This window comes from Pseudomonas fragariae (ex Marin et al. 2024) (assembly GCF_059621105.1).
Window position 1 is genome coordinate 3,785,936 of sequence record NZ_CM184369.1, and the last position, 57,124, is coordinate 3,843,059.

Annotated in this window: 51 protein-coding genes, 1 tRNA gene and 1 pseudogene (2 of these 53 cut by a window edge); 31 read left to right on the plus strand and 22 right to left on the minus strand. The window is 59.0% G+C overall.

Annotated features, from left to right (window positions below; all coding sequences use genetic code 11):
• The 3 genes from gspF to AC54XV_RS16190 form a co-directional block, all read right to left on the minus strand.
• On the minus strand, positions 1–584 hold the start of the coding sequence (gene gspF / locus AC54XV_RS16180) for a type II secretion system inner membrane protein GspF (RefSeq protein WP_003417566.1). The gene continues 619 nt to the left of window position 1, outside the view; 584 of the gene's 1,203 nt are visible here — the first part of the coding sequence; the start codon lies at positions 582–584; its stop codon lies off the left edge, out of view.
• Positions 581–2,305 carry a type II secretion system ATPase GspE gene (gene gspE / locus AC54XV_RS16185; RefSeq protein ID WP_024639652.1) on the minus strand — a complete coding sequence of 575 codons (1,725 nt, stop codon included), beginning with the start codon at positions 2,303–2,305 and terminating at the stop codon, positions 581–583. The genes gspF and gspE overlap by 4 nt, the downstream gene beginning before the upstream one ends.
• Before the next feature lie 83 nt (positions 2,306–2,388).
• The gene (locus tag AC54XV_RS16190) at positions 2,389–2,616 is read right to left on the minus strand and encodes a hypothetical protein (protein WP_003405027.1); all 228 of its coding nucleotides are present in this window, start codon (positions 2,614–2,616) and stop codon (positions 2,389–2,391) included.
• Positions 2,617–3,110: 494 nt separating this feature from the next.
• On the opposite strand from AC54XV_RS16190, the gene AC54XV_RS16195 reads away from it, so the two are divergent.
• The gene (locus AC54XV_RS16195; RefSeq protein ID WP_053275556.1) at positions 3,111–5,852 is read left to right on the plus strand and encodes a beta-glucosidase; all 2,742 of its coding nucleotides are present in this window, start codon (positions 3,111–3,113) and stop codon (positions 5,850–5,852) included.
• Positions 5,853–5,890: 38 nt separating this feature from the next.
• Here AC54XV_RS16195 and AC54XV_RS16200 read toward each other — a convergent pair whose 3' ends face one another.
• Together AC54XV_RS16200 and AC54XV_RS16205 are read right to left on the minus strand one after the other, a co-directional pair.
• Positions 5,891–6,535, minus strand: coding sequence for a TetR/AcrR family transcriptional regulator (locus tag AC54XV_RS16200; protein WP_003405030.1), 645 nt, complete (start codon positions 6,533–6,535; stop codon positions 5,891–5,893).
• A 113-nt stretch (positions 6,536–6,648) separates the two neighbouring features.
• Positions 6,649–7,188: a GNAT family N-acetyltransferase gene (locus tag AC54XV_RS16205; protein WP_024639654.1), complete on the minus strand. Its 540-nt coding sequence runs from the start codon at positions 7,186–7,188 to the stop codon at positions 6,649–6,651.
• 104 nt (positions 7,189–7,292) lie between these two features.
• Between AC54XV_RS16205 and AC54XV_RS16210 the strand changes: the two genes are divergently transcribed.
• The 3 genes from AC54XV_RS16210 to solA all read left to right on the plus strand — a co-directional run bounded on the left by AC54XV_RS16210 (position 7,293) and on the right by solA (position 11,634).
• Positions 7,293–8,183, plus strand: coding sequence for a LysR family transcriptional regulator (locus AC54XV_RS16210; protein WP_024652448.1), 891 nt, complete (start codon positions 7,293–7,295; stop codon positions 8,181–8,183).
• 263 nt (positions 8,184–8,446) lie between these two features.
• Positions 8,447–10,030 (plus strand): aldehyde dehydrogenase (NADP(+)), encoded by a 1,584-nt coding sequence (locus AC54XV_RS16215; protein WP_104652519.1) that lies wholly within the window; start codon positions 8,447–8,449, stop codon positions 10,028–10,030.
• A 428-nt stretch (positions 10,031–10,458) separates the two neighbouring features.
• Positions 10,459–11,634: an N-methyl-L-tryptophan oxidase gene (gene solA, locus AC54XV_RS16220; RefSeq protein ID WP_104652518.1), complete on the plus strand. Its 1,176-nt coding sequence runs from the start codon at positions 10,459–10,461 to the stop codon at positions 11,632–11,634.
• Here solA and AC54XV_RS16225 read toward each other — a convergent pair whose 3' ends face one another.
• From AC54XV_RS16225 to AC54XV_RS16250, 6 genes are all read right to left on the minus strand, one after another.
• Positions 11,635–12,984, minus strand: a complete 1,350-nt coding sequence (locus AC54XV_RS16225; RefSeq protein WP_003405041.1) for a TolC family outer membrane protein — start codon at positions 12,982–12,984, stop codon at positions 11,635–11,637.
• A 1-nt stretch (position 12,985) separates the two neighbouring features.
• The gene (locus tag AC54XV_RS16230) at positions 12,986–14,323 is read right to left on the minus strand and encodes an HlyD family type I secretion periplasmic adaptor subunit (RefSeq protein WP_060406443.1); all 1,338 of its coding nucleotides are present in this window, start codon (positions 14,321–14,323) and stop codon (positions 12,986–12,988) included.
• Positions 14,320–16,116, minus strand: a complete 1,797-nt coding sequence (locus tag AC54XV_RS16235; protein ID WP_003405043.1) for a type I secretion system permease/ATPase — start codon at positions 16,114–16,116, stop codon at positions 14,320–14,322. The genes AC54XV_RS16230 and AC54XV_RS16235 overlap by 4 nt, the downstream gene beginning before the upstream one ends.
• A gap of 81 nt (positions 16,117–16,197) precedes the next feature.
• Positions 16,198–16,581, minus strand: coding sequence for a protease inhibitor Inh/omp19 family protein (locus AC54XV_RS16240; RefSeq protein WP_003405045.1), 384 nt, complete (start codon positions 16,579–16,581; stop codon positions 16,198–16,200).
• A 56-nt stretch (positions 16,582–16,637) separates the two neighbouring features.
• Positions 16,638–18,068: a serralysin family metalloprotease gene (locus tag AC54XV_RS16245; protein ID WP_058822215.1), complete on the minus strand. Its 1,431-nt coding sequence runs from the start codon at positions 18,066–18,068 to the stop codon at positions 16,638–16,640.
• A gap of 507 nt (positions 18,069–18,575) precedes the next feature.
• Positions 18,576–19,247 carry a Bax inhibitor-1/YccA family protein gene (locus tag AC54XV_RS16250; protein WP_002553978.1) on the minus strand — a complete coding sequence of 224 codons (672 nt, stop codon included), beginning with the start codon at positions 19,245–19,247 and terminating at the stop codon, positions 18,576–18,578.
• A 121-nt stretch (positions 19,248–19,368) separates the two neighbouring features.
• On the opposite strand from AC54XV_RS16250, the gene AC54XV_RS16255 reads away from it, so the two are divergent.
• Both AC54XV_RS16255 and AC54XV_RS16260 read left to right on the plus strand, forming a co-directional pair.
• Positions 19,369–19,456, plus strand: a tRNA-Ser gene (locus AC54XV_RS16255).
• Positions 19,457–19,598: 142 nt separating this feature from the next.
• Positions 19,599–20,507 (plus strand): LysR family transcriptional regulator, encoded by a 909-nt coding sequence (locus tag AC54XV_RS16260; protein ID WP_058398462.1) that lies wholly within the window; start codon positions 19,599–19,601, stop codon positions 20,505–20,507.
• Here the strand turns inward: AC54XV_RS16260 and AC54XV_RS16265 are convergent.
• Both AC54XV_RS16265 and AC54XV_RS16270 read right to left on the minus strand, forming a co-directional pair.
• The gene (locus tag AC54XV_RS16265) at positions 20,493–21,272 is read right to left on the minus strand and encodes a substrate-binding domain-containing protein (protein ID WP_058398461.1); all 780 of its coding nucleotides are present in this window, start codon (positions 21,270–21,272) and stop codon (positions 20,493–20,495) included. The genes AC54XV_RS16260 and AC54XV_RS16265 overlap by 15 nt on opposite strands.
• Before the next feature lie 16 nt (positions 21,273–21,288).
• Positions 21,289–22,590 (minus strand): MFS transporter, encoded by a 1,302-nt coding sequence (locus AC54XV_RS16270; protein WP_011268262.1) that lies wholly within the window; start codon positions 22,588–22,590, stop codon positions 21,289–21,291.
• Between the two features lie 234 nt (positions 22,591–22,824).
• Here AC54XV_RS16270 and tusD point away from each other — a divergent pair, with 234 nt between their 5' ends.
• The 6 genes and pseudogenes from tusD to AC54XV_RS16300 all read left to right on the plus strand — a co-directional run bounded on the left by tusD (position 22,825) and on the right by AC54XV_RS16300 (position 26,306).
• A complete protein-coding gene (gene tusD / locus AC54XV_RS16275; protein WP_011268263.1) occupies positions 22,825–23,217 on the plus strand; it encodes a sulfurtransferase complex subunit TusD in 393 nt (130 codons plus the stop codon).
• Position 23,218: 1 nt separating this feature from the next.
• Positions 23,219–23,581 (plus strand): sulfurtransferase complex subunit TusC, encoded by a 363-nt coding sequence (gene tusC / locus AC54XV_RS16280; protein ID WP_003405065.1) that lies wholly within the window; start codon positions 23,219–23,221, stop codon positions 23,579–23,581.
• On the plus strand, positions 23,581–23,880 hold the full coding sequence (tusB, locus tag AC54XV_RS16285) for a sulfurtransferase complex subunit TusB (RefSeq protein WP_096126787.1): 300 nt from the start codon (positions 23,581–23,583) through the stop codon (positions 23,878–23,880). The genes tusC and tusB overlap by 1 nt, the downstream gene beginning before the upstream one ends.
• Positions 23,877–24,212, plus strand: coding sequence for a TusE/DsrC/DsvC family sulfur relay protein (locus AC54XV_RS16290; RefSeq protein ID WP_011268265.1), 336 nt, complete (start codon positions 23,877–23,879; stop codon positions 24,210–24,212). Before tusB ends, AC54XV_RS16290 begins: the two co-directional genes overlap by 4 nt.
• Positions 24,209–25,210 (plus strand): glycosyl transferase family protein, encoded by a 1,002-nt coding sequence (locus AC54XV_RS16295; RefSeq protein ID WP_011268266.1) that lies wholly within the window; start codon positions 24,209–24,211, stop codon positions 25,208–25,210. Before AC54XV_RS16290 ends, AC54XV_RS16295 begins: the two co-directional genes overlap by 4 nt.
• A 96-nt stretch (positions 25,211–25,306) precedes the next feature.
• Positions 25,307–26,306 (plus strand): annotated as a pseudogene (locus AC54XV_RS16300) (glutathione S-transferase family protein).
• Positions 26,307–26,356: 50 nt separating this feature from the next.
• On the opposite strand, the gene cysG reads toward AC54XV_RS16300, so the two are convergent.
• The 6 genes from cysG to ftsK form a co-directional block, all read right to left on the minus strand.
• Positions 26,357–27,751 carry a siroheme synthase CysG gene (gene cysG / locus AC54XV_RS16305; protein ID WP_024652457.1) on the minus strand — a complete coding sequence of 465 codons (1,395 nt, stop codon included), beginning with the start codon at positions 27,749–27,751 and terminating at the stop codon, positions 26,357–26,359.
• Positions 27,752–29,032, minus strand: a complete 1,281-nt coding sequence (gene serS / locus AC54XV_RS16310; protein ID WP_003317946.1) for a serine--tRNA ligase — start codon at positions 29,030–29,032, stop codon at positions 27,752–27,754.
• Positions 29,033–29,048: 16 nt separating this feature from the next.
• Positions 29,049–29,423 carry a fluoride efflux transporter CrcB gene (gene crcB / locus AC54XV_RS16315; protein WP_011268268.1) on the minus strand — a complete coding sequence of 125 codons (375 nt, stop codon included), beginning with the start codon at positions 29,421–29,423 and terminating at the stop codon, positions 29,049–29,051.
• On the minus strand, positions 29,423–30,745 hold the full coding sequence (locus tag AC54XV_RS16320) for a replication-associated recombination protein A (protein ID WP_003405078.1): 1,323 nt from the start codon (positions 30,743–30,745) through the stop codon (positions 29,423–29,425). Before AC54XV_RS16320 ends, crcB begins: the two co-directional genes overlap by 1 nt.
• A gap of 18 nt (positions 30,746–30,763) precedes the next feature.
• On the minus strand, positions 30,764–31,387 hold the full coding sequence (gene lolA, locus AC54XV_RS16325) for an outer membrane lipoprotein periplasmic chaperone LolA (protein ID WP_024639671.1): 624 nt from the start codon (positions 31,385–31,387) through the stop codon (positions 30,764–30,766).
• A 77-nt stretch (positions 31,388–31,464) separates the two neighbouring features.
• Positions 31,465–33,870: a DNA translocase FtsK gene (gene ftsK, locus AC54XV_RS16330; protein WP_003405080.1), complete on the minus strand. Its 2,406-nt coding sequence runs from the start codon at positions 33,868–33,870 to the stop codon at positions 31,465–31,467.
• 468 nt (positions 33,871–34,338) lie between these two features.
• Here ftsK and aat point away from each other — a divergent pair, with 468 nt between their 5' ends.
• From aat to infA, 3 genes are all read left to right on the plus strand, one after another.
• Positions 34,339–35,028, plus strand: coding sequence for a leucyl/phenylalanyl-tRNA--protein transferase (gene aat / locus AC54XV_RS16335; RefSeq protein WP_003405081.1), 690 nt, complete (start codon positions 34,339–34,341; stop codon positions 35,026–35,028).
• Between the two features lie 48 nt (positions 35,029–35,076).
• Complete coding sequence (locus AC54XV_RS16340) at positions 35,077–35,784, plus strand: arginyltransferase (protein ID WP_003405082.1); 708 nt, start codon at positions 35,077–35,079, stop codon at positions 35,782–35,784.
• A 101-nt stretch (positions 35,785–35,885) separates the two neighbouring features.
• The gene (gene infA, locus AC54XV_RS16345) at positions 35,886–36,104 is read left to right on the plus strand and encodes a translation initiation factor IF-1 (RefSeq protein ID WP_002553999.1); all 219 of its coding nucleotides are present in this window, start codon (positions 35,886–35,888) and stop codon (positions 36,102–36,104) included.
• Between the two features lie 117 nt (positions 36,105–36,221).
• Here the strand turns inward: infA and clpA are convergent, their stop codons facing one another.
• The gene (gene clpA, locus AC54XV_RS16350; RefSeq protein WP_003317954.1) at positions 36,222–38,495 is read right to left on the minus strand and encodes an ATP-dependent Clp protease ATP-binding subunit ClpA; all 2,274 of its coding nucleotides are present in this window, start codon (positions 38,493–38,495) and stop codon (positions 36,222–36,224) included.
• Positions 38,496–38,525: 30 nt separating this feature from the next.
• Positions 38,526–38,888 (minus strand): ATP-dependent Clp protease adapter ClpS, encoded by a 363-nt coding sequence (gene clpS, locus AC54XV_RS16355; RefSeq protein WP_003405085.1) that lies wholly within the window; start codon positions 38,886–38,888, stop codon positions 38,526–38,528.
• A gap of 219 nt (positions 38,889–39,107) precedes the next feature.
• Here clpS and cspD point away from each other — a divergent pair, with 219 nt between their 5' ends.
• Both cspD and AC54XV_RS16365 read left to right on the plus strand, forming a co-directional pair.
• Positions 39,108–39,392, plus strand: a complete 285-nt coding sequence (gene cspD, locus AC54XV_RS16360) for a cold shock domain-containing protein CspD (protein ID WP_024639673.1) — start codon at positions 39,108–39,110, stop codon at positions 39,390–39,392.
• Positions 39,393–40,009: 617 nt separating this feature from the next.
• Complete coding sequence (locus AC54XV_RS16365) at positions 40,010–42,232, plus strand: NADP-dependent isocitrate dehydrogenase (protein WP_011268270.1); 2,223 nt, start codon at positions 40,010–40,012, stop codon at positions 42,230–42,232.
• A gap of 152 nt (positions 42,233–42,384) precedes the next feature.
• Here AC54XV_RS16365 and AC54XV_RS16370 read toward each other — a convergent pair whose 3' ends face one another.
• Positions 42,385–43,266: an alpha/beta fold hydrolase gene (locus tag AC54XV_RS16370; RefSeq protein ID WP_003405090.1), complete on the minus strand. Its 882-nt coding sequence runs from the start codon at positions 43,264–43,266 to the stop codon at positions 42,385–42,387.
• A gap of 300 nt (positions 43,267–43,566) precedes the next feature.
• Here AC54XV_RS16370 and AC54XV_RS16375 point away from each other — a divergent pair, with 300 nt between their 5' ends.
• The 14 genes from AC54XV_RS16375 to nuoF all read left to right on the plus strand — a co-directional run.
• Positions 43,567–44,472 (plus strand): LysR family transcriptional regulator, encoded by a 906-nt coding sequence (locus AC54XV_RS16375; RefSeq protein WP_011268271.1) that lies wholly within the window; start codon positions 43,567–43,569, stop codon positions 44,470–44,472.
• A gap of 43 nt (positions 44,473–44,515) precedes the next feature.
• On the plus strand, positions 44,516–44,962 hold the full coding sequence (locus AC54XV_RS16380; RefSeq protein WP_011268272.1) for an NUDIX hydrolase: 447 nt from the start codon (positions 44,516–44,518) through the stop codon (positions 44,960–44,962).
• A 60-nt stretch (positions 44,963–45,022) separates the two neighbouring features.
• The gene (gene mnmA, locus AC54XV_RS16385) at positions 45,023–46,153 is read left to right on the plus strand and encodes a tRNA 2-thiouridine(34) synthase MnmA (RefSeq protein WP_011268273.1); all 1,131 of its coding nucleotides are present in this window, start codon (positions 45,023–45,025) and stop codon (positions 46,151–46,153) included.
• The gene (hflD, locus tag AC54XV_RS16390; RefSeq protein ID WP_003405097.1) at positions 46,153–46,773 is read left to right on the plus strand and encodes a high frequency lysogenization protein HflD; all 621 of its coding nucleotides are present in this window, start codon (positions 46,153–46,155) and stop codon (positions 46,771–46,773) included. Before mnmA ends, hflD begins: the two co-directional genes overlap by 1 nt.
• Positions 46,774–46,904: 131 nt before the next feature.
• A complete protein-coding gene (gene purB / locus AC54XV_RS16395; RefSeq protein WP_129398261.1) occupies positions 46,905–48,275 on the plus strand; it encodes an adenylosuccinate lyase in 1,371 nt (456 codons plus the stop codon).
• Positions 48,276–48,335: 60 nt separating this feature from the next.
• A complete protein-coding gene (locus AC54XV_RS16400; protein ID WP_003405098.1) occupies positions 48,336–49,502 on the plus strand; it encodes a ribosomal protein uL16 3-hydroxylase in 1,167 nt (388 codons plus the stop codon).
• Entirely contained in the window at positions 49,495–49,917 is a 423-nt protein-coding gene (locus AC54XV_RS16405) for a GNAT family N-acetyltransferase (RefSeq protein ID WP_003405100.1), read from the plus strand. The genes AC54XV_RS16400 and AC54XV_RS16405 overlap by 8 nt, the downstream gene beginning before the upstream one ends.
• Positions 49,918–50,103: 186 nt before the next feature.
• Positions 50,104–50,847 carry a secretin N-terminal domain-containing protein gene (locus tag AC54XV_RS16410; protein ID WP_003405102.1) on the plus strand — a complete coding sequence of 248 codons (744 nt, stop codon included), beginning with the start codon at positions 50,104–50,106 and terminating at the stop codon, positions 50,845–50,847.
• Between the two features lie 528 nt (positions 50,848–51,375).
• Positions 51,376–52,701 carry an isocitrate lyase gene (gene aceA, locus AC54XV_RS16415; protein ID WP_011268275.1) on the plus strand — a complete coding sequence of 442 codons (1,326 nt, stop codon included), beginning with the start codon at positions 51,376–51,378 and terminating at the stop codon, positions 52,699–52,701.
• A 463-nt stretch (positions 52,702–53,164) separates the two neighbouring features.
• Positions 53,165–53,578 carry an NADH-quinone oxidoreductase subunit A gene (locus tag AC54XV_RS16420; protein ID WP_002554011.1) on the plus strand — a complete coding sequence of 138 codons (414 nt, stop codon included), beginning with the start codon at positions 53,165–53,167 and terminating at the stop codon, positions 53,576–53,578.
• A gap of 10 nt (positions 53,579–53,588) precedes the next feature.
• Positions 53,589–54,263 (plus strand): NuoB/complex I 20 kDa subunit family protein, encoded by a 675-nt coding sequence (locus AC54XV_RS16425; protein WP_003405105.1) that lies wholly within the window; start codon positions 53,589–53,591, stop codon positions 54,261–54,263.
• Positions 54,264–54,337: 74 nt separating this feature from the next.
• Positions 54,338–56,119 (plus strand): NADH-quinone oxidoreductase subunit C/D, encoded by a 1,782-nt coding sequence (gene nuoC, locus AC54XV_RS16430; protein ID WP_011268276.1) that lies wholly within the window; start codon positions 54,338–54,340, stop codon positions 56,117–56,119.
• A gap of 2 nt (positions 56,120–56,121) precedes the next feature.
• A complete protein-coding gene (gene nuoE / locus AC54XV_RS16435) occupies positions 56,122–56,619 on the plus strand; it encodes an NADH-quinone oxidoreductase subunit NuoE (protein WP_003371730.1) in 498 nt (165 codons plus the stop codon).
• A protein-coding gene (gene nuoF / locus AC54XV_RS16440; RefSeq protein ID WP_003405108.1) for an NADH-quinone oxidoreductase subunit NuoF crosses the window boundary here: on the plus strand, positions 56,616–57,124 show its 5' portion. The gene runs 850 nt beyond the window's last position; the window shows 509 of its 1,359 coding nt (coding positions 1–509); it begins with the start codon at positions 56,616–56,618; its stop codon lies off the right edge, out of view. Before nuoE ends, nuoF begins: the two co-directional genes overlap by 4 nt.

Here is a 57,124-nt window from a genome sequence, read left to right on the forward strand (position 1 = left end):
ATCGGTACGAATTGCGGCACGACGTAGGCCAGCAACAGCGCCAGGGAACCCAACACGCCCACTACCAGAAAGGCCGGATAGATCAGCGCGTTGATCACCTCGCCACGCAGCAACTGGCTGCGCTCCAGGTAATCGCTCAGTTGGCGCAGCGTACTTTCCAGTGCGCCACCGGCTTCACCGGCGCGGACCATGCTTATATAGAGGGGCGAGAACTGGCTGCCCTCTTCTTCGAGCGCCACGGACAGCGGCTTGCCAGCCTTGACCTGTTCGCGGATGCGCTCGATCAACGCCTTGGTCTGCGGTTGTCCAGGCTGTTTGAGCAGAATTCCAAGCGATCGTTCCAACGGTTGCCCGGCGCCGAGCAACGTCGCGAGCTGCTGGGTGAAGCTGACCAGCGCCGCACCATTGAGCAAGCCGCTGCCCAGCGCACGGCGCAAACCGCCCAGACCGGCAGCATCGACCTGCAAAACCATCAGGCCACGTTTCTGCAACGCGGCAATGGCGGCATCCTGATCGCGGGCTTCCAGCGTGCCATTCTGCGGCGCGCCCTGAGCATCCAGCGCGCGGTACTTGAACAGGCTCATGTGCCTTCACCGCGGGTGACGCGCAGCACTTCTTCCAGCGAAGTCACCCCGGCCACGGCCTGACGCAGGCCTTCTTCATGCAGCGTGCGCAAACCGCCACGTCGGGCAGCCTCTTCCAGCGTCGAGGCGTCGGCGTGGCGCATCAAAAGACTGCGCAGCTCTTCGTTCATCACCAGCAGTTCGGTGATTGCACTGCGCCCGCGATAGCCGCCGCCAGGCGCATCGGCACGCGGGCGATACAAACGAATGGGCCGCTCGTCGGTGAAACGCTCCAGCCCGTGTTCGGCGATCAGCTCCGGTGGCGCATCGAAGGCCTCGCGGGTTGCCGGATCGAGGCGACGGACCAGACGCTGAGCCAGAATTCCGTTGACCGTCGAAGCGATCAGATAGCTTTCGACGCCCATGTCCAGCAAGCGGGTAATACTCGCCGCTGCGCTGTTGGTGTGCAGCGTCGAGAGCACCAGGTGGCCGGTCAACGAGGACTGGATGGCAATACGGCAGGTTTCCAGGTCGCGCATCTCACCGATCATGATGACATCCGGGTCCTGACGCACGATGGAGCGCAGCGCCCCGGCGAAATCCAGGCCGATGGAAGGCTTGACCTGAATCTGGTTGATGCCTTCGAGCTGATACTCGACCGGGTCTTCAACGGTGATGATCTTGCGCTCGGCCGTGTTGAGCCGTGACAACGCGGTATACAGCGTGGTGGTCTTGCCGGAACCGGTCGGCCCGGTGACCAGCAGAATGCCGTGCGGACGCTCCAGCACGTCGAGAAATTCGTCCAGCCGCTCGCCATCGAAACCCAGGCTCGGGAAATCGAAATTGATGGTCTGCCGGTCCAGCAGACGCATGACCACTGATTCGCCAAAGCTGGTGGGCACTGTCGATACCCGCAGGTCCAGTTCCTTGCCCTGGATGCGCAGCATGATCCGGCCATCCTGCGGCAGACGACGCTCGGCGATGTCCAGACGGGCCATGATCTTCACCCGGGAAATCACCGCTGCCGAAGAACTGGATGGCGGCGCTTCCGCTTCGTGCAGCACGCCGTCGATGCGATAACGCACCTTCAACTGGCTCTCGAACGGTTCGATGTGGATGTCCGATGCACGCTGCTCTACTGCACGCTGCAGGATCAGGTTGACCAGACGAATGACCGGCGCTTCGGAGGCCAGGTCCTTGAGGTGCTCGATGTCTTCCAGCGAGCCGCCCTCCTCATCCAGATTCTCGATCAGGGTGCCCATCGCCGAGCGGCCCTGCCCGTAATAGCGCTCGATAAGGGTCTCGACCTCATTGCGCGGGCCGATGGACAGTCGCACCGGCACCTCGCACGCATAGGCGATGGCCTGAAACGGGTACAGCGTGCCGGGGTTGGCGCTGAGCACTTGCAGGCCCTGATCGCTCCAGCCTACCGGTACGACTTGATAGTGGCGCATGAAGCGTTCGGTCAGCGGCGGCAAAGGGTCCAGCAGCGGTGGTACAGCATCGGCGAGCAACAACGGTGCCTGCAGCAATGCCGCCCATGCGCGGGCCAGCTCGAATTCGGAGACCAGGCCCAGACGCGTCAGCAGGCCTAGCAACTCAGTACCTTCCGACTCCTGCTGCAGACGCTGGGCGCGCTCCAGATCGGCCGTTTTCAGACCGGCATTTTCGATCAGCCAGGCACAAACCTGCTGGGCATCCGGAATGAGCAGACGGGAAACATCGACGGGAGCTGACGGCATGAATGAGGGCATTTTGCTACTTCGGAGGGACATATTACAGCACTCACCGACTGGTGAGTGCTGCGCTCAAAGACTTCAAACGATCAGTTTGACTGCTTTTGAGGGGTTGCGTTCTGCGGGCGACCGCCTTTTGTCGTTTCGGTCTTCTGGTTTTGCGCTTTCTGCGCCGCCTTGGCGTCCTGGGTCTGGGTCATCACCGTCTCGTCGCTGGCACCGGACGTTGCGTCTGCATCTGTCGCGTCGTCAGCAAAGACCGCACCACTCAGGGCAAGACCCAAAACCACACCGGCACTCATCATGGAAAACTTCATCGTATCAACTCCTCGAAAAACAAAAAGAGCTCCGCAACAAGCGAAGCAGATATAGAAATCGGGCAAGAACTAACGCACAGCACACGTCGCAACTTGCGAGCTGTCTTTCTTCATCCTGAAAAATCTTAAACCCATCGACCAGTAGGTTTAAGAAGAGTTCCTCATTTGTAAAGAAAAAATACGAAATCGAAGAAAAATACGCTTTTATTTGACATTTATGCCTTGTTTTAGACTTAATTGTATCGTTTTGTAGATTCAAAACGCCACCATGTGATGTCACTTTAGTAGCGCGCGGCAAGTAAAAAAAGACACGCCAAACAAAACTAATTCGGCAACTAAGGAGTCCTACCTCGCGCCCTTGAAACAGGGAATAAACGCGACGACGGGAAACTGTTGCCCAAAGAAAAAGTTGGCCGAAAGCGGTAAATAAGAACGCATTTATCCTGCGCACGTGCGCAGGCAGACAGTTATTTGAAACGCAGTTGGAGAGCAATATGAACAAGCGAAAGATGATAGGCGCGCACTCGGCGCTGGCCTTGCTGGCATTGGCAGTATCCCAGGTGCACGCCGCTGACCCTACCGTACAACAAGGGCGTGAAGATCGCGCCGAAAAAGCCGCACAGAAAACCCTGGCCAAGATGACCATGGAAGAAAAGCTGGCCTACATTGGCGGCACCGGCGGCTGGGACGTCAAGCCACTGACCAATTACGGCGTCCCGCAGATCCACGGCGCTGACGGCGGTGTGGGCGTGCGCTACACCAGCGAAGGCAACGATCAGGGTGTTGTCTACCCGTCCGGCCCTAACCTGGCCGCCACCTTCAACCCGCGTCGTGCCATCGACCTCGGCCGTGCGCTGGGTTATGACACTGCCGTCGGCGGCTACCAGTTCATCACTGGCCCCGGCGTCAACCTGTACCGCATGCCGTACGGCGGCCGTGCGTTCGAATACCTCTCCGGTGAAGACCCGTTCCTTGGCGCCAGCCTGGCACCGGGCGTCATCAACGGTATCCAGTCTCGTGGTGTATGGGCCAACGCCAAGCACTACGCGGCCAACGACCAGGAAAGCAACCGCTTCAATCTGAATCAGACAATGCCAGAGCGCGTGCTGCGCGAAATGTCGTTGCCTGCGTTCGAATCGTCGTCGAAAAACGGCAATGTGGCGATGATGATGTGTGCCTTCCAGAAGGTGAACGGTGATTTCGCCTGCGAAAGCGACCACCTGATCGCCCAGATCCTGAAGAAGGAATGGGGCTTCAAAGGCTTCGTACAGAGCGACTACAACGCTGTCGTTCACGGTTTCAACGCTGCCCGCGCCGGTACCGATCTGGACATGATGGGCTACCAGATGAACAGCTCCGTGCTGAAGCCGCATCTGGACGCCGGCGACCTGAGCGCTGCGACCATCGACGACAAGGTCCGCCGCATCCTTAAGCAGATCTACCTGTACAAGTTCGACAGCAAGACGCCGCTGACCACGCACAACATGAACAGCTCGACCAGCAACAAGGTTGCTCTGAACGCTGCGCGTGAAGGTATCGTACTGCTGAAAAACCAGGACAATCTGCTGCCGCTGGACAAGCAGAAAGTCAAGAAAATCGCCGTTGTCGGCACCCTGGCCAAGTACTCGCCACCCACCGGTTTCGGCAGCGCCAACGTCATGGCCAGCCATTACGTCAGCGAACTGAGCGGCCTGCAACAGATCGCGCCTAACGCCAAGGTCGACTTCATCGAAGGCCTGTCGCTGGACCCAAGCACCAGTGCCTGGACCACCACCGACGCAACTGGCAACGAAGTCCAGGGCATGAAGGTCGAGTACTTCAGCAACACCAACTGGTCTGGTGATGCCGCTGTCACGCGTACCGAGAAGCACGTTGACCTGGACTGGGCCAACGACAAGAACCTGCCGTTCGAAAGCAACACTTCGACGTCCGATCCGTACGCCAGCAAAGGTTCGACCGCTGGCCAGCTGAATGGCGATACATCGTCGACTTCGATTCGCTACACCGGCAAGGTGACTCCGACCCAGAGCGGCGAGCAGGTGTTCAAGGTGCGTGCCGACGGCGCGGTGCGTCTGTGGGTCAACGGCAAGAAAATCATCGACAACGGTGACGGCAAGCCGCTTCCGGGCAACAGCATTCCGCCAACCATTCCAGAGTTCGCCAAGATCAATCTGGAAGCGGGCCAGTCTTACGACGTGAAGCTCGAGTACTCGCGTCGTGCCGGCTACCTGTCGACCATGGGCGGCCTGGTAGGTGTGCAGTTGAGCTCCGCCTCGCTGAACGCTCCTCAGGACCTGTCCGGTTATGACGCCGTCGTGGTTGCCGTAGGTAACAGCAACGAATACGAAGGTGAAGGTTTCGACCACAGCTTCGATCTGCCTGAGTTCCAGAACGAGCTGATCCAGAACATCGCCAAGGTCAACCCCAATACCGTGGTGACCATGTATGGCGGTACGGGTCTGAAGATGAGCGACTGGATCGAACAGGTTCCAGCAGCGCTGCACGCCTTCTATCCGGGTCAGAACGGTGGTCAGGCCCTGGCCGAGATCCTCTTCGGCAAGGTCAACCCGTCGGGCAAGCTGCCGATCAGTATCGAACGCAACATCGAAGACAACCCGGCCTACGCTTCCTTCCCGAAATTCGACAACCAGAACACTCTGACCGACATGGATTACAAGGATGACCTGCTGCTGGGTTATCGCGGTTACGAGAAGAAAGGCATCAAGCCGCTCTATCCGTTCGGCTACGGTCTGTCGTACACCACGTTCGGCTACAGCAACATCAAGGTCACGCCGGGCGTCGCGGTCGGCAATACACCGATCAAGGTGTCCTTCGACCTGAGCAACACCGGCAAGGTCGGTGGTTCGGAAGTCGCTCAGCTGTATGTGGGCCAGCAGAACCCGAAAGTCGAGCGTCCGATCAAGGAACTCAAAGGCTACAAGAAGGTGTTCCTCAAGCCGGGTGAAAGCAAGCGTGTGACCATCGAGCTGAATGATCGCTCGCTGGCCTACTTCGATGAGAAGAGCAAGCAGTGGGTGGTCGATGCCGACACCTTCAACATCTCGCTCGGTTCGTCGTCGCAGGACATCCGCCTGAACGCCAAGCTGGTCAACTCGTTCCGTCAGGAACTGTCGACCACCAGCAGCAACCCGCTGCCACGCTCCGCTCTGAACTCGGTCCTGGTCGAGAAACCACCGGTCAAGACCGGCGGTGTATTCAAGCAGACCGTTGAGTAAGCGTTAGCTGACTGAAGGGTAAACGGACAAATAAAGGCTCAGGGACGAGCCCTTACCGCTGCATCGACCTGCGCAATGTAGGTATCGAAACACTCGACCAGATCCACCTGATCGGGAAAGCGTAACCACTGAATCTGCAAACCATCCATCATCGCCAGAATCTGCCGGATGATCTTGTCCAGATCCACATCCGCACGTACCTCCCCGCGCTCCACCAAAGCCGAAAACTGTCCCAGCAAGTGCGCGTGAATACGCTCGTAGCGCGTCTGGAACCATTCAAAGGCAGGCTGGTTTTCCAGCAGACTTTCCGCATTGAGGATCGAAAATGCACGTACCACGCCGGGCGCCGTAGCGTTGGAGCGGTTGATCGCGCGCAAGCCGCCGAGCAGACCGGTCAGGGTGTTATCGGTACGGACTTCGGCAGCAATTCGGCCGTTGACCTCGTCGCGTCGCTCAAGCACGCCCATCAGCAGCGAGATCTTGCTCGGAAAATGGTGCAGCAATCCGGCGACGGAAATACCGACGATGGCTGCCACCTTGGCCACCGAAGCGCCGGTATAGCCTTCAAGGGAAAACACTTGCAGGGCCGCATCGAGCAGTTCTTCGCGGCGCTTTTCGCCCTTTGGCGCGCGTCGCTGTCGGGTGACTGCCGTGCCCGTTTCCGTGGGGTCATGCCGAGTCATATCAGGCTCCTTCTTGAACAGCCGCGTACCCTAACCATTCAGGCAAGCGCTGGCAACGCTATTGAGTCGGATTGTTCGACAATTTCATCTTGTACAGCAGTGCCGTGACAGGTTCAGGTGCGCTCCACCGGGACACTGCCCCAGCCTTCGCCCAGCATGCGCTGCATCAGCACCGTGTCTACCCAGCGGCCATGCTTGAAGCCGACCGATTCGAACACTCCAACCCGGCGAAAGCCGAGACGCTCATGCAGGCGCAACGACGCGATATTCTGGCTGTTGCCGATAACCGCAATCATCTGCCGCCAGCCGCCCGCTTCGCAGTGCTGCACCAGGGCACTCAACAGCGCCTGACCGATCCCCTGCCCGCCGAGCCCATCGCGCACATACACCGAATCCTCCACGGTAAAGCGGTAGCCTGGACGTGGCCGATACGGCGTGACATAGGCATAGCCGACAATGTCGCCATCGCGCTCGGCGACCATATAAGGCAAGCCTTTGGCGAGGACCATGCGACGACGCTGGAGCAATTCTGCCAGGTCAGGCGGCTCCAGCTCGAAGCTGGAAATCCCGTGTAGCACGTGGTCAGCGTAAATCGCCTGTACAGCGGGCATGTCATCGTCGCGGGCGTCACGCAGGTCAAAGGTTGAAGTCATGTCCGAACTCTGTACGAATGTCTGTGAATGGCCGCAATGATGCCGCTCGCCACGACATTAAAAAAGCTATGATTTATCATCCACAGCATAAGAAATACTTTGTCATGCGTCGGCTGAACCTCAATCACCTGCACACGTTTTCGCTGGTCATCGCCCATGGCAGTTTTTCTGCGGCGGCAGAGCGTCTGCACCTGACCCAGCCAGCGGTCAGCCTGCACGTGCGACAACTGGAAGATCAGTTGAAGCTGCAGCTGATCGAACGGGTCGGCAAACGCCTCAAACCTACCTCCGCAGGCACTGTACTGTTGGAGCATATCGCGCGCATCGATGCGGTGGTCGAAGACGCTCTGCAGGCGCTGTCCAGCCATGCCAGCGGCGTTGCCGGGAAAATCGCCATCGGCACCGGCGCGACAGCCTGCATCCATCTGCTGCCGCCCATGTTGCAGGCGCTGCGTCGGCGCTTCCCGGAACTGGATGTGCGCGTCAGTACCGGCAACACCGAAGGTATCCTCAAGGCGGTCGAAGAAAACCTTCTGGACCTGGCACTGGTCACCCTGCCCGCCGCCAGCCGCAGTCTGCACATCACGCCGCTGCTTGAGGATGCGTTCGTGGCGATCTTCGCCGGCAGCCAGCGACCGATGCCGGCGCACATGACCCCGGAGCGCCTCAGCGCACAACCGCTGGTCGTATTCGAAGCAGGCAGCAGTACGCGTCTGCTGATCGATGAATGGTTCCTGCACGCCGGGATCCGGGTAAAACCGGTCATGGAACTGGGCAGTATCGAAGCGATCAAGGAAATGGTCGCCGCAGACCTGGGCTACAGCATCGTGCCGCGGATGGCCGTTGCTGCGCTGCACCATCGCCGCGGCTTGCAAATGCTGCCACTGGCAACAGCGCTGAGTCGCACATTGGGAATCGCCTTGCGCCAGGACAAACCGGTCAGCAAGGCCCTGCGTCAGGTGCTGGATGCACTGCAATACCTCAAAAGGTCATGAAGGCGCGCCACGATAGAGGCTTGAGCGCGCCCATGCACTATAAAGAGCAACGGCACTCGGCCTGGCAAATAAGGTCGACAGTTGCACAGGCAGCGAATCAGGTTGTACGATGACTGCCCACTGGTAACTGAAAAAATGATGGCTGGCCTGCTTTTAAACGCCCCATCACTGACAATCTGTAAAGCAACTCGGCAACCCATAAGGAGCGCCGGTCCGGATACCTTCCCTGCCGACCTCCAACCTCAAAACAACAGGAGATACCGATGCCTAACATTCTCGGCCAGAACTTCATCGCTGGCGGCCGCAGCGCTTTGGGCCAGAGCCTGCAAAAAAGCCTGGATGCCACCACCGGTGAAGAGCTGCCTTACAGTTTTCATCAGGCCACCGACGGCGAAATCGACGCCGCGGCACTGGCTGCCAAGGCTGCGTTTGCGGAATTTCGTCAGCTGAGCCCGGCCCGTCGCGCCGACTTCCTCGACGCCATTGCCGATGAACTTGACCAGCTGGGTGATGACTTCGTCGCCATCGTCTGCCAGGAAACCGCCCTGCCCCAGGCGCGAATTCAAGGTGAGCGCGGTCGCACCAGTGGCCAGATGCGCCTGTTTTCCAAAGTTCTGCGTCGCGGTGATTTTGTTGGTGCACGTATCGACCTGGCACTGCCGGATCGAAAGCCGCTGCCACGCGTCGACCTGCGCCAATACCGTATCGGTGTCGGCCCGGTTGCGGTGTTCGGAGCGAGCAACTTCCCGCTGGCGTTTTCCACTGCCGGTGGTGATACCGCGGCGGCCTTGGCCGCCGGTTGCCCAGTGGTGTTCAAGGCGCACAGCGGTCACATGGCGACCGCCGATCTGGTGGCGAGCGCCATCATTCGCGCTGCCGAACGTACGCAGATGCCCAAAGGCGTGTTCAACATGATCTTCGGCAACGGCGTTGGCGAAGGTCTGGTCAAGCACCCGGCCATCCAGGCCGTCGGCTTTACCGGTTCGCTGAACGGCGGCAACGCACTGTGCAAAATGGCTGCCGAACGTCCGCAACCGATTCCGGTATTTGCCGAGATGTCGAGCATCAACCCGGTCGTGCTGCTGCCAGAAGCCTTGCAGGCTCGCGGTGAAACCGTGGCCAAGGAGCTGGCGGGCTCGGTGGTGATGGGTGCCGGTCAGTTTTGCACCAACCCGGGCGTGGTCATCGGCCTGCGCTCACCGGCGTTCTCAAAATTCGTTGAGCATCTGACCGAACAGATGGGCAGTCAGGCTCCGCAGACCATGCTTAACGCGGGCGGCCTGCGCAGTTACAGCAAAGGTGTGGAACACCTGATGGCGCACCCTGGCGTGACGCATCTGGCCGGCAAACCCCAGGAAGGCAAGCAGGCTCAGGCGCAGCTGTTCAAGGCTGACGTCAGCCTGCTGCTGAACGGTGATCAGTTGCTGCAAGAGGAAGTCTTCGGCCCAACCACGCTGCTGATCGAAGTCGCCGACGATGCGCAGTTGAAGGACGCGCTGCAAGCCTTGCGTGGTCAGCTGACTGCGACCGTGATCGGTGAGCCCGCGGACTTGAGCACGTACAGCTGGCTGCAACCGGTTCTCGAAGAGAGAGTCGGGCGCATTCTGTTCAACGGCTACCCGACCGGTGTCGAGGTCTGCGAGGCCATGGTTCACGGCGGCCCATACCCGGCCACCTCGGACGCACGCGGTACCTCGGTGGGCACCCTGGCCATCGACCGCTTCCTGCGCCCGGTCTGCTATCAGAACCTGGCGGACAGCCAGTTGCCACCTGCGTTGCAGAACGCCAACCCGTTGGGCCTGCGTCGTCTGGTCAATGGTGAATGGAGTGATCAGCCTGTCGCGTAACGGCCACCGGCTGGATCCGCAACACAGCAGCGCGACCTGATGAGGGTCGCGCTTTTTTTTGGAAAATATTTCTTTTTTGTGCCCGAAGTCGCTTATAGCGGACCTGTTTTGTACCCGGATGACAGCACCATAGAAGTGCAAAACAGGGGCTGTTCATAAATTAACCACACAGCTGTAAGCCACGTGTAACAAGGGTTTCAAAAAGTTACCCACAGACATACCCACGATTTCCGTGGACAACTTTTCATCGATTTCGGACCTTAAAAACCCTGTGCAGTGCAAGCGTAAATTTTTGACGGGGGTCTGCAATCCCGGTGTGATGGCATCTGTAATGGCCAACGAGGCCGCCTGACATAACCTTATGCACGTTTGGCGGTTGATTCGACAGACTGTCCATAGTGAGATAGACGATTTATCGAGGCTCCCCTATGCAACAGCGTTGTAACGTGGCCGTACTCGGCCTGGGTGCCATGGGTGCTGCCACTGCCTATCAGCTGGCAAAGGCCGGAGTCGATGTGATTGGTATCGACCGCTACGATCCCCCGCACACACAGGGCTCCAGTCACGGCGATACACGCATCACGCGACTCTCGGCCGGTGAAGGTCCGCAATACCTGCCACTGGTACGCAGCTCACAGCACATCTGGCGCGAACTTGAAGCATTGAGCGGCGAGTCGCTGTTCGAACAATGCGGTGTGCTGGTGATGACCTCCAGCCCGGCCTACGATCCCGAGGACGTCAACGACTTCACCCATCAGACCATCGCCCTGGCCCGCACTCATGGGGTGAAGCACGAGGTATTGGCGGCTGCAGCGATTCGCGAGCGTTTCCCTCAGTTCTCTCCTGTGCTGGACAGCGCCATCGGCTATTTCGAACCCGAAGGCGGATTCGTTCGGCCCGAGCGCTGCATCGCCGTACAACTCAAGCTGGCAAGGCAACACGGCGCGCGTCTGCTGACCCACGAAACGGTCACGCACTTACAGGCGCATGGCGATCAGGTACGAATCATCACCGACAAGGGCTCGATCATCGCCAACAAGGTCGTAGTCAGCGCGGGCATGTGGTCGTCCGGGTTGCTCGGCGCACCGTTCAGCGACCTGCTGCGGGTGTGCCGGCAAAAGCTGTTCTGGTTCGAGTTGCAGCACCAAGCTGTCTTTGCTGCGCCGTCGCCAAGCTTCATCCTGAGTCACGGGCCGGGCGAAGCCGATGTCAATTACGGCTTCCCGCCGCTGTCCGGTGAAAACAGCATGAAGGTCGCCACCGAGCAATACCTCGAGACGTCAGCGGCTGACCGGTTGGACCGCACCATTAGCGCGTGGGAAGAACAGGAGATGTTCCGCACCCAGGTGCAGGGCAGGATTGCGGGACTGACACCAAAGGTGGTCAAGTCCTCGGTATGCGCCTACACCGTCACGCCGGACTGCCACTTCATCATCGATGAACACCCGCACCTGAAAAACGTGACGGTGGTCTCGGCCTGTTCCGGCCACGGTTTCAAGCATTCGGCCGGGCTCGGACTGGCGCTGGCGCAACGTTGTATTGATGGCAAGAGCGATGTGGATCTCTCGGCTTTTTCATTGCAACGCTTCGCCAGGCAGGCTTGATCAGCGCGCCACCACGAACGCCTCGTCGATGCGCGCCAGATCGGTGTCGCGCAAGGTGCCGGCGTAGTAATGCAGTTTGATCCAGGCCATCAAATAGTCGTAACGGGCTTTTGCCAGATCGCGACGGGTACTGTAGAGCTGCTGCTCGGCGTTAAGGGCATCCAGGCTGATGCGCTCGCCACCCAGAATGCTCTGGCGCGTCGACTCGACCAGTGCCTGCGCCGAGATCAGCGCTTTCTGGTAGGCGCGCAACTTGTTCACCCCTGACGCACAGGCGTTGAACTGGCGACGCAGCTCGATCAGGGTTTCCCGGGTCTTGCCCTCCAGCTCATATTCAGCCTGCTCGCGCTTGCTGTTGGCCTGGCGCACCGAGGCACTGGTGCCACCTCCGGCATACAACGGAAGACTGAGCTCGATGCCTATCGTGTTGGTGTCGTAACGCTGATTGTAGGTGTTGCCGCTGTCCGATTCGTTCTGGCGGATACTTGCGTAGGCGTTCACCGTCGGCAGATGCCCTGCGCGGTTGCGTTCCACCTCGTATCGCGCCACTTCCAGGGACTGACGTTGCGAGGCCAGGATAGGGCTGTTGGCCATGGCCAGCGCATGCCACTCGGTAAAACTCGACGGTGCCAGTACCAACGCTTGAAAGCTGTCCCTCAATGGCTCCAGCTGCGCAACATCGATACTCGGTTCGCCCAACAACGCCGCCAGCTCGCGCAAGGCCGCATCCTGCTCATCGCTGGCTTCGATCTGCTCGGCAATCGCCAGTTCGTTGCGCGATTCGGCTTCGAGAATATCGGTGCGCGTGCCTTCTCCCCGCTCGAACATCTGCCGGTTCTGCGCGAACTGGCGCTCGAACGCCTGCTGCTTGGCACGGGCGATATTGATCTGGTCCTGGGCGAAAAGTGCCTGGGTGTACAGGGTCAACACCCGCACCAGCAATTCCTGGCTCTTGCTGCGAAAGGTCTCGTCGGCAAACAGCGCCTGAGCCAGCCCCTTGCGGTAATTGGCGTACGCCTCGTAATCGATCAAGGGCTGCTGAACCGTCAGGCTCGAGCCAAAGCTGTTGTAGTGGCGATGGTCGGTGGTGTCTTGAGCGCTGCCTTTGAGGGTCGCCTTGGAATCGTTGCGCCCCTTGTTGTAGCTGTATGACACGCGAGGCAACAAGCCGGCACGACCAATCACCCGGTTCTCCAGGCCCGCGTCGCGCTCCTTGAGTGCGCCCAGATAAACCGGATCATTGCGAAGCGCCAATTCATAGACCTGAAACGGGCCCATGGCCTGGCTCAAAGGTGCAGTACCCAGCAGGATGGCCGTCAGCAGAGCGGCTTTAAAGGGATGACGAGACATCCTATTCCTCCGTCAACGCGGAGCCGGCACGGTCCAGCAAAGGTTTGAACAGATAATTGAGCAGCGAGCGCTCACCCGTGCGCACGAACATTTCAGCGGGCATGCCGGGTTTGATCACCAGCCCGTTGAGTTTTTCCAGCGCCGCGTCGCCCACCGAAGTTCGCAGCACGTAATACGGCTGGCCGGTTTTTTCATCCTGCATCTGGTCGGCGGAAATCAGGCTCACCTCACCGGAAACCCGCGGCGTGCGGCTTTGATTGAACGCGGTAAACAGAATGTCGACCGGCAAATGGCTGGCGACCTTGTCGATCAGTTGCACTGGCAGCCGCCCTTCAACTTCAAGCCGTGTGCCTTGTGGGACGATTTCCAGCAGGGTTTCGCCGGCACGCACCACCGCACCTTCGGTGTGCACGCCCAGATTGACGGCGATGCCATCAGCCGGCGCAAGGATGGCGCTGTGTTGCAGACTGAAACCGGCCGAGGCCAGTTGCTGCTCAAGGGTAAGCGCCTTGACCTGGGCATCGGCCCATTGGCTGCGCACCTCTTTCTGGTACTCCTCGCGCTGCTGCTGAAGGCGTAACCGCGATTCGACGATACCTTGCTCTATACGTCCGGTTTCGCCTGCGTTTTGCGCCAGGCTCTGTTGCACCTGAGAAAGCTGACGCTGGAACTCCAGCAAGCGATTGCCGGGAATGAACCCGTTCTGCGCCAAGGGCTCCAGGTTACTGAGTTGCTTGCGTAGCGAGTCAGCCTGGGCCAGCAGATCCGAGCGGGCACGGCGCATACCGGCAAGTTGCAGTCCGGCACCCTCAATGCTCGCCTGCAAGCCGGATTGCTCGCGCGCCAGCGCCTGGCGCCGGCTGCTGAACAACTGGCGCTGCCCTTCAAGCACCAGCGCCAGCCGAGGGTCGGGGTCTTGCCCCTGCCCGGCGGCAATCAGTTCTGCGGGGAAGCGAACCTCGTCAAGGTTGTCGCGCTCGCTTTGCCAGCGCGCCAGGCTGGCCCAGGCCATTCGATACTGGGCTCGCAGCGATTGCACGTCCGCTTCGACCTGAGTCTGATCAAGGCGAAACAGTGGTTCGCCCTCTTTCACCAATTGGCCTTCACTGACCAGAATTTTGCTGACCACGCCGCCATCCAGCGACTGCACAGCCTTGCGCTTGCCAGAAACAACCACCGTCCCCTGCACGGCAATGCCCTGATCCAGAGGGGCAAGACTGGCCCACAGAAAGAAACTGCCCGCTCCCGCCAACATGAGAATCCAGCCGGCGCGAACAAAGAACTGCACGCCGCGCTCCTTGCCCGGCATGGCGTAATGAGTGTCGATAGGGCTGTTCATACGTCGGACTGCCTGTTCTGCGTGCCGTACTGACGGCTCATGGAAAGCCCGGCAGGTGCCGGACGGGATTGCGATTGAGGCTGCGCTTGCGGTGCTTGTGTGGACGATGGCTGTCCCGACAAGGCCTGCAGCACCTGAGCCGTGGCGCCGAATGCCTGCATGCGACCTTCGCTCAGCACCAGCAGACGATCGGTCTGGTTCAACGACTGCGTACGGTGGGTGACGAGCACAACAGTGCAGCCGCGGGTCTTGAGTTCAGCAATCGCCTGAGTCAGCGCCGCTTCACCCGCGGCATCCAGATTGGAATTGGGCTCATCGAGCACCACCAGTCGCGGATCGCCATACAGCGCACGGGCCAGCGCGACGCGCTGTTTCTGACCACCGGACAAGCCTGCGCCATCATCGCCCAGCCGCGTGTCGTAGCCTTGCGGCAGGCGCAGAATCAGTTCGTGTACGCCCGCCAGTTGCGCGGCAGCGACCACGGCACTCGCGTCACCCTCGCGAAAGCGCGCGATGTTTTCCGCCACGCTGCCACCGAACAGCTCGATATCCTGCGGCAGATAACCAATATAGGGACCCAGCGCCTCTCGGTCCCAGCGATGCATGTCGGCCCCGTCCAGACGTACCGTTCCGCCCAGCGCCGGCCAGACACCGACCAGCACGCGTGCCAGGGTCGATTTGCCGGAGCCGGATGCGCCCAGCACGCCGAGCACTTCACCGGCCTGCAACTGAAAGCTCACTTGCTGAATCGTCGGTGACGTTTTGCCGGGAGGCGCAGCGCTGACCTGTTCCGCACTGATCTGACCACGCGGCGCCGGCAGCGGCATGCGCGGCGCGGGCTCGGCGTAGGTCTTGAGTAACTGGTCGAGGCGCCCATAAGCCAGGCGTGCAGAACTCCATTGCTTCCAGACGGCGATCAGTTGGTCGATAGGGCTCAGAACCCGACCCATGAGGATCGAACCGGCGATCATCATGCCAGCGGTCATGTCTCCATTTATCACCAGCAGTGCGCCCAAGCCCAGCACCAGCGACTGCAGGCACAGACGCAGGGCCTTGCTGATCGAACTGATCACCGCTCCCGTATCACTGGCTCGGTTTTGCAGGGCCAGAAAGCGCCCATGCACATGGAACCAGCGGCGCCGCAAGACCTCAAGCATGCCCATCGCCTGGATCGCCTCGGCCTGCTGCAGGTGCCGGGTCGCCAATTGCGCAGACTGCTGCGAGTAGCCGCTGGCTTCGGCCAGCGGTTTGCGGGTCAGCCATTCGTTGAGGCAGGCCAGTCCGACCAGCAACACCGTCCCCACACTGGCCAGCACGCCTAGCCAGGGGTCGAAAAGGAAGATTACCGCCAGGTAGATGGGGAACCACGGAGCGTCGAAGAACGCGAACAACGCCGGCCCGGTGAGAAACTGGCGGATGAAAGTAAGGTCACCCAGCGCCTGTCCAGCCTGACGCTGTCCGGCGTGCAGGTTGCTCTCGAACGCAGCCTGATAGACGCGCAGATTGAAACGCTTTTCCAGCTCGCTGCCGATGCGGATCACCACAAAGCTGCGGACCATCTCCAGCAGGCCGATAAACGCAAAGAACCCGACCACCATCAACGTCAGCATGGCCAGTGTGGTCTGGTTCTGTGAGGTCAGTACGCGGTCATAGACTTGCAGCATGTAAATCGATGGGGCGAGCATCAGCACGTTGATCAGCGCGGTAAAACAACCGACACCGATCAACGCGCTCTTGTAGTCAGCCAGCGCTTTATAAAGCGGCGGCCGGGCGCTTTGGGGCAACGCACTCATGGTTGTTCCTTGATGGTCTTGCTTGTGACGGAGTGACATCCCTGGGTTTTGACAAACAATTCGCGTAGGTCCGTGAAACGCTTAATCGGCGAGCCGTCCAAGGACCAGCACTTCACCGCCAGGCAGGGGCGCCTGATAGATCTGATTCCCCATGTTATTGAGGTGAATCAGGCGATTGCCTTCCTTGTCGGTGAACGCCAGGCCATCCGGAGTCGGAAACCAGCCAGTGGGTGCTTCATGCAACCACTTCACTGCGCAGGCGAGATCGCCCGTCAGTTGCGGTACTTCGGTATTGAGATGCAGTTCACAGACTTCGTTCGTCTTTCCCTGAAGAGAAAGTCGCCACTTGCCGCTGAGTTCATCAGGATTGGGCAGTTTCAAACTCATGGCCAGGCTTGCTCCAGAAATACCCACCAGCAGCGCAAAGGCTGCTGGCACGATTCGAAAAACGTGAGTGATCTTCATGGCGGGGTACTTTTCAGATCATGGACAACCGCAGGGTCGTCCATGATTGTTACAGATTAAACCACGATATCAGTAGCCAATGCTTGACCTACAGTACCGACCAGAAAATCGCCAATGCCCTGACCGGTGAAGTCGATCGCCAGACTGCCCAGATTGCTGCTCTGGTTATAGTTGAGGATCGCCTCGCCAGCGTGGCCGCTGAACGCGTTGACGAACTGCAGCGCGCTCAGCGTGGAAATGGCCGATACGTCGATCTTGTCCTGACCGCTGACGAAATCACGAATCGTATCCTGGCCTGCACGGTTGGAATCAGAGCTGGCGCCAAACACGAAGATGTCGGCACCTGCACCACCGGTCAGGCTGTCGGCGCCGCCACCACCGTAGATGATGTCGTTGCCGGCACCACCCTTGAGGTCGTTGGCGGCAGCATTGCCGATCAACAGGTCATTGCCCGAACCGCCCAGCGCGTTTTCAACCACCACACCCTTGGCGATCGAAACGTTGCCCACCATGCCACCGACATCCGAGAACGACGCGGCATTGAGGTTGATCTTCTGGTTCTGGGTGAAGCCTGAGAAGTCGAGGGTATCCTTGCCCCCGCCATCCCACACCGAGAACACCACCTTGGACGAGGCGGAGGTGGCGCTGTAGAAATCGCGCCCGGCAGTGGAGTTGAACCCATAGACCGTATCACCGGCACGGGTGCTCATGTTCGCGCCATAGAGCTGCTGAACGGCAGTGATGTCATCCAGCAACGGCGCCGAAGAGTACGACGGAGCGCCGCCCTTGACGAAGTTCTGGTCAGTGTTGGACTCACTCCAGTAGCTCATGACGCTGTAGCCACGGGTATCTTCTGCGTAAGTGGCTTCCTTGTAGCTCGGATTGCCCTCGCCCGCGTTGTAGTCACCTGGGTGAGACAGGCCAAGGGTGTGGCCGATTTCATGGGTCAGGGTCTGACGACCGTAATTGCCATTGTCCGGGGTGGTGTTGACCTTGTAGCTATTATCGACAAGGTACCAGGACTGGCCGTCAGTACGGCTGTTGCCGCTGGGCAGGTAGGCAAAAGCTGCCCCGCCTGCACTGCCGTTGCTGTAGTTGCCGAAGGTCATATGCCCGTCGCCGCCGGAAGCTGCCTGGGTGAAGCTGACCTTGGCAACGTCTGCCCAGGATTGCATCGACAATACTGCCTGTGCTTTCTGCTGCGCGTTGAACGCACTGAAAGTCCCCAGCGAATTGTCGAACCCGGCAGGTTTGGCCGTCAGGAACGTGTAAGTGAGGTTGATGGTGCCGTTGCCATCGCGATCCGTCCAGGAGGCGTCGTCGCGAAGAATATAATCAGCGGCCTGATCGACTGAATACGAGGGCTTGCCATTGATCGTGAGGTTGCCGCCACGGTCATACTGGTGCGCGAACGCATTGATCTGGTCGAAAGAGGTGCTGGTAGCAGCGGAAAGTTGGATTGCAGCATTTTCTTTGACTTTCGTCATGACACTTCCTTGTTTGCTGATTGATTGACAGGTCAGGTAAGACAAGACTCTCCCCTGTAGCGAGAGAGTCCGGTCACTCGCCTGGTGAAGCGTGAAATCGTGTTGCGTATGAAGCGTGAAATCGTGTTGCGTAACAAAACTGACACATCTTGAAATCTTGTGTCCAGCGCTGTTCGATGATGTCAAGTGGCCTCAAACGGGCAAGCGCCTACAGGCATTGGAGAATCGCCTGATATTATTTTTTGTGATGATGAGATCGTCGATAAGCGCTTGAACAGACTGTAACAAGCTTGATAAATATGACTGATAGGTCAGGAATTTTATGGCTTCGACTGACCACGAATGCCTTGGGTAATGACGCGCCCCACTCAGCCGCTATGAACAGCATTTCGCCAGCCTTGCCATTGGCCAAAGCTGACACTTTTCCCCGACACAGAAACGCAAAAAGCCCCGACGAGTCGGGGCTTTTGTTGAAGCGCAGTGGCCTGAATGTTCAGGCCAGGTAAATCAGTCGTCGCGGCTCATGATGCCGAAGATCTGCAGCAGGCTGATGAACAGGTTATAGATCGATACATACAGGCTGACCGTCGCCATGATGTAGTTACGCTCGCCACCCTGAATGATCGCGCTGGTCTGGAACAGAATGCACACCGACGAGAACAGCACGAAGCCCGCGCTGATAGCCAGTTGCAGACCGCTGATCTGGAAGAACATGCTGGCCACTACCGCACCCAGCAGGACAAAGAAACCTGCGGTAATGAAACCACCCAGGAAGCTCATGTCCTTGCGAGTGATCAGTACATAGGCCGAGAGACCGCCGAATACCAGAGCCGTCATCGCGAAGGCGGAGCTGACCACTTCAGCCCCCCCGGCCATGCCCAGGTAACGGTTGAGGATCGGGCCCAGCAGGAACCCCATGAAACCTGTCAGGGCGAAGGTCGACACCAGACCCCAGACCGAATCACGCAGCTTGTTGGTCAGGAAGAACAGACCGTAGAAGCCGATCAGCACCACGAAAATGTTCGGGTAGCCGACGCGCATCTGCTGAGCGACGAAGGCCATGACACCACTGAAAGCCAGTGTCAGGGCGAGAAGACCGTAAGTATTGCGCAGGACACGACTAACCTCGAGCTGGTCGGCCTGCATGCCGGTTTTAAGGCTGTAATCCTGTTCGCGCATGGCGAAACTCCTTGCTGTTGAAATGTTGAGTTGCAAAGATCATAACAGAGGCGCTGCAACTGGCTAGTCACAGAGTTTGACAGCTTGTTTCATTCCGGTATTATGGCGCCCGCAACGAAGTGGAGGTATGGCCGAGTGGTTTAAGGCAGCAGTCTTGAAAACTGCCGACTGTAACAGGTCCTAGAGTTCGAATCTCTATGCCTCCGCCATATTTGGTAGCGCAAAGCCCTGATTATTCAGGGCTTTGTCGTTTCTGCCCCCCACGAAACCCTCCCGCCTCCCCGCCTTGCGAGCTGCCGCACACAACCTGATATATTGATGCGCACCCCGTATCAATAGACTGACGTTCGAATGCCCATCAATTTCGACCTCAACGACCTCCAGGCATTTCGTGCCGTAGTGGAGAATGGCAGCTTCCGCAAGGCCGCTGAAACCGTGCAGATCACCCAGCCTGCGCTCAGTCGGCGGATAGAAAAGCTCGAGTCTGCGCTGAATGTGAAGCTGTTCGAGCGGACCACCCGCAGGGTCAGTCTGACTACGGTCGGCCGCGCATTTCTGCCTCAGGTCGAGCGCATTCTGGACGATCTGGACAGCGCATTGATGACCATCGAAGGCGTCGGCTCCACGCGAATGGGCAGCGTGACGATTGCCTGCGTGCCATCAGCCGCCTATTACTTCATGCCGCAGGTCATCAGCGCTTTCCATCGGTTGTTTCCGAAAATCAGAATCCGGGTGATGGATGCCAGCGCCAACGAGGTCAACAGCGCGGTTGCCCTGGGCGAAGCCGATTTCGGGGTGAGTTTCAGCGGCAATCTGGCGCCGGAAGTGGACTTCGAACTGCTGCTGCAGGAACGCTACGTAATGGCCTGCAGGCGGGATCACACGCTGGCAACGTGCGAAAGCGTCAGTTGGGAAGAGATGTACCGCCACGACTACATCGCCCTGGACATCACCTCGGGTAATCGTCTGGTGCTGGATCAGGCGCTGGCACCTTCGCGCCCGCACAAGGAAAGCATCTGCGAAACCCGCCATGTCACAACCATGATCGGCCTGGTGGAGGCCGGGCTTGGCGTGGCTGCGGTGCCTTCGATCGCCATGCCGATGACCGCTCACCCGTATCTGGTGAGCGTGCCACTGGTTGCGCCCGAGGTGATTCGCAACGTAGGGCTGATCAAGCGTCGTGGCAGGACCTTGACACCGGCAGCCCTCGAGCTGGAACAACTGGTCAGGAAAATGCCGTCACGTTCAGCGGGGAACTGAATCCAGTCCGGTGGACTGCACCGTAGCCTGGGCTTTGGGGGATGCCAGGTAATCCAGCAACGCCTTCGCTTCTTTCGGGTGCTCGGCATTGACCGGGATGCCCGCGGCATAACGCGTTACCGACTGAACGTCTTCCGGGATCTTCGCCACGAACGTCACGCCGGGAATCGGCAGCAGCTCGGCAACCTGTTGAAAGCCCACTTCGTAGTCGCCCTTGGCAACCACCGAAGCCACCGGGATGCGCTCGATCATCTTGCCCTTCGGCGCGAGTTCTTTCTCGATACCGAGCTTTTTGAAAAGCTCTTTTTCGATGTACACGCCACTGGCGCTGTCGGAGTAAGCCACCGACCTGGCCTTGAGCAAGGTGGCCTTAAGCTCACTGTCGGTGCCGATCGCAGGCTTGGCCGCGCCCTCCTTCACCACCATGCCGATCCGCGAATCAGCCAGTTCGACCCGCGATGCCGGGTCTACCTTGCCTTGCTTGATCAGATCATCCAGCGCATAGCCGACCATGATCACCACATCGGCGTGCTCGCCACGGGCCAGGCGATTCGGGATGGCCTCGGGTGCTTTGCCCATCGAGGGGCCGAGAATGGTGTCCAGCGAGTCTCCGGAAGATGCCGCGTATTGCGGTCCGAGCAGTCTGTACGCAGCCGTAAAGCCGCCGGAGGTCATGACCTTGAGCTGTTCAGCCTGCGCCGCCGCACTGACTGCAATACAGCCGAGAAAAAGCGCTGCCAGTTGATGTTTGTATAACGATTTCATAGTGATTTTTCCTTGATTAAACAGCCAGTTGCGGGCGGGTCGAGATGTGCCGGTAGAGCACCAGTGTGGCGCCCAGCGCACAGGCTGCAGCAAATGTCATCCAGTAAGCAGGTGCAGCCTTGTCGCCGGTCAAGTGGATCAACCAGGTCGAGATCGCCGGAGTGAAACCACCGAAAACCGCCGTCGCCAGGCTGTAGGCCAGCGAGAAACCGGCAACACGCACCTCTACCGGCATGATTTCGGTCAGCGCCGGAATCATCGCGCCGTTATACAAGCCGTACAGGAACGAGAACCACAACAGCACTTCCAGCATATGGCCGAAGCTGGGCGCCAGGGCGAGGAAAGACAGCGCCGGGTACGCACTGATGATGGTCAGCAGGGTCATCGCGACCAACAGTGGCTTGCGCCCGAAACGGTCACTCAACATGCCGCCGACCGGCAGCCAGATAAAGTTGGAGACACCGACCAGCAGCGTCACCAGAAGCGCATCGGCAGTACTCAAGTTGAGTACGGTTTTGCCGAATGTCGGTGCATAGATGGTGATCAGGTAAAAGGTGGTAGTGGTCATCGCCACCATCAGCATTCCGGCAATCACCACACGCCAGTTTTGCAGCAGCGTCGCGAACACCTGTCGCATGGTCGGACGGTGAGAGCGAGTGGCGAACTCTTCGGTTTCCTGCAGGCTGCGGCGCAACAGGAAAATGAACGGGATGATCAGGCAACCGATGGCAAACGGAATTCTCCAGCCCCAGTCGGCAACAGCAGCAGGTGCCATCCATTGGTTCAGGCCGTAACCCAGTGCAGCGGCGACGACGATTGCCACCTGCTGACTACCTGACTGCCAACTGGTGTAGAAGCCCTTGCGGCCGGGTGTCGCCATTTCTGCCAGATACACCGACACCCCGCCCAATTCCGCACCGGCAGAGAAGCCTTGCAGCAAGCGGCCGACCAATACCAGGGCCGGTGCCCACAAGCCGATGCTCGCGTAACCGGGCACCAGAACGATCAGCAACGTACCACTGGCCATGATCGACAGCGTCACGATCAGCCCTTTACGGCGGCCCACGTCATCGATGTAGGCACCGAGAATGACGGCACCCAGTGGACGCATCAGGAAGCCCGCCCCGAAGACCGCGAAGGTCATCATCAGCGAAGCAAACTCACTGCTGGCCGGGAAAAAGGCGGAAGCGATCTGGGTGGCATAGAAGCCAAACAGGAAGAAGTCGAATTGCTCGAGGAAATTACCGGAGGTAACCCGAAATACCGCGCCAGCCTTCGACCGGGAGGATTCTTTTCGTAATGAGGATGAGCCGTGCATCAGTGTTCTCCAGCGATCTTATTAGAGTGTTGTAAGCGCTTGTGATGGAGGAGTCTGCCGGACACACTTTGAAACGATAAGTGCTATGTTTTCATCGATTGATGCCCGTTGGACATCAATCGAAACTCAAGCTGTTGCGCCCTGACCCCGCATTTGCGGGTCAGCACGCGCCAAACTCACACGCCTGCCGTTGAATTCTTTATCATTGCGCATGTTTTGTTGGCAGAGCCGATCATGAAATTCGCCATCTCCCTTTTTTCCGCCGCCCATGCGCCCTCCTCTCGGCGAGCCTTGCAGTTCGCCAGGGCGGTGCTGGCAGGCGGGCACGAAATTGTCCGGTTGTTCTTCTACCAAGACGGCGTACACAGCGCGTCGGCCAACGTCGTGACGCCGCAGGACGAGCAGGATGTGGCACTGCAGTGGCGTGACTTCATCGTCGAGCACAAGCTGGACGGCGTGGTGTGCATTGCCGCCGCGTTGCGTCGCGGTGTGCTCGACACGCAAGAGGCCGAGCGTTATCAGCGGCCGGCGGCAAACCTGCGCGAGCCGTGGGAATTGTCCGGGCTGGGCCAGTTGCACGATGCCGTGCAATCGGCTGATCGCCTGATCTGCTTCGGAGGGCCATGAGATGCCCAGATCACTGTTGGTTGTCACCCGCCAGTCGCCGTGGTCCGGCCCCGGTGCCCGCGAGGCGCTGGATATCGTACTGGCGGGCGGTGCATTCGATCTGTCGGTGGGCCTGCTGTTTCTGGACGACGGGGTTTTTCAGTTGTCGCCACAGCAGTCGCCCGACGCCCTGCAACAGAAAGACCTGACTGCAAACCTGAAAGCCCTGCCGATGTTCGGTGTCGAAGACCTTTACGTCTGCGGACAGAGCCTGGCCGAGCGCGGCATCTCCCTTGGCGCATTGAGCGAAGAGATGAGCCAGTTGACCACGCGCGCGGAATTGTCAGCACTTTTTGACCGGTACGACGAGGTGATTACCATCTGATGGCTACTTTGCACGTTCTCTCTCACTCGCCGTTTGCCGACACCCGGCTGGACAGTTGCCTGCGCTTGCTGGGCAAGGATGATGGCGTACTGCTCTGTGGCGATGCCACCTATGCGCTGATGCCGTCCTGCACGCAGCTCAAAGCCCTTCAGCCTCTGGTCGAATCATCGCAGTTGTTCGCCCTCGACGAAGACCTCCGCGCACGCAATCTGCCTCTCCCTGCCGGAGTCAACAGCATCGACTACCCGGCGTTCGTTGAACTGTCGCTGCGCTTCGACAAGGTCAATACCTGGTTATGAAACAGTTGAACATTGACGGGCGCAGCATCGAACTGGACAAGGATGGTTTTCTGCAAGACCTCAGCGACTGGTCGCTGGACGTCGCCCACGCCCTGTCCGCCGAGGAAGGCATCGAGCTGAGTGCCGAGCACCTTGAAATCCTCGAACTGCTGCGCGGTTTTTACGCCGAGTTCCAGCTTTCGCCCGCGACACGACCGCTGATCAAATACACCGCGATGAAGCTGGGTGCGGAAAAAGGCAACAGCATGCACCTCAACCGCCTGTTCAACGGCACTCCCGCCAAACTCGCCGCCAAGCTGGCGGGCCTGCCCAAACCGACCAATTGCATATGAATGATTACGCTGCGCTTGTCACTGAAACACCTGAAGAACATCCCTTTGCGGCGTTCGTTCGCATTCTGGGCAAAGGCAAACGTGGCGCGCGCAACCTGACTCGCGAGGAAGCACGGGAAGCCATGGGCATGCTGCTCGATGAGAAAGTCGAGGACACCCAGCTCGGGGCTTTTCTGATGCTGCTGCGCCACAAGGAAGAAAGTCCCGAGGAACTGGCAGGGTTTACCGAAGCGGTGCGCGAACGTCTCAACGCTCCCGCCATGCAAGTCGACATCGACTGGCCAACCTATGCCGGGAAAAAGCGTCACCTGCCGTGGTATTTGCTGGCGGCCAAATGCCTGGCGCAAAACGGCGTCAGGATCCTCCTGCACGGCGGCGGCGCGCATACCGCAGGGCGTCTGTACACCGAGCAACTGCTGGACCTGCTGAAGATTCCTCTGTGCCGCAACTGGTCAGCGGTCAAGACCTCGCTCGAGCAAGAACAGCTGGCGTTCATTCCGCTCGCCGACTGGGCACCGCAGTTGCAGCGCATGATCGACCTGCGCAACACGCTGGGGCTGCGCTCGCCCATTCACTCGCTGGCGAGGATTCTCAATCCGCTGCAGGCGCGTTGCGGCCTGCAAAGCATTTTTCACCCGGGCTATCAAAGCGTGCATCGCGATGCCAGCAGCCTGCTCGGCGACAACGCCATCGTGGTCAAGGGTGATGGCGGCGAAATCGAGATCAACCCCGACACCATCAGCCACCTGTACGGCACCACCGGCGGCCAGCCGTGGGATGAAGAATGGCCAGCGCTCTCACCGCGCCGCCACGTAAAACCGGCAACGCTCGACCCGCAGCAGCTGCTGGCCTTGTGGCGAGGAGAAATCGAAGACAGTTACCCGCAACTGGCCTTGATATCGACCATGGCGCTCGCCTTGCGCGGCCTGGGCGTCGATCGCGACGAGGCCTTCGCCCAGGCGCAGGTATTCTGGGATCGCCGCAACATCAATCTGTGACCCGCCGGCCTTTCGACAATGAAAGGCCGTAATCCAGTCGAACCGATGCACCCGCGCTGACCTCCAAGCTCTATCACCTGGAAATGGGAGTCAGACATGGGCCTTCTGGTCGAAGGACACTGGCAAGACCAGTGGTACGAAAGCAGCAAAGATGGCGCATTTCAGCGCGAAAATGCTCAGCGACGCAGTTGGGTCACGCCCGATGGACAGCCGGGACCGTCCGGTGCAGGCGGTTTTGCTGCGCAGGCGGGCCGCTATCACCTGTACGTGTCTCTGGCGTGCCCGTGGGCACACCGCACGCTTATCTTGCGCAAGCTCAAGGGCCTGGAAAGCCTGATCGATGTTTCGGTAGTCAGTTGGCTGATGCTGGAAAACGGCTGGACCTTCGACCAGCAGAAAGGCTCCAGCGGCGATGCACTGGATGACCTGCAGTTCCTTCACCAACGCTACACCGCCGACGACCCTCGGTACACCGGCCGTGTCACCGTTCCGGTGCTGTGGGACAAGCAGCAGCAATGCATCGTCAGCAAACGAATCTGCGGAAATCATCCGCATGTTCAATTCTGCATTCGACGAGTTGACCGGCAATACGCTGGATTTCTACCCGCAAGCGCTACGCGCGAGCATTGACGAGCTTAACGAGCAGATCTACCCGAAGGTCAACAACGGCGTATACCGGGCTGGTTTCGCCACCTCGCAGGGCGCGTATGAGGAGGCGTTCGACGATGTGTTCGCTGAACTGGACGTGCTGGAAAACCTGCTCGGCGAAAAGCGTTACCTGACAGGCAAACACCTCACTGAAGCAGACATACGCCTGTTCACCACCATCGTGCGCTTCGATGCGGTGTATTACAGCCACTTCAAATGTAACCTGCGGCGCATCGCGGACTACCCCAATCTCAGCAACTGGCTACGCGAGCTGTATCAGTGGCCGGGGATCGCAGAGACGGTGAGTTTCGAGCACATCAAAGGGCATTACTACGGGAGCCATCGCACCATCAACCCGACCGGCATCATACCGAAGGGGCCCGCACTCGATCTGCAGGCCGATCATGACCGTGAGCGACTGTCCGGTGAAGGTGTCTGGAACAACTGACCTATGGGAAGAAGGGGTGGATAGCCCGGACGGGCTACCCACCATTGGCATCAGAGAGTCGCCTGAGCGCCCTCGAACCACGCCAGCTTTTCACGCAATTTGACCACCTCACCAATGATCACCAGCGTCGGCGCATGAACATCATGCTCGGCGACCAGTTGCGGCAGGTTTGCAAGGGTACCCGTGAACACACGCTGATTGACGGTGGTGCCCTGCTCGACCAGTGCAGCAGGCGTGTCGGCAGAGCGACCGTGCCGGATCAACTGCTCACAGATGACTGGCAAACCGATTAGCCCCATGTAAAACACCAGTGTTTGCGCAGGCGCTACTAGGTCTGACCAAGGCAGATCGGTCGTGCCGTTTTTCAAGTGCCCGGTGATAAAACGTACCGATTGCGCGTGATCACGGTGCGTCAGCGGTATACCCGCATACGCCGCGCAACCGCTGGCAGCGGTGATGCCAGGCACCACCTGGAACGGAATGCCATGCGCCGCCAGCTCTTCGATTTCCTCGCCGCCACGGCCGAATATGAACGGATCACCGCCCTTCAGACGCACCACTCGCTTGCCCTGCTTTGCCAGCGCAACCAGTTGCTGGTTGATCTGCTCCTGCGGAACGGCATGTTCCGCACGGCGCTTGCCAACGTAGACCCGCTCGGCATCACGACGGCACAGGTCAAGAATCGTCGGTGCAACCAAGCGGTCGTACAGCACCACATCCGCCTGCTGCATCAGGCGCAAGGCCCGAAAAGTCAGCAAATCCGGATCACCGGGACCCGCACCGACCAGATAGACCTCACCGGTCTCGGGAGGCGGCTCGCCGGCAATCTTGGCGATCAGCATGCGCTCGGCCTCGGCGCCCTGCCCGGCCAGTTGGCGATCGGCGATGGCCCCCTGAAAAACTTCTTCCCAAAACGCCCGACGCTGCTGCACGTTCGGAAACAGGCCTTTGACCTGATTGCGAAAACGAGCGGCCAGCCCGGCGAGCTGACCGTAGGAGGACGGAATCCAGGTTTCCAGCTTGGCGCGAATCAAACGTGCCAGCACCGGCGCATCGCCGCCACTGGACACGGCGATCACCAGCGGCGATCGGTCGACGATGGCCGGAAAGATCACCGTACACAACGCCGGGGCGTCGACGACGTTGACCGGAACGCAACGCAAGCGGGCATCGCGGGACACCTGAGCATTGAGCGGCTCATCGTCCGTCGCAGCAATGATCAGCACGCAACCATCGAGGTCGCACTCGCTGTAGCCGCGCAGGATCATCTCACCGCCGCTCTGGACAACCAGTTCGCTCAGTTGTGCCTCGATTTCCGGCGCAACCACGCGCAGCACTGCCCCGGCGTCGGCAATCAGACGTGATTTGCGCAGGGCGATTTCACCGCCGCCAACCACCAGCACCCAGCTGCCACGCAGGTTATGGAACAGCGGCAGAAATTCCATTTAACCGATGACCTCAAGGCCGCCCATGTAAGGCTTGAGCACCTCAGGCACACGAATCGAACCGTCCGCCTGCTGATAGTTTTCCAGCACCGCCACCAGTGTGCGGCCTACCGCCAGGCCCGACCCGTTGAGGGTGTGGACCAGCTCCGGCTTGCCGGTTTCCGGGTTGCGCCAGCGAGCCTGCATGCGGCGCGCCTGGAAATCACCGCAGTTGGAGCAGGAAGAGATTTCGCGATATTTGTCCTGGCTCGGAATCCAGACTTCCAGGTCGTAGGTCTTCACCGCGCTGAAACCCATGTCGCCGGTGCACAGCGCCAGCGTGCGATAAGGCAGTTCAAGCAGTTGCAGCACGCGTTCGGCGTTGCCGGTCAGCGACTCGAGCGCGGCCATGGAGTCGTCAGGCGCAACGATCTGGACCATCTCGACCTTGTCGAACTGGTGCTGGCGGATCATGCCGCGGGTATCACGCCCGGACGCGCCCGCTTCACTGCGGAAGCAAGGGGTATGGGCGACAAACTTGAGAGGCAGCTGTTTGGCGTCGAGGATTTCACCCGACACGATATTGGTCAGCGACACTTCGGCAGTCGGAATCAGGTACAGGTCGGCTTCACCTTCGCGGGAGATCTTGAACAGGTCTTCCTCGAACTTGGGCAGCTGACCTGTCCCCTGCAACGCTGGAGCCTGCACCAGATAGGGCGTGTAGGTCTCTTCGTAGCCGTGCTCGTTGATGTGCAGATTGATCATGAATTGTGCGAGGGCACGGTGCAGACGTGCGATCGGGCCACGCAGCAGCGCAAAACGCGCGCCGGACAGCTTGGCGGCGGTCTCGAAATCCAGCCAGCCGAACTTCTCGCCCAGCGCAACGTGATCCTTGACCTCGAAATCGAATGACGTCGGCGTACCCCAGCGACGTACTTCGACGTTGCCTTCTTCGTCGGCACCGACCGGCACGGACTCGTGAGGCAGGTTCGGAATGCTCAGCACCAGTGCATCCAGCTCGGCCTGAATGCCGTCCAGCTCGACCTTGCCTTCGCTCAGCTCGTTGCCCATGCGCTCGACATCAGCCATCAACGGCGCAATGTCTTCGCCGCGCTGCTTGGCCTGACCAATGGATTTGGAACGTGCATTGCGCTCGGCCTGCAGCTGTTCGGTGCGGGTCTGCACTACCTTGCGCTGGGCTTCCAGCGATTCAATGCGCGCCACATCCAGAGTGAAGCCACGGGAAGCCAGGCGATCCGCTACGTCCTGAAGTTGAGTACGTAACAGTTTGGAATCGAGCATATCGTTCTCTCGTCTATCAAAGTCTGGTCAGGGACAGGCCAGCCCAGGTTGCGAGCAGCCCGCCGAATACACTGATACCGGCATAGCCGAGGGCCAGCGGTACCTGCCCGCTTTCCAGCAGGCGCAAAGTATCCAGTGAAAAGGATGAAAAGGTCGTCAGACCGCCTACAAAACCGACAATCAAGCCGGCACGAATTTCGATGGGTACTTCCGGACGCAGCAGGAACAGTCCGTACAGTACACCGATGATCAGGCACCCGACGATGTTGACTGCCAGCGTCGCTGCGTAAAAATAACGTGGCCAGTTGGCGCTGACCCATGTCCCTGTTGCAAAGCGCAATAATGTACCAGCGATCCCGGCAATCGACACCGCAAGAATAGTCTGAATCATCACTTTCTCCGCTTGCGAGGGCTGGCATCGTCCAATGCGTTCAGATGCCTGAGCTTTTCACCGATCTTGAGCTCCAGACCGCGAGGCACAGGCTGGTAATACTGCCGTGGCTCCAGCTCGTCTGGAAAGTAGTCTTCGCCAGCTGCGTAAGCATCAGGCTCATCATGGGCATAGCGATATTCTTCGCCATAACCGAGCTGCTTCATCAGCTTGGTAGGCGCATTGCGCAAGTGCAGCGGAACCTCCAGCGAACCGTGCTCACCCGCTTCACGCATGGCCGCCTTGAACGCCATGTAAACCGCATTGCTTTTCGGCGCACAGGCGAGATAGACAATGGCCTGCGCGACCGCCAGCTCGCCCTCGGGGCTGCCAAGGCGTTCCTGTACATCCCAGGCGGACATGCACAAGGGCAGCGCACGAGGATCGGCATTGCCGATATCTTCACTGGCCATGCGCACCACGCGGCGCGCCAGATACAGTGGATCACAGCCGCCGTCGATCATCCGCGCAAACCAGTACAGCGCCGCATCGGGATTTGAACCGCGAATCGACTTGTGCAAGGCCGATATCTGGTCATAGAACGCCTCGCCGCCCTTGTCGAAGCGGCGTCGACTGTCACCCAACAGGCTTTGCAGCAGCCCGACGTCGATTTCGCTGCCGTCTTCGGCCAGATCCGAAGCGTTCTCCAGCAGGTTGAGCATGCGCCGACCGTCGCCATCGGCGGCAGACATCAGAATCGCAAACCCCTCATCGCTCAGGGTCAGTTGCCGCTTGCCCAGCCCGCGCTCTTCGGTCAGGGCACGATTGACCAGCTTGCGCAGCGCCGCTTCGTCCAGGCTTTTGAGCACGTAGACACGCGCCCGGGACAACAAGGCGTTGTTGAGTTCGAACGAGGGGTTTTCGGTGGTCGCGCCGATAAAGATCAGCGTACCGTCCTCGACGTAAGGCAGGAAGGCGTCCTGCTGTGACTTGTTGAAGCGGTGCACTTCGTCAACGAACAGGATGGTGCGCTTGCCGTACTGTCCGGCCTGCTGCCTGGCCACTTCCACTGCCTGACGGATTTCCTTGACCCCGGCGAGCACCGCCGAAACCGTCTCGAAGTGCGCGTCCGACACCTTGGCCAGCAGCTTCGCCAGGGTGGTCTTGCCCACGCCGGGCGGCCCCCAGAAAATCATCGAGTGCAGTGCGCCTTGCTCCAGCGCCTCACGCAGAGGCTTGCCGTGGGCAAGTACATGTTCCTGACCGACATATTCATCCAGGTTGGTAGCACGCAAACGTGCAGCCAGAGGCTGGGCTATCGGTTCGCGGCTGAACAGATCCATGGTCAGAAATCGGCCCTTTTACTCTTGAATGACATCAGCGCCCTTGGGAATCTGGAACTGAAACTTGCTGGCTGCGATCGACTCGTTGGCCTTGACCCCGGTGAACAGGATATTGGTGCGCTGCCCGACGCTGTCGATCAACTGCATGTCGTTGATGATGCCGTTGCGAAACGACAGGCGCAGGCTGTCGAACAGCGTGTCCTTGGTTTTGGGCTTGAGCGTGAAATCGATCACGCCACCCGCTTCTTTCGCGGTGATGTCGAAGCTTTCGCTGATCTTCGATACGTCACCGGACAGCAGCAAGGCTGGAGTCTGGGTCAGGCGCTGATCGAGTTTCTTGATCGTGACCTGCTCCAGATCAGGGTCCCACAGCGAAACTTTCTTGCCGTCCGAGACCATCAACTGCTCCTGTGGCGCATCGGTATGCCAGTTGAACAAGCCGGGGCGCTGCAGGGCCATTTCGCCGGTGGTTTCCTGCAACTGCGTGCCGCTACCGTCCAGCGTCAGTTGTGAGAAATGGGCGGTCAGGGTCTGGGATTTCTCCAGCAACTGGGTCAGGCGTGCCACGTCCTTGCTGTCGGCATGGGCGGGAATCATGGAGAAGGTCAGTGCGGTGGCCAACAGCATGCGGATAAGGCGCATTGGATTCCTCTTTGAAGTCGATGATGATGCGACGGCGTGGCGTGCACGCCGTCGCCGCAATACGGGGTGGTAAAAAATCAGTCGCGCACCGGCCCGGGGGCCAGGACTTCACGCGAACCGTTGGTATTCATGGAGGTCACGACCCCTGCCATTTCCATCGCTTCGATCATGCGTGCTGCGCGGTTATAGCCGATCTTCAGCTTGCGCTGTACGGCGGAAATCGATGCACGGCGGCTTTCCAGCACAAACTTGACGGCCTCATCGTAAAGCGCGTCGCTTTCGCTGTCTTCACTGCCCTCGCCACTACCGCCATCAAAGCCGCTGCCGGGCTCTTCGACGCCAGCGAGAATATCGTCGTTGTAGTCCGGGGAACCTCGCAACTTCCAGGCTTCTACCACACGATGCACTTCTTCGTCGGAAACGAACGCGCCATGCACACGAATCGGCAGGCTGGTGCCTGGCGGCATGTACAGCATATCGCCGTGGCCCAACAGCTGTTCGGCGCCACCCTGGTCGATGATGGTCCGCGAGTCGATCTTGCTCGACACCTGGAACGCCATACGCGTCGGAATGTTGGCCTTGATCAGACCGGTGATCACATCCACTGACGGACGCTGGGTCGCGAGAATCAGGTGGATACCCGCAGCACGCGCTTTCTGGGCGATACGTGCGATCAGCTCTTCGACCTTCTTGCCGACGATCATCATCATGTCGGCAAACTCGTCCACCACCACGACGATGGTCGGCAGCTTGCTCAGCAGCGGCGCTTCGTCATGAATGCTTTCGCGCTTGTACAGCGGATCGGCAAGCGGCTCACCGGCGTCCTGGGCTTCCTTGACCTTCTGATTGAAGCCGGACAGGTTACGTACACCCATCTTCGCCATCAGCTTGTAACGACGCTCCATCTCGGCAACGCTCCAGCGCAGGGCGTTGGCGGCGTCCTTCATGTCGGTGACCACCGGACACAACAGGTGCGGAATACCTTCGTAGATGGACAGTTCGAGCATCTTCGGGTCGATCATGATCAGCTTGGCGTCTTCCGGGCCGGACTTGAACAGGATCGACAGGATCATGGCGTTTACACCCACCGACTTACCGGAACCGGTCGTACCGGCTACCAGCAGGTGGGGCATCTTGGCCAGATCGGTAATCACCGGCTTGCCGCCAATGTCGTGGCCCAGCGCCAGGGTGACGGGCGACTTGGCGTTATCGTATTCGGGGGTCGACAACACTTCGGAGAAGCGCACGATCTGGCGGTCTTCGTTGGGGATCTCGATACCGACCGTGGTCTTGCCCGGAATCACCTCGACCACACGCACGCTGGTCACGGCAAGCGAACGCGCAAGGTCCTTGGCGAGGTTGGAAATGCGGCTGACCTTGACGCCGGCGGCTGGCTGGATCTCGTAACGAGTAATCACCGGACCGGGATGGATGGAGTCTACCGACACCTCCACACCGAATTCCTTGAGCTTGATTTCCAGCAGGTGGCCGACAGCCGCCAGAGACTCCGGCGAATAGTTGAGCTGTTTCTTCTCCGCAGGGTCGAGGATGGAAATCGGCGGCAGAGTACCCTCAACTGCGCTGTCCACGAACAACGGGGCCTGCTTTTCCTTCATCACACGCTTGCTGGGCTCTACAGGCTTCGAAGGCGCTGGCGCGATGACTGCGGGCACGTGCTTTTCGCGCTCGGTCATGTGTTTGCTCAACGACGCTTCACGCTCCACCAGACGCTCTCGGGCCTTGGCCTGCTCGCGCCGATCGGGCGCTACAGGCGCGACCACATCGTTGACGCGCATGTCCACTTCACGCAGCTGCGCAACCATCTGCTTGCGCTCGGCGCGGGCAGTCCACCAGCGGTTTGCAGCGCCCTGAAACAGTTCGAACAGGTCGAGGGTGATCTTGCCGGTGACATCCATCACCTTGAACCAGGACAGGTCGGTAAACACGGTCAGACCGAATAGAAACAGGGCGATGAATAGCAAGGTGCTGCCTTGAATATTCAGCGCTTTCTTGGCCAGATCGCCGAGCACTTCGCCCAGTACACCGCCTGCCGAGCCCGGGAAGCCGGCCGAGAAATGGAAGTGGATATGCGCCAGCGCAGCGCCCGCCAGGATCAGGAACACCAGCCCGATCAGACGCCAGGAGAAAAGCCAGCCGCTCCATTGCCAAGGCTCATGGCGATGGCGAAACACCTGCCAGGCCTTGATCGCCAGCAACAGCGGGAAGATGTAGGCGAAATAGCCCAGAATCATGAACAGAATATCGGCACAGAACGCACCTGCACGTCCTGCGGCATTCTGCACCTGTGCCGCATTGCTGCTGGTGTGGCTCCAGCCGGGATCGCTCTGATCGTAGGTCAGCAAGGCCATCATCAGATACAGGCACAGTGCGCCAAAGGCGATCAGGGCCCCTTCCTTGAGCCGGTAGTGCAATTGCTGTCGCCAGAGCGGGACAGCGCTGGGTGCTGGGGTGGATTTCTTCAAAACGCTTTATTTCCTGCGCGGTAGCGCGAACATCTCGTTGATTGACCAGAAACGGCTGTCGGACGGCACTGACTGCTCCCGCATGGACAGGGAGTACAGACAGCGGGAAAGCCTGTCGACAGACGCTTGAATGATAACGCCCAAAACAGGCATTGTACGGTTTTACAGCCACTTGAGTCTGTACGAAAACACACCAGATCCACTTCAGACGGTTCCGCAAGCCGGAACATGCCTTCACCTTCACTGACGATGTTCAATTTGAGCATGCATTACGTTTTGTGACAAAGGCTTATGACGTGTTTCTATCAACAGTCTGCAACTTGAACGGCCACATGACCGCTGCGCGGCTCGCGCCCTACCGCATGCACAAGGTACGCGCCATAATGACAACCGCTTGTGACCACACCTGTCGCACAGAGTTGCACTCACAGACAGGTGCGCCCTCCCCTTCCGTAAAGTTGTGATGCCATGCTGACCTGGTTGAACCGCAACAGCCTCGATTTTCCCCCATTGGAAAAAGCCCTCCGTGAACCCAACGGTTTGCTCGCCGCAGGCGGAGACTTGTCAGCCGATCGCCTGATCAGCGCCTATCGACACGGCTGCTTTCCTTGGTTTCAGGACGGGCAGCCGATTCTCTGGTGGTCTCCCGATCCGCGCACGGTGCTGTTTCCCGAAGAACTTCATATTTCGCGCAGCCTGGCCAAGGTTCTGCGCCAGTCGCGCTATCGGGTGACCTTCGATCAGGATTTCGCCAGCGTGATCAAGGCCTGCGCCGCCCCTCGCAGTTATGCCAACGAAACCTGGATAACCGGCTCGATGCAGGCGGCCTATGTCGAACTGCACCGCCGCGGTCACGCACATAGCGTCGAGGTCTGGGATCAGGATGAGCTGGTCGGCGGGCTGTACGGCCTGGCAATGGGCCAGCTGTTTTTCGGCGAGTCGATGTTCAGCCGGGCAGACAATGCCTCGAAAGTCGGTTTTGCCACCCTGGTGGAACATTTGACTGCCTGGGGATTTGTCTTGATCGACTGCCAGATGCCCACGCAACATTTGCATAGCTTCGGCGCGCGCTCCATTCCCCGGCAGACCTTCGCCGATTACCTGTCCCGCCATCTGGATCAGCCGACCGACGCCGACTGGTCAGCTAGGCGAGTTTGACAGGCTGGCATACACTCATGGGTAAGGATTCACCATTAGGCGACGACCATGACAGAGCTGGCGAGGCTGAAGTTTTATGCCACTCAACCGCACACTTGCAGTTACCTGCCCGAAGAGCAGGCGACGACCCTGTTTCTGGACCCCAGCCAGCCGATGGACGTACAGGTCTACGCTGACTTGTCGGACATGGGGTTTCGCCGCAGCGGTGACCATCTCTATCGCCCGCACTGCCAGAACTGCAGTGCCTGTGTGCCTGCGCGCATTCCGGTGAACCTCTTCGTACCCGACCGTCAGCAAAAACGCATTCTGAAACGCAATGTCGACATTCAGGTGCAAAGCGCCAAGCCCGCGTTCACTCAGGAATACTTCGATCTTTATCAGCGTTATATTGAACAACGTCATGCTGACGGCGACATGTTTCCGCCGAGCCAGGAGCAATTTTCGACATTCCTGGTTCGCGATCTGCCTTTTTCGCGCTTTTACGAATTTCGTGTCGATCAACGTTTGCTGGCAGTTGCCGTCACCGACCTGCTGCCCAACGGACTTTCCGCGGTCTACACGTTCTACGAACCCGATGAAGAACGCCGCAGTCTGGGCCGTTACGCCATTTTGTGGCAGATCGCCGAGGCTGCCAGACTTCAACTGCAGGCGGTGTACCTGGGCTACTGGATCAAGAACTGCAAAAAGATGAATTACAAGACCCAATATCGCCCCATCGAGCTGCTCACCAATCAAAGATGGGTCACTCTGTATTGAACCCCTTGGCTTAAACTGGTTTTTTCGGGCACAATGCACGCCGCTTTTGCCTGGCGCCACTTGCACCGGGCCACTCATTTGTATACCGAGGGCTTTACTGCATGTCGAAAGAAGACAGCTTCGAAATGGAAGGCACTGTCGTCGACACCCTGCCCAACACCATGTTTCGCGTGGAGTTGGAAAACGGGCACGTCGTAACCGCGCATATCTCCGGCAAGATGCGCAAGAACTACATCCGTATTCTGACCGGTGACAAAGTGCGTGTAGAGCTGACGCCCTACGACCTGAGCAAAGGGCGCATCACCTACCGCGCTCGTTAAACAGGCATTAACAAAAACGCCCGGCATAAGCCGGGCGTTTTTGTATGCCTGTTTTTTACGTCCGATGCCCTCGACCTGCCCCGCATCGATCAATGATGCGGGGCGAGGCGTCGGCCATCAGGCCATTTCCGCCGTGGTTTCGAAATCGAAGGTGATCTCGCCGTCCTTGATATCGATGTGAACCACGCCGCCATGCTCTGACAGTTCGCCGAACAGGATCTCTTCGGCGAGTGGCCGTTTGATCTTGTCCTGAATCAGGCGAGCCATCGGTCTGGCACCCATTGCTGCATCGTAACCACCCTGCGCCAGCCAGCTTCTCGCCGCCTCGGACACTTCGAGCAGTACGCGCTTGTCTTCCAGCTGGGCCTGAAGCTCGGTGAGGAACTTGTCGACCACACTCTTGATGACTTCGTGGCTGAGGCGACCGAACTGAATGATGGTATCCAGGCGGTTGCGGAACTCTGGCGTGAAGCTCTTCTTGATCACTTCCATCGCGTCGGACGAATGGTCCTGATGCGTGAAACCGATCGAAGCCCGCGCAGCAGACTCGGCCCCGGCGTTGGTGGTCATGATCACGATCACATTGCGGAAGTCCGCCTTGCGCCCGTTGTTGTCGGTCAGCGTACCGTGGTCCATCACCTGCAGAAGCAGGTTGAAGACTTCCGGGTGAGCCTTTTCGATTTCATCGAGCAACAGCACGCAATGTGGCTGACGGGTAATGGCCTCGGTCAGCAGACCGCCCTGGTCGAAACCGACATAGCCCGGAGGCGCGCCGATCAGACGGGAAACGGTGTGCCGTTCCATATACTCGGACATGTCGAAACGGATCAACTCGACGCCCAGTGCCTTGGCCAGCTGACGAGCCGCCTCGGTCTTGCCGACGCCCGTAGGACCGGCGAACAGGAACGAACCGACCGGCTTGTCAGGCGACTTGAGACCTGCGCGAGACAGCTTGATCGCCGTCGACAACGAGTCGATCGCCGCATCCTGTCCGAATACAGTGAGCTTGAGATCGCGCTCCAGGTTACGCAGCAGCTCCTTGTCGGAGCTGTTGACGTGTTTTGGCGGAATACGCGCGATCTTGGCAACGATGTCTTCAACCTCGGGCACATCGATACGTTTGGCGCGCTTTTCGACCGGCTGCAGACGCTGGTACGCACCCGCTTCATCAATCACGTCAATGGCCTTGTCAGGCATATGACGGTCGTTGATGTAGCGCGATGCAAGCTCGGCGGCAGCGCGCAGGGCTTCGTCGCTGTATTCGATACTGTGATGCTGCTCGAAACGGCTTTTCAGGCCACGCAGGATACCGATGGTGTCCTCGACCGAAGGCTCGGACACATCGACTTTCTGGAAACGACGCGCCAAGGCACGATCCTTCTCGAAAATCCCGCGAAACTCCTGGAAGGTGGTCGAACCGATGCAACGAATCTCGCCGGAAGACAGCAGCGGCTTGAGCAGGTTGGAAGCATCCATTACCCCGCCAGAAGCTGCGCCGGCACCGATGATCGTGTGGATCTCGTCAATGAACAGGATCGCCTGGGGACGCTTGCGCAGCTCGTTGAGCAACGCCTTGAAGCGCTTCTCGAAATCGCCGCGGTATTTCGTCCCGGCCAGCAACGCGCCCAGGTCGAGCGAGTAGACGACGCTGTTGGCAAGCAGGTCAGGCACCTGATTGTCGACGATGCGCTTGGCCAGACCTTCGGCGATGGCCGTTTTACCGACACCCGCTTCACCGACCAGCAAAGGATTGTTCTTGCGACGACGAGCCAGAATCTGTGCCACCCGCTCGACTTCGCTTTCGCGGCCGACCAGTGGGTCGATGCGTCCCTGACGCGCCAACTCGTTCAGATTGCTGGCATAGGCATCCAGAGGATTGCCTGAGGAAGATGCTTCACCGCCCTCGTCGTCCTGCATATCCTGCTCACCTTCAGAAGAGTGTTCGCCATGCCCTGGCACCTTGGAGATACCGTGGGCGATATAGTTGACGACATCGATCCGGGCCACGCTCTGCTGTTTAAGCAGAAATACGGCCTGGCTTTCCTGCTCACTGAAAATCGCAACCAGTACGTTGGCGCCGGTCACTTCGCGCTTGCCGGAGCTCTGCACATGGAAGACTGCCCGTTGCAGCACGCGCTGGAACCCGAGCGTCGGTTGTGTCTCGCGATCCTCGTCATGAACGGGGATCAGCGGGGTGGTGGAGTCGATGAACTCCTGCAGATCATGCTTGAGTTTATCGAGGTTTGCGCCGCAGGCACGCAGGACAGTGGCTGCAGCCTCATTATCCAATAGAGCCAGCAGGAGATGCTCGACCGTCATGAACTCATGACGCTTCGAACGTGCCTCCTTGAAGGCAAGATTGAGGGTGACTTCGAGCTCACGGTTTAACATAGCTTCACCTCATACCCAAGTGGTCGGCGTTTAACCGTCCTTCTCGATCTCACAGAGTAGCGGATGCTGGCTCTCCCTGGCGTATTGATTGACCTGCATTGCCTTGGTCTCGGCGATGTCGCGGGTAAACAATCCGCAGACTGCCCGTCCCTCTGTATGGACGGCCAGCATGACTTTGGTGGCCAGCTCACGATTCAGGTTAAAAAACACCTCGAGCACTTCTACGACGAAATCCATCGGGGTGTAGTCATCGTTGAATAAAACCACCTTGTACATCGGTGGCGCCTGCAGGGTCGGCTTGGCGTCCTGCACCGCAATGCCCGCCGAGTCGTCCTCGTGCGACTGCGGATCATCCTGATTGAATGTTAGTCGAATCTTGCTGAATGCATGCATGGAAAGAAATGTTCGTTTGAGGGCGGATTGAGCAATTTAGTCGCAGTCTGGACGGTTTTTAAATGGGCTGCCACATGACCTTGACTATCAGCTAAACGGTGTTACAAACAATAGAGCCCACATTGGGTAAAAAGGGTCCGCGCAGTCAACCAAAATTTTTTTGGGTGGGGAGCGGATTGAAGTGGATGATACTCCTGACGGAGTCCTTTGCAGAGGGAGATGGTGATGATTGAAGGAAAAGTCAAGTGGTTCAACAATGCAAAAGGGTTTGGGTTCATAAACGCTGAAGGCAAGAGTGACGAGGATCTGTTCGTTCATTTCTCGGCCATCGAAATGGACGGTTACAAAACTCTCAAGGCTGGCCAGAAAGTCAGATTTGAAGTCGCCCACGGCCCAAAAGGGCTTCAGGCGATAAAAATCAACAGCTCGGAAGAAAAAAAGCAGGATCCGGCAAAAGATACCCAGCCGCTGCTTCAGCAGGACCACGCTCACGCGGACGCCTGATGCTCGTGTTGAAAAAATCAGTTGATGTATAACGGCAGCCATCAGAGCCCGCCGAATTGGCAGAAGCATGCAATGAGCTTTGCCGGACACGTAAAGAGACAGAGACATTGGTCTGCTTTATACCCGTCGCGCTCCCCGGGGTATCGTATTAGCGGTTATTGCACCGCGGATGCCCAGACTCCAATCCAGAACGTTCACTTCGTTTATCCCGAGCCATCCTGAGCAACGAAACTCTGCCCTTCCCCATCTGATCCCCCCCTCAAGGCGTGCAGGCCCACATGCAAGCATTCCCGACACCGGCCTGAAAGACCGCGCGTTCGACCAACGGCGGATATTCATTTTTCGATAGCTCGCATAGCATTAATGCGTGGTGCCAATGGTTTGATATACTCGCGCCGTGACCGCAGAGTCATCAAGGCCGACCCGTCTGGATTCTGACCCTCGGCCTTCCTTATGCGTCGGGCTGCTACCTGACCCGACAGCTTGACGCTCGACTGATGCACCCAACATCACCGCGAATAAACCTCGACCTGGCTCATGGCCGAACCGTGGGCAAGCGCGCCTACAATGCGCGTATCGAGATTTTGTGCATGCTCAGCAAAAGAGAGTTAATACGAATGTCCAACCGCTCGAAGATCATCTACACCTTCACCGACGAAGCTCCGGCCCTCGCCACCTACTCCCTGCTGCCCATTATCGAAGCGTTCACAGCGACCTCCGATATCGACGTGGAAACACGCGACATTTCTCTGGCGGGCCGTGTTCTTTCCAGCTTCCCGGAATTGCTTGCCGACAAAAAAGTGCCGGATCATCTCGCCGAGCTGGGCAAACTGGCTACCACGCCAGAGGCCAATATCATCAAGCTGCCTAACATAAGCGCCTCGGTCCCGCAATTGAAGGCGACCATCAAGGAGCTTCAGAATCAGGGCTACAACATTCCTGACTACCCTGAAAACCCTGCCACTGACGCGGAAAAAGAAACCCGCGCACGCTACGACAAGACCAAGGGCAGCGCCGTGAACCCGGTTCTGCGCGAAGGCAATTCCGATCGCCGCGCCCCGCTGTCGGTCAAGAATTATGCGCGCAAGCACCCGCACAAGATGGGCGCCTGGTCGGCTGACTCCAAGGCTCACGTTGCACACATGAGCAACGGCGACTTCTACGGCAGCGAAAAAGCCGCCGAGATCGCGGCCGACAATACCGTTAAGATCGAACTCGTCGCTCAGGACGGCACCACCACCGTCCTGAAGGAAAAAACCGCCGTCAAGGCTGGCGAAGTCGTCGACTGCTCGGTCATGAGCGCCAAGGCCCTGCGCAGCTTCATTGCTGCCGAAATCGAAGACGCCCGCAAGCAGGGCGTGCTGTTTTCGGTGCACTTGAAAGCCACCATGATGAAGATCTCCGACCCGATCATGTTTGGCCAGATCGTCGACGAGTTCTATAAGGATGCGCTGACCAAGCACGCTGATACGCTCAAGCAGATCGGCTTCAGCCTGAACAACGGCATCGGCGACCTATACGAGCGCATCACTGCCCTGCCCGCTGACAAGCAGGCAGAGATCAAGGCTGACATCGAAGCGGTCTACGCCGTTCGCCCACAGCTGGCGATGGTCAATTCCGACAAGGGCATCACCAACCTGCACGTGCCGAGCGACGTCATCGTCGACGCCTCGATGCCGGCAATGATCCGTGACTCCGGCAAGATGTGGGGCACAGACGGTCAGTTGCACGATGCCAAGGCCGTCATTCCGGATCGCTGCTACGCCACCATCTATCAAGCGGTCATCGAAGACTGCAAGAAAAATGGCGCATTCGACCCGACCACCATGGGCAGCGTACCGAACGTCGGCCTGATGGCTCAGAAGGCCGAAGAGTATGGCTCCCACGACAAGACGTTCCACATTCAGACCAACGGCGTGGTTCGCGTAACCGACATCCAGGGCAACCTGCTGATGGAACAGAACGTCGAAGCCGGCGATATCTGGCGCATGTGCCAGGCGAAGGACGCACCGATCCAGGACTGGGTGAAACTGGCCGTCAACCGTGCCCGCGCCAGCAACACCCCGGCTATCTTCTGGCTGGACTCATCCCGCGCCCACGACAGCGTGATGATCGAAAAAGTGCGCAAGTACCTGGGCGACCACGACACCTCGGGCCTGGATATCCAGATCCTGTCACCTGTCGACGCGATGAAGCTGACCCTGGAACGCACGCGCGCAGGCAAGGACACCATTTCGGTGACCGGCAACGTTCTGCGCGACTACCTGACTGACCTGTTCCCGATCATGGAACTGGGCACCAGCGCGAAGATGCTGTCGATCGTTCCGCTGATGAACGGCGGCGGTCTGTTCGAAACAGGCGCCGGTGGTTCGGCTCCGAAGCACGTGCAGCAGTTCGTCGAGGAAAACTTCCTGCGCTGGGATTCGCTGGGCGAATTCCTGGCCCTGGCGGCGTCCCTCGAGCATCTGGGCCATGCCTACAACAATCCGAAAGCGCTGGTTCTGTCCAAGACCCTCGATCAGGCCACTGGCGAGTTCCTGGACCGTAACAAGTCGCCTTCGCGCAAGGTCGGCGGTATCGATAACCGCGGCAGCCACTTCTACCTGACCCTGTTCTGGGCCCAGGCACTGGCTGCTCAGAACGACGACGCAGACCTCAAGGCGCAGTTCGCGCCGCTGGCCAAGACCCTGACCGACAACGAAGAAAAAATCGTTGCCGAGCTGAACGCCGTTCAGGGCAAGCCGGTGGACATTGGCGGCTACTACTTCCCTAACCCGGAAGTCACCAGCAAGGCCATGCGCCCGAGCGCCACGCTCAACGCGGCCATCGCCGCGCTGTAAGAGGCAATCCAAGGCGGCGCATAAAAAATGCACCGTCTCACAAAAAAATCCCCGGCCTGTTGCCGGGGATTTTTTTATCCATGGAAAATGTCAGCTACCTGTGTAAGCCCGGGCACCAGGGAGATGCCTGCTCAAGCACACCACCACTCCGCTCAGCCTTTCAGCGTGCGCGAAAGAAAGTCGCGAATGTATTCGGCGACCTCCGGCGCGTGTGTTTCCAATGCAAAGTGCCCTGCATCCAGCAGATGCACCTCAGCAGCCGGGACGTCCTTGCGATAAGCATGCGCGCCCGGAGGTATAAACGCCGGATCGTGCTTGCCCCAGACCGCCAGCAAGGGAGGCTGATATTTGCGCAGGTATTCCTGAAACGAGGGGTAAGCCGCTACGTTACTGCGGTAGTCAAGAATCAGGTCAAGCTGGATTTCCTCTGCGCCCGGCCGCGCCATATACAGGATGTCGAGGTTGTAGCCATCGGGAGAAAGCTTTTCAGGATCGGCTCCCGTACCGTATTGCCAGTCCCGGATGACTTGCGGTGACAACGAGGCGCGACAGGCTTCGCGATTGGCTGCCGAAGGCTCGCGCCAATAGGCTTGCCACGGGCCCCATTGATCGCTGAATCCTTCCAGATAGGCATTGCCGTTCTGACTGATGATTGCAGTAACCTTCTCCGGGTTCGCCGCTGCGAGCCGCAAGCCTGTCGGTGCGCCATAGTCGAATAGGTATAACGCGTATTTCTTCAGGCCCAGTGCCTCGGTAAAGCCCTCGATCACCGTGTAAAGGTTTTCGAATGTGTAATCGAACTGCCCGCGCGGTGGTGCTTTGGTATTGCCGAAACCGGGCAGATCGGGAGCGATCAGGCGGTACTGACTCGCCAACAATGGCATCAGGTCACGAAACATGTGGCTGGAACTCGGAAACCCATGGAGCAGCAGAAGCACCGGGGCGTCCCTGGGTCCGACTTCGCGATAGAACACATTTACGTCTCCTACCTGCTGAGTGTGAAACGTCACGCGGAAAGCATCATCACTGTTCATTGCATTTTCCCTGAGAGGTTTATTGCTTGCAGAAGCGGCGCTCACCAACGACGCCCCGAGAGCAGAAGCAGCGCCTATCGCGGACGCTTGTAAAACCTTGCGCCGACTGACACCGGATGGGGCGTTTTCAGCGTCGACTGAACCGAAATTTTTCATAGGAGAGTCTGACCGGGCTGGATGAATGAGTTGCTATCCTAGTCATTGCATGTAAGCTGCAGAATCACCGTAAAAATCAATTCACCATTTCAATTTCTGAAATACTGATACGACTCCACATCTCTCGTGGCAGGCAGGCGGACCATGGACCGTATTCAGGAAATGACGCTTTTTGCCGGACTTGCCGAGCAAACCAGTTTTGCCGGGGTAGCCCGCCACTTTGGCCTGTCGACCGCCACGGTAACCCGGGCTGTCGCGAGTCTGGAGAGTCGCCTGGGCATCCTTCTGGTGGTGCGCACCACTCGCAACATGCGGCTCACCGAGGCGGGCCAGCGCTTCGCCGCAGATTGCCGCCGACTGCTTGCCGACCTTGATGAGGCTGAAAGCGCGGCGGGCGGCTTGCATGCGTTGCCAGGCGGCCTGCTGACGGTCACCGCACCTCAGATGTTCGGCGCGCTGCATGTCGTGCCCGTAATGACGAGCTTTCTCGAGCGGTTTCCGGCTGTGGACATCCGTGCCATTCTGGTCGACCGGGTCGTGTCCATGCTCGATGAGGGCGTCGACGTGGCCGTCAGGATCGGCACCCTGCCCGATTCGTCTCTTACCGCAATCCAGACAGGTAGCGTGCGGCGTATGGTTTGCGCATCCCCTGGCTATCTCGAAAAGCACGGAGTTCCGCAGCATCCCGACGATTTGCGACAGCATTCGACAGTTTCGACCAGCACCGCCGAACGCTCGCCTCACTGGCTTTTCCGGATCGACGACAAGCATTACTCAGTAGACGTCGCATCGAGACTCAGCCTGACGTCGTATCAGGCGGCTATCAGCGCAGCATTGCAGGACTGGGGACTGACCCAGGTGCCGTACTATCAGATACGCGAGCACCTGCAGGAAGGCAGGCTCAAGTGTGTTCTGGACACGTTCGAAATAATGCCGGAACCGGTTCACGTTGTTTACCTGGAGGGCCGTCGTCGCTCATCCAAAGTGCGAGCCTTTGTGGACTTCTGCGTCAGCGCGCTGAGGCATGATCTGCAGTTCGAACACCCATAAGCTGCTAAGGCTGACTCAATCCCCTGCAAGGAGCCCCATTATCATGACCTGGCAAGCCCACGTTACCGTCGCCACCATCGTCGAAGATCAAGGCCGCTTTCTTTTTGTCGAAGAAATCAAAGGCGGACGCGCCGTACTCAACCAACCCGCCGGGCACCTCGACCCGAACGAAAGCCTGCAACGCGCCGCCGTGCGTGAAACCCTGGAAGAAACCGGCTGGGACGTCGAATTGAGCAGCGTGGTGGGCATCTACCTGTACACCGCGCCGAGCAATGGCGTGACCTACCAGCGAATCTGCTTTGCCGCCAAGGCCCTGCGCCACCATCCGGAATATCAACTCGATGAAGGCATCGTCGGCGCAGTCTGGCTGACTCGCGATGAACTGGTGGCCCAGCAGGAGCGCTGGCGCAGCGAGTTGGTATTGCGTTGCCTGGACGACTACCTCGATGGCGAACGTTTCAGTCTCGACCTGCTGCGCGACAAGGCGTGAGACTCGACGCCCTCAGCCTGATAGAATCGCGTCCTTTTACAGGTCAGCCGTTGAATCCCCATGCGTGATCCAGCCCCCTCGAACTCAGAAATGAAGCGCGTCATAGTCGGCATGTCCGGCGGCGTGGACTCTTCCGTTTCCGCCGTACTGCTCATGGAGCAGGGTTATCAGGTGGAAGGCTTGTTCATGAAGAACTGGGAAGAAGACGACGGAACGGAATACTGCACCGCCCGCGAAGACCTGGCAGATGCCCAGGCCGTGTGCGACAAGATCGGCATCAAGCTGCACACGGCGAACTTCGCAGCCGAGTACTGGGACAACGTTTTCGAGCACTTCCTCGAAGAGTACAAGGCCGGGCGCACGCCGAATCCGGACATCCTGTGTAACCGCGAAATCAAGTTCAAGGCGTTTCTCGACTACGCACTGATGCTCGGCGCCGACCTTATTGCTACCGGTCATTACGTACGTCGCCGCGATATCGATGGACGTACCGAACTGCTCAAAGGCCTGGACCCGAACAAGGACCAGAGCTACTTCCTGCACGCCGTTGGCGGCGAGCAGATTGCCCGCACGCTGTTCCCAGTTGGCGAGCTGGAAAAACCGGAAGTGCGTGCCATTGCCGAAAAGCACGGCCTGGCCACTGCCAAGAAGAAGGATTCCACCGGCATCTGCTTCATTGGCGAGCGCCGCTTCACCGACTTTCTGCGTCAGTACCTGCCTGCCCAGCCCGGTGAGATCAAGACCACCGAAGGCGAAGTCATCGGTCGTCACAGCGGCCTGATGTACCACACCATCGGCCAGCGTCAGGGCCTGGGCATTGGCGGTCTCAAGGACGCCAGCGACGATCCGTGGTACGTGCTGGTCAAGGACCTGGAAAACAATGAACTGATCGTCGGCCAGGGCAACGATCATCCCTGGCTGTTTTCCCGTGCGCTGGTCTCTTCGGAAATCTATTGGGTCAACCCGATCGATCTGAGCAGCCCGCGCAGGCTCACCGCGAAGGTCCGTTACCGCCAGGGCGACCAGCCATGCACGCTGGAAAAGACCGCTGACGGTTACCGCGCCACATTCGATGACCCACAACGCGCCGTCACCCCCGGCCAGTCCGTGGTGTTCTACGACGGCGAAATCTGTCTGGGCGGCGGCGTGATCGAAATTGCCGAACCCTGGACCACCAAGGACAAGCGTTGATGAGCCCGACTCAGGAACAACTGATCGCTCTGGGCGGTGTATTCCAGGCCGCCGTGCTGGTCGACCGGATCGCCAAGACCGGTCAGATCAGCGAAGCGGCCCTGAGCTGCATGCTCGGCAGCCTGCTGGTGGTCGACCCCAAGGATACGCTTGACGTTTACGGCGGCGACGACCTCAATCTGCACGAAGGCTATCGCGCCATGGCCAGCGCCCTGGAGCGTGACCCGGCAACCTTGCAACGCGAACCGTTGCGCTACGCCCTGTCGATGCTCGGCCTTGAACGCCAGTTGGCCAAGCGCGATGACCTGCTTGAAGTAATCGGCAAACGCATTCCGGTCATTCAGTCCCAGGTCGAGCATTTCGGCATCGCCCACGAGAACGTGATTGCCGCGACCGGCGCACTGTATCAGGACACCCTGAGCACCTTGCGCCAGCGCATTCAGGTACAAGGCGACATGCGCAACCTGCAGCAGCCGAACAATGCCTCGAAGATTCGCGGCATTCTGCTGGCCGGTATTCGCTCTGCCCGGCTGTGGCGGCAAGTTGGCGGTCATCGCTGGCAACTGGTGTTCAGCCGCCGCAAGTTGTTGAAAGAACTCTATCCATTGCTGCACGGCTGACCCGCCGCGCGCCAATGACCTTCACCACCCCAGGCACGACGCTGTCTACGCTGGTCAGCGGGCTCCGGTCCGACTGACTTTTCATGTATGATATGCGCCCTTTTCGTCGCCCGACTGTCCGAGAGCATCCCATGCAGCTTTCTTCGCTCACTGCGGTTTCCCCTGTTGATGGCCGCTACGCCGGCAAAACCCAGGCCTTGCGCCCTATTTTCAGCGAATACGGCCTGATCCGTTTCCGCGTGATGGTTGAAGTTCGCTGGCTCCAGCGTCTTGCGGCTCACCCGCAGATCACCGAAGTCCCGGCCTTCTCCGCGCAAGCCAACGCCATCCTAAATGCCCTGGCTGAAGACTTCTCCGTGGAGCATGCCGAGCGCGTCAAGGAAATCGAGCGCACCACCAATCATGACGTGAAGGCTGTGGAGTATCTGCTCAAGGAGCAGGCTGCCAAATTGCCAGAGCTGGAAAAGGTCAGTGAGTTCATCCACTTCGCCTGCACCAGCGAAGACATCAACAACCTGTCTCACGCATTGATGCTGCGCGAGGGCCGCGACACTGTCGTGCTGCCGCTGATGCGCCAGATCGCCGACGCTATCCGCGAGCTGGCGATTCGCTTCGCAGACGTGCCGATGCTGTCCCGCACCCACGGCCAGCCCGCCTCCCCGACCACACTGGGCAAGGAACTGGCCAACGTCGTCTACCGCCTCGAGCGCCAGATCAGCCAGATCGCGGCGGTCCCGTTGCTCGGCAAGATCAACGGCGCAGTCGGCAACTACAATGCCCACCTCTCTGCCTACCCAGACATCGACTGGGAAGCCAACGCGCGCGCCTTCATCGAAGACGAACTGGGCCTGGGCTTCAACCCCTACACCACGCAGATCGAACCGCACGACTACATTGCCGAGCTGTTCGATGCCATTGCGCGCTTCAACACCATCCTGATCGACTTCGACCGTGACATCTGGGGCTACATCTCGCTGGGCTATTTCAAACAGCGCACCATCGCTGGCGAAATCGGCTCCTCGACCATGCCGCACAAGGTCAACCCGATCGACTTCGAAAACTCCGAAGGCAACCTGGGCATCGCCAACGCACTGTTCCAGCATCTGGCGAGCAAGCTGCCTGTCTCTCGCTGGCAGCGTGACCTGACCGACTCCACCGTGCTGCGCAACCTGGGCGTCGGCTTTGCCCACAGCGTCATTGCCTACGAAGCCAGTCTCAAGGGCATCAGCAAGCTGGAACTGAACGAACAGCGCATTGCCGCCGATCTGGACGCATGCTGGGAAGTTCTGGCAGAGCCGATTCAGACTGTCATGCGTCGGTACAACATCGAAAACCCGTACGAAAAACTGAAAGAACTGACCCGCGGCAAGGGCATCGGTCCTGAAGCGTTGCAGACTTTCATCGACGGTCTGGATATGCCCGCCGAAGCCAAGGCCGAGCTCAAGAAGCTCACGCCAGCCAATTACATCGGTAACGCAGCCGCTCAGGCCAAGCGCATCTGACACGCAAAAAAATTGCACACGCCCGGCTGTGCCGGGCGTTTTCATTTCAAGGGCTTACACATGAATCCTGATATTCCTCTACAACTTCTGGGCGGCATCAGTGCTCGCGTTTTCCTGCGTGACTACTGGCAGAAAAAACCGCTGCTGATCCGCCAGGCTCTGCCGGACTTTCAAAGCCCGATCGACGCGGACGAGCTTGCCGGCCTCGCCCTGGAAGAAGAAGTGGAGTCGCGCCTGGTCATCGAAAACGGCGAGCGTCCGTGGGAGCTGCGCCGTGGCCCGTTCGCTGAAGACGAGTTCAGCAAACTGCCCGAGCGCGACTGGACGCTGCTGGTCCAGGCCGTGGACCAATTCGTTCCGGAGGTCAGCGAGCTGCTGGAAAACTTCCGTTTTCTGCCCAGCTGGCGGATTGACGACGTGATGATCAGCTACGCAGCCCCTGGCGGCAGCGTAGGTCCGCATTTCGACAACTATGATGTGTTCCTGCTGCAGGGACACGGCAAACGCCACTGGCAGATCGGCCAGATGTGCGATGCGGAAAGCCCGCTGCTGCAGCATGCCGATCTGCGCATCCTTGCCGAATTCGAGAAGACCGAAGAGTGGACGCTGGAACCGGGCGACATGCTTTATCTGCCGCCGCGCCTGGCGCACTGCGGCGTCGCCGTCGACGACTGCCTGACCTACTCGGTCGGTTTCCGGGCGCCAAGCGCTGCCGAAGTCCTGACTCACTTCACCGACTTCCTCAGCCAGTTTATCCCGGACGAAGAGCGCTATACCGATGCTGATGCCCAGCCGGTCAGCGACCCCCATCAGATCCAGCATGACGCGCTCGATCGCCTGAAAACGCTGCTGGCCGAGCACATGAGTGACGAACGCCTGCTGCTGACCTGGTTCGGCCAGTTCATGACCGAGCCGCGCTACCCGGAACTGGTAACCGGCCCCGAGCTCGACGAACAGGACCTGCTCGACAGCCTCGAGCAGGGCGCGGTGCTGATTCGCAACCCGAGCGCACGGCTGGCCTGGTCTGAAGTCGATGACGATCTGCTACTGTTTGCCAGTGGCCAGAGCCGCCTGCTGCCGGGCAGCCTGCGTGACCTGCTCAAACTGATCTGTGCCGCCGATGCGTTGCACAGCGAAAACCTCGGCCAATGGTTGGCCGATGACGAGGGGCGCAATTTGCTTTGCGAACTCGTAAAACAAGGAAGCCTGGGATTTGCCGATGAATAAAGTCACTGTAGCTGTCGCCCAATGGCAGAAGAACAACGCCGATATCCGGCGCATACGCGATTCGGTATTCATTGCCGAACAATCGGTGCCGCCGGAACTGGAGTGGGATGCCGAAGACGCAGGTGCCGTGCACTTTCTTGCGTACGAGGGTGAATATGCGGTGGGCACTGCCCGACTGCTGCCCGATGGCGAGATCGGTCGCCTGTCAGTCCTGAGAGACTGGCGTGGCCTGAAGGTCGGTGAGGCTCTGTTGGATGCCGTGATCCATGAAGCCGAACAGCGTGGCCTCAAGCCGCTCAAGCTGAGCGCTCAGGTGCAGGCCGTCGAGTTTTATCAGCGCTTCGGCTTTTCGGTTATCAGCGACGAGTTTCTCGAAGCCGGCCTGCCACACGTCGATATGCTCCGCGAAGCGTGATCAACGCCGTTATGTAGGCGCTCACCGCGGCACTACATAATGATCGCCCTGCCCTTTTTCGCTAGACCCTCTCAAGGTCGAACCGAAAAGCGGCAGGGCTTTTTTATGCCTGACCATTCAGCTTGATTGCCTGCAGCCGACACAGTGGCACAATCATGCTTTACGCGCTTACCGCGGAGAATGAACATGTCAGTACGCAACTTGCTCAATGCAGCGCTCACCTCGATGCTGATCGCCTTCAGCGCTCACGTCTTTGCGGCGACTGAAGTCGTCCCGCTCAACTACCGCACCAGTGCCGATCTGTTGCCGGTCGCCAAATCCTTTCTGGGCGACGAAGGCACCGTCAGCGCCTATGGCAATCAACTGATCGTGAACGCAGAGTCCCGCAAGATCGAAGAACTTCGCACCTTGATCTCGCAACTCGATACCGCGCCGAAACGCTTGCTGATCAGCGTCGACACCAGCGACAGCGCGACGCGCAGCAGCAGCGGCTCGCGAGTGATCGAGTACGGTACCGCCAGCCGTGAAGGCGGCGTGCAACAAGTGCAAACCAGCGAAGGCACTCCTGCACTCATCCAGGTTGGCCAGAGCGTACCGCTGACCTCCTCCTCCACGGACACGTACGGATACTCCCGAAGCGACACCGAGTACCGCAACGTAACCCAAGGGTTCTACGTCACGGCCAGCGTGACCGGCGACACGGTTCACCTGAGCATCAGCACCAATCATGATCGCATGAGCCAAGAGCGCCCTGACGCTATCAAGGTGCAAAGTACCGACAGCCAGGTCAGCGGTAGGCTCGGCGAATGGATCACGCTGGCGAGCAACAGCAACGAATCCGTCGCTGATCAGAGTGGCCTGGCGCAGCGCTATTCCACCCAGGGTCGCGACGACATGATTTTGCGCGTAAAGGTTGAAACCCTCGAATAGCCTGCCCGGGCTGAAAACCCAATACTTACGGGCCTTTTGATGACTGGCCGGTCGACTTCTCACAAATATGTAGTGATTTAAAAAAAGCACTACAAAACGTTTGACGCCCCCAGAAGTGCGAGGCATGATTGCCTCGCTCCCGCTAATCAGAGGCTTTGCAAAAAGCCTTCGAGTCGCCGCTCTCAATCACCCCGCAGAGCCGATTCGTGTCCGCACCGCCCACAAGGCAGTTTGACGAGGTTGCGACTGGAACGAAGTTGTCCCGAGGGACGGAAGCGTAAACGGTAACCCGGCAAGGCCAACGGTGATGCACAACGCCACTGCAGGTCCGACTGTCCACCTGACAGCCTCCTGTCCGGACGCCCGCTCTCCCCTCGAGCACATCGTTCACCCGTCGCGACCCACGTAACGTGCGGCTTCAAGCAAAACCCCGGATCAGCGAGCAGCCATCTACCGTGCCTTCGATAAACGAGGCGTTTTGGCGGAGCAGGACTTTCCAGCGAGACCTACTTCTAGAGGTTTATCACCATGGCACTGACACGCGAACAACAAATAGCGGCTCTCGAGAAAGACTGGGCTGAAAATCCGCGCTGGACAAACGTGACCCGTACTTACTCCGCTGCAGATGTGGTCCGCCTGCGCGGCTCGGTTCAACCCGAACACACCTTTGCACGACTGGGTGCAGACAAGCTGTGGAATCTGGTGACCCAGGGTGCCAAACCGTCCTTCCGGCCGGACAAGGATTTCGTCAATTGCATGGGCGCCCTCACCGGTGGCCAGGCCGTGCAGCAGGTCAAGGCCGGCATTCAGGCCATCTACCTGTCCGGCTGGCAGGTCGCTGCCGACAACAACTCTGCCGAGTCCATGTACCCGGATCAGTCGCTGTACCCGGTCGACTCGGTGCCGACCGTGGTCAAGCGCATCAACAACTCGTTCCGCCGTGCCGACCAGATCCAGTGGAAAGCCGGCAAGGCGCCGGGTGACGAAGGCTACATCGACTACTTCGCTCCGATCGTCGCAGATGCGGAAGCCGGATTCGGCGGCGTACTCAATGCCTATGAGCTGATGAAAAGCATGATCGAAGCCGGCGCCGCCGGGGTGCACTTCGAAGATCAACTGGCGTCGGTGAAGAAATGCGGCCACATGGGCGGCAAGGTACTGGTCCCGACTCAGGAAGCCATACAGAAACTGGTCGCTGCACGCCTGGCCGCCGACGTGGCCGGTGTACCGACCATCATTCTGGCCCGGACTGACGCCAACGCTGCCGACTTGCTGACATCCGATTGCGATCCGTACGACAAGCCATTCGTGACCGGCGAACGAACCCATGAGGGGTTCTACAAGGTTCGCGCCGGCCTCGATCAGGCCATCGCGCGCGGCCTGGCGTACGCGCCTTACGCTGATCTGATCTGGTGCGAAACAGCCAGGCCGGACCTCGACGAGGCACGCCGCTTCGCCGAAGCGATCAAAAAGCAATACCCCGATCAGTTGCTGTCCTACAACTGCTCGCCGTCCTTCAACTGGAAGAAAAACCTCGACGACGCAACCATCGCCAGGTTTCAGCGCGAGCTCTCGGCCATGGGCTACAAGCACCAGTTCATCACCCTGGCGGGCATTCACAACATGTGGCACAGCATGTTCAACCTGGCGCACGACTACGCCCGCAATGACATGACCGCCTATGTGAAGCTGCAGGAACAGGAGTTCGCCGACGCTGCCAAGGGCTACACCTTCGTGGCTCACCAGCAGGAAGTGGGCACGGGCTATTTCGATGACATGACGACCGTGATCCAGGGTGGCGTATCGTCGGTAACCGCACTGACCGGCTCAACCGAAGAAGAGCAATTCCACTGACACACCGCGCAACGCGTTGAAAATACAGGCCGTCCGTAAGGGCGGTCTGTCTGTTGTGTCAGAGGGTTCCGGTATTGACTTCGGACAATATGCAGTTGCCGAGCGACTGCTATAAAAGGCGCACTTTATAAGCAGTCCCGTCACCCACTATGCGCCGACTACCGTACTTTGAACTATCAAGGCCTCTTCAAATGATATTAATTATCATTCAAATTGCCTTTTATTCCTTTTCGTCATCAAGAAACATAATTAACGAAAACCCTGCTGACGCCCGCCTCACAGGCCCTGCAGCCTTCCCGACAGGTCTCGGGCGATTGATTCCGTAAATAAATTTGATGTAGAAAATTTACTTGCCAACTGTTTGCACATAAAATCAATCCGTTGACCGCACTGCGACATTTCGTCACTGACTCGACTCTTTATCAAGCACAGAGACCTTTGCTCTCTAACAAGGACTGACAGCATGCCCGAATCGACAGGTCTGATTGCCCACAACTGGGGCTTCGCCATTTTCCTTTTGGGTGTTGTCGGCCTTTGTGCCTTCATGCTCGGTCTGTCCAGCCTGCTCGGAAGCAAGGCCTGGGGCCGCAGCAAGAACGAACCTTTCGAATCCGGCATGCTGCCCACCGGCAGTGCGCGTCTGCGTCTCTCCGCAAAATTCTATCTGGTCGCGATGCTTTTCGTGATCTTTGACATTGAAGCCCTCTTTCTCTTTGCCTGGTCTGTGTCCGTCCGCGAAAGCGGCTGGACCGGATTCGTCGAAGCTCTCGTTTTCATAGCAATTCTGTTGGCAGGTCTTGTCTACCTATGGCGGGTTGGCGCTCTTGACTGGGCTCCTGAAGGTCGCCGTAATCGGCAAGCGAAGCTGAAACAATGAGGCTTTGGCGATGCAATATAATCTCACCAGGATCGACCCGGACGCTCCTAACGAGCAGTACCCCATCGGCAAACGGGAAACCGTTTCCGATCCGTTAGAAGATCAAGTCCACAAAAACATCTACATGGGCAAGCTGGAAGACGTGCTGAGCGGTGCGGTCAACTGGGGGCGTAAAAACTCCCTGTGGCCCTACAACTTCGGCCTGTCGTGCTGCTATGTGGAAATGACCACCGCTTTCACGGCCCCCCACGACATCGCGCGCTTTGGCGCTGAAGTCATCCGGGCGTCGCCACGGCAGGCGGATTTCATGGTTATTGCCGGTACCTGCTTCATCAAGATGGCGCCGATCATCCAGCGTCTCTACGAGCAAATGCTCGAACCCAAGTGGGTCATTTCCATGGGTTCGTGTGCCAACTCCGGTGGCATGTACGACATCTACTCAGTGGTCCAGGGGGTGGACAAATTCCTTCCCGTGGATGTCTACGTGCCCGGCTGCCCGCCCCGCCCCGAAGCGTTTCTGCAAGGCTTGATGCTGTTGCAGGAATCCATCGGCAAGGAGCGTCGCCCTCTTTCCTGGGTCGTTGGCGATCAAGGCGTATACCGCGCCGAGATGCCATCGCAAAAGGAACAGCGCCGCGAACAGCGTATTCAGGTGACCAACCTGCGCAGCCCCGACGAAGTCTGATCCAGCCCGTTCTTCTTATAAAAAAGACAAGAACCGGGGTTGATTCTGTACGTTGACCGAAGTGATTGAGACCTATGACTGCAGACAACGCTCTGTACATCCCGCCTTACAAGGCTGACGACCAAGATGTCGTCGTTGAACTGAATAACCGTTTTGGTGCCGAGGCTTTCACTGCCCAGCCGACTCGCACCGGTATGCCCGTGCTGTGGGTCGAGCGCGCCCGACTGTTTGAAATTCTGACGTTCCTGCGCAACGTGCCCAAGCCCTACTCCATGCTCTATGACCTGCATGGCGTGGACGAACGGCTGCGCACAAACCGTCGTGGTCTGCCCGGCGCAGACTTCACCGTGTTCTATCACCTGCTGTCGATCGAGCGAAACAGCGACGTGATGATCAAGGTAGCGCTTTCCGAAAGCGACCTGAGCGTACCGACCATCACCAGCATCTGGCCGAACGCCAACTGGTACGAGCGTGAAGTCTGGGACATGTTCGGTATCGATTTCCCGGGCCACCCGCACCTGAGCCGCATCATGATGCCGCCGACCTGGGAAGGCCATCCGCTGCGCAAGGACTTCCCTGCCCGTGCGACGGAGTTCGACCCGTACAGCCTGACCCTTGCCAAACAGCAACTGGAAGAGGAAGCCGCACGCTTCCGTCCGGAAGACTGGGGCATGAAACGCTCTGGCGCCAACGAGGACTACATGTTCCTCAACCTGGGCCCGAACCACCCTTCCGCTCACGGTGCGTTCCGTATCATTCTGCAACTGGACGGTGAAGAAATCGTCGATTGCGTTCCGGACATCGGCTACCACCACCGTGGTGCCGAGAAGATGGCCGAACGTCAGTCCTGGCACAGCTTCATTCCCTACACCGACCGTATCGATTACCTGGGCGGGGTGATGAACAACCTGCCTTATGTGCTCTCGGTCGAGAAGCTGGCAGGCATCAAGGTGCCGGAAAAGGTCGACGTCATCCGCATCATGATGGCCGAGTTCTTCCGTATCACCAGTCACCTGCTGTTCCTGGGAACCTACATTCAGGACGTGGGCGCCATGACACCGGTGTTCTTCACGTTCACCGACCGCCAGAAAGCCTACACCGTGATCGAAGCCATTACCGGCTTCCGTCTGCACCCTGCCTGGTACCGCATCGGCGGGGTCGCTCACGACCTGCCGCGTGGCTGGGAAAAACTGGTCAAGGACTTCGTCGACTGGCTGCCCAAGCGTCTCGACGAATACACCAAGGCGGCCCTGCAAAACAGTATTCTCAAGGGTCGTACCATTGGCGTCGCCGCCTACAACACCAAGGAAGCCCTCGAGTGGGGCGTCACCGGTGCAGGCCTGCGCTCCACCGGTTGCGACTTCGACCTGCGCAAGGCTCGCCCTTACTCGGGCTACGAGAACTTCGAATTCGAAGTGCCACTGGCCGCCAACGGCGATGCCTATGACCGCTGCATGGTCCGCGTCGAAGAGATGCGCCAGAGCATCAAGATCATCGACCAGTGCATGCGCAACATGCCGGAAGGCCCGTACAAGGCGGATCACCCGCTGACCACGCCGCCGCCGAAAGAGCGCACCCTGCAGCACATCGAAACCCTGATCACGCACTTCCTGCAGGTTTCGTGGGGCCCGGTCATGCCGGCCAACGAATCCTTCCAGATGATCGAAGCGACCAAGGGTATCAACAGCTATTACCTGACGAGCGACGGCGGCACCATGAGCTACCGTACCCGGATCCGCACCCCGAGTTACCCGCACCTGCAGCAGATCCCTTCGGTGATCAAAGGCAGCATGGTCGCGGACTTGATCGCGTACCTGGGTAGTATCGATTTCGTTATGGCCGACGTGGACCGCTAAGCATGAATAGCCCGCTAATCCAGACAGACCGTTTCGCCCTGAGCGAAACCGAGCGCTCGGCCATCGAGCATGAGATGCATCATTACGAGGACCCGCGCGCGGCGTCCATCGAAGCCCTGAAAATTGTTCAGAAGGAACGTGGCTGGGTGCCTGACGGTGCCATTTACGCGATCGGCGACCTGCTGGGCATCCCCGCCAGCGACGTCGAAGGCGTTGCCACCTTCTACAGCCAGATCTTTCGCCAGCCGGTCGGGCGTCACATCATTCGTGTCTGCAACAGCATGGTGTGTTTCATCGGCGGCCACGAAAACGTGGTCGACGAGATCAAGAACTCACTGGGCATCGGCCTGGGTCAGACCACCGCCGACGGTCGTTTCACACTGCTGCCGGTCTGCTGCCTCGGCAACTGTGACAAGGCGCCGGCCGTGATGGTCGACGACGACACTTTCGGCGATGTACAGCCTGCTGGCGTTGCCAAGATGCTGGAGGGTTACCTATGACCATCACTTCCTTCGGCCCTGCCAACCGCATTGCGCGCACGGCAGAAACCCATCCGCTGACCTGGCGTCTGCGCGACGACGGCGAACCGGTCTGGCTCGACGAGTACCAGACCAAGGACGGCTACGCTGCAGCGCGCAAGGCGCTGACGCAGCAGGCGCCTGACGATATCGTCCAGTCGGTCAAGGATTCCGGCCTCAAGGGCCGCGGTGGCGCAGGCTTCCCCACGGGGGTGAAGTGGGGCCTGATGCCCAAAGACGAGTCCATGAACATCCGCTACCTGCTGTGCAACGCGGACGAGATGGAGCCCAATACCTGGAAAGACCGCATGCTGATGGAGCAACTGCCCCATTTGCTGGTCGAGGGCATGCTGATCAGTGCCCGCGCGCTGAAAGCCTATCGCGGCTATATCTTCCTGCGCGGCGAATACGTCACCGCAGCCAAGCACCTCAATCGCGCAGTGGCTGAAGCCAAGGCCGCCGGTTTGCTGGGCAAGAACATTCTCGG

What these genes read in the sequence shown, in the direction of transcription:
- clpS (WP_003405085.1), bottom strand. Translation starts at nt 38,888, where the DNA reads ATGCATGCATTCAGCAAGATTCGACTAACATTCAATCAGGATGATCCG.
- AC54XV_RS16210 (WP_024652448.1), top strand. Translation starts at nt 7,293, where the DNA reads ATGCGTCGGCTGAACCTCAATCACCTGCACACGTTTTCGCTGGTCATC.
- hflD (WP_003405097.1), top strand. Translation starts at nt 46,153, where the DNA reads ATGAGCCCGACTCAGGAACAACTGATCGCTCTGGGCGGTGTATTCCAG.
- lolA (WP_024639671.1), bottom strand. Translation starts at nt 31,387, where the DNA reads ATGCGCCTTATCCGCATGCTGTTGGCCACCGCACTGACCTTCTCCATG.
- AC54XV_RS16420 (WP_002554011.1), top strand. Translation starts at nt 53,165, where the DNA reads ATGCCCGAATCGACAGGTCTGATTGCCCACAACTGGGGCTTCGCCATT.
- AC54XV_RS16230 (WP_060406443.1), bottom strand. Translation starts at nt 14,323, where the DNA reads ATGAACAGCCCTATCGACACTCATTACGCCATGCCGGGCAAGGAGCGC.
- AC54XV_RS16375 (WP_011268271.1), top strand. Translation starts at nt 43,567, where the DNA reads ATGGACCGTATTCAGGAAATGACGCTTTTTGCCGGACTTGCCGAGCAA.
- aat (WP_003405081.1), top strand. Translation starts at nt 34,339, where the DNA reads ATGCTGACCTGGTTGAACCGCAACAGCCTCGATTTTCCCCCATTGGAA.
- AC54XV_RS16225 (WP_003405041.1), bottom strand. Translation starts at nt 12,984, where the DNA reads ATGTCTCGTCATCCCTTTAAAGCCGCTCTGCTGACGGCCATCCTGCTG.
- tusB (WP_096126787.1), top strand. Translation starts at nt 23,581, where the DNA reads ATGGCTACTTTGCACGTTCTCTCTCACTCGCCGTTTGCCGACACCCGG.
- mnmA (WP_011268273.1), top strand. Translation starts at nt 45,023, where the DNA reads ATGCGTGATCCAGCCCCCTCGAACTCAGAAATGAAGCGCGTCATAGTC.
- AC54XV_RS16260 (WP_058398462.1), top strand. Translation starts at nt 19,599, where the DNA reads ATGCCCATCAATTTCGACCTCAACGACCTCCAGGCATTTCGTGCCGTA.
- AC54XV_RS16215 (WP_104652519.1), top strand. Translation starts at nt 8,447, where the DNA reads ATGCCTAACATTCTCGGCCAGAACTTCATCGCTGGCGGCCGCAGCGCT.
- purB (WP_129398261.1), top strand. Translation starts at nt 46,905, where the DNA reads ATGCAGCTTTCTTCGCTCACTGCGGTTTCCCCTGTTGATGGCCGCTAC.
- AC54XV_RS16320 (WP_003405078.1), bottom strand. Translation starts at nt 30,745, where the DNA reads ATGGATCTGTTCAGCCGCGAACCGATAGCCCAGCCTCTGGCTGCACGT.
- tusD (WP_011268263.1), top strand. Translation starts at nt 22,825, where the DNA reads ATGAAATTCGCCATCTCCCTTTTTTCCGCCGCCCATGCGCCCTCCTCT.
- AC54XV_RS16405 (WP_003405100.1), top strand. Translation starts at nt 49,495, where the DNA reads ATGAATAAAGTCACTGTAGCTGTCGCCCAATGGCAGAAGAACAACGCC.
- AC54XV_RS16290 (WP_011268265.1), top strand. Translation starts at nt 23,877, where the DNA reads ATGAAACAGTTGAACATTGACGGGCGCAGCATCGAACTGGACAAGGAT.
- AC54XV_RS16265 (WP_058398461.1), bottom strand. Translation starts at nt 21,272, where the DNA reads ATGAAATCGTTATACAAACATCAACTGGCAGCGCTTTTTCTCGGCTGT.
- AC54XV_RS16340 (WP_003405082.1), top strand. Translation starts at nt 35,077, where the DNA reads ATGACAGAGCTGGCGAGGCTGAAGTTTTATGCCACTCAACCGCACACT.
- cysG (WP_024652457.1), bottom strand. Translation starts at nt 27,751, where the DNA reads ATGGAATTTCTGCCGCTGTTCCATAACCTGCGTGGCAGCTGGGTGCTG.
- nuoE (WP_003371730.1), top strand. Translation starts at nt 56,122, where the DNA reads ATGAATAGCCCGCTAATCCAGACAGACCGTTTCGCCCTGAGCGAAACC.
- AC54XV_RS16410 (WP_003405102.1), top strand. Translation starts at nt 50,104, where the DNA reads ATGTCAGTACGCAACTTGCTCAATGCAGCGCTCACCTCGATGCTGATC.
- AC54XV_RS16425 (WP_003405105.1), top strand. Translation starts at nt 53,589, where the DNA reads ATGCAATATAATCTCACCAGGATCGACCCGGACGCTCCTAACGAGCAG.
- AC54XV_RS16240 (WP_003405045.1), bottom strand. Translation starts at nt 16,581, where the DNA reads ATGAAGATCACTCACGTTTTTCGAATCGTGCCAGCAGCCTTTGCGCTG.
- AC54XV_RS16400 (WP_003405098.1), top strand. Translation starts at nt 48,336, where the DNA reads ATGAATCCTGATATTCCTCTACAACTTCTGGGCGGCATCAGTGCTCGC.
- AC54XV_RS16365 (WP_011268270.1), top strand. Translation starts at nt 40,010, where the DNA reads ATGTCCAACCGCTCGAAGATCATCTACACCTTCACCGACGAAGCTCCG.
- AC54XV_RS16245 (WP_058822215.1), bottom strand. Translation starts at nt 18,068, where the DNA reads ATGACGAAAGTCAAAGAAAATGCTGCAATCCAACTTTCCGCTGCTACC.
- serS (WP_003317946.1), bottom strand. Translation starts at nt 29,032, where the DNA reads ATGCTCGATTCCAAACTGTTACGTACTCAACTTCAGGACGTAGCGGAT.
- gspE (WP_024639652.1), bottom strand. Translation starts at nt 2,305, where the DNA reads ATGCCGTCAGCTCCCGTCGATGTTTCCCGTCTGCTCATTCCGGATGCC.
- cspD (WP_024639673.1), top strand. Translation starts at nt 39,108, where the DNA reads ATGGTGATGATTGAAGGAAAAGTCAAGTGGTTCAACAATGCAAAAGGG.
- AC54XV_RS16205 (WP_024639654.1), bottom strand. Translation starts at nt 7,188, where the DNA reads ATGACTTCAACCTTTGACCTGCGTGACGCCCGCGACGATGACATGCCC.
- AC54XV_RS16235 (WP_003405043.1), bottom strand. Translation starts at nt 16,116, where the DNA reads ATGAGTGCGTTGCCCCAAAGCGCCCGGCCGCCGCTTTATAAAGCGCTG.
- clpA (WP_003317954.1), bottom strand. Translation starts at nt 38,495, where the DNA reads ATGTTAAACCGTGAGCTCGAAGTCACCCTCAATCTTGCCTTCAAGGAG.
- AC54XV_RS16370 (WP_003405090.1), bottom strand. Translation starts at nt 43,266, where the DNA reads ATGAACAGTGATGATGCTTTCCGCGTGACGTTTCACACTCAGCAGGTA.
- crcB (WP_011268268.1), bottom strand. Translation starts at nt 29,423, where the DNA reads ATGATTCAGACTATTCTTGCGGTGTCGATTGCCGGGATCGCTGGTACA.
- AC54XV_RS16190 (WP_003405027.1), bottom strand. Translation starts at nt 2,616, where the DNA reads ATGAAGTTTTCCATGATGAGTGCCGGTGTGGTTTTGGGTCTTGCCCTG.
- AC54XV_RS16195 (WP_053275556.1), top strand. Translation starts at nt 3,111, where the DNA reads ATGAACAAGCGAAAGATGATAGGCGCGCACTCGGCGCTGGCCTTGCTG.
- infA (WP_002553999.1), top strand. Translation starts at nt 35,886, where the DNA reads ATGTCGAAAGAAGACAGCTTCGAAATGGAAGGCACTGTCGTCGACACC.
- nuoC (WP_011268276.1), top strand. Translation starts at nt 54,338, where the DNA reads ATGACTGCAGACAACGCTCTGTACATCCCGCCTTACAAGGCTGACGAC.
- aceA (WP_011268275.1), top strand. Translation starts at nt 51,376, where the DNA reads ATGGCACTGACACGCGAACAACAAATAGCGGCTCTCGAGAAAGACTGG.
- AC54XV_RS16200 (WP_003405030.1), bottom strand. Translation starts at nt 6,535, where the DNA reads ATGACTCGGCATGACCCCACGGAAACGGGCACGGCAGTCACCCGACAG.
- AC54XV_RS16250 (WP_002553978.1), bottom strand. Translation starts at nt 19,247, where the DNA reads ATGCGCGAACAGGATTACAGCCTTAAAACCGGCATGCAGGCCGACCAG.
- AC54XV_RS16380 (WP_011268272.1), top strand. Translation starts at nt 44,516, where the DNA reads ATGACCTGGCAAGCCCACGTTACCGTCGCCACCATCGTCGAAGATCAA.
- tusC (WP_003405065.1), top strand. Translation starts at nt 23,219, where the DNA reads ATGCCCAGATCACTGTTGGTTGTCACCCGCCAGTCGCCGTGGTCCGGC.
- solA (WP_104652518.1), top strand. Translation starts at nt 10,459, where the DNA reads ATGCAACAGCGTTGTAACGTGGCCGTACTCGGCCTGGGTGCCATGGGT.
- AC54XV_RS16270 (WP_011268262.1), bottom strand. Translation starts at nt 22,590, where the DNA reads ATGCACGGCTCATCCTCATTACGAAAAGAATCCTCCCGGTCGAAGGCT.
- AC54XV_RS16295 (WP_011268266.1), top strand. Translation starts at nt 24,209, where the DNA reads ATGAATGATTACGCTGCGCTTGTCACTGAAACACCTGAAGAACATCCC.